Raw genomic sequence first — 57,671 nt, 5'->3', positions numbered from 1 at the left:
TCGTGGACACCCACAGCGGGAGGGTCGTCTTCGAGCCCCCGGAAGACACGTGCCCCGCCCTGGAGCGCGAGGACGGGGTGAACTGCGCCGACCTCATGGCGCTCAGCCCCGACGGCAGATACGTCGCGTACAGCCGGGGCTGGGACACCGCCGGGCAGGGTTCTGCGAGCCGGGTGAGGGTCACCGTCTGGGACGTCCGGACCCGTCGCGCCCACACCACGGTCGGAATCCGCCCCGAGGAGGGGGCGTTCGGCGTCAGCGGGCTCGCCCTCGACGCCCACGCCCGCACCCTGGTGGTGTACCGGGCCACGGACCCGCTGTCCGCCGAGGTCTGGGACCTGAGCGGCAGGAAGCGCGTGCGCTCGGTGCGCGGCGGGCAGGTCACCGGTTCCACCAGTTTCAGCTCCTCCGGCGTCACCGTGGCTCTGCACCCCGCCGGAGACAGGCTGGTGACCTCGGAGGGCGTGGTGGCCGAACTACGCGCGGGAGGAGGGGTCGAGCCTCGCCTCCTCGGTGAGGACACGACCGCGGCCGCGGCCTTCAGCCCCGACGGCAGGTATCTGGCCGCAGGCGACCACCTGGGCCGGGTCACCCTCTGGAACGGCACACTCCGCAAGCGCCTCGGTGTGCTGGACGGAAACTCCTCGGACGCCGAGGCGGACACGGTGGGCTCGGTGAGCGCGCTCGCCTTCTCCCACGACGGCGGCACCCTGGCGGTCGCCGGGGACGCCGGCACCGTGCAGCTCTGGGACGTCGCCTCCTCCCGGCTCCTCGGCTCCACGCTGCCGACGCCGGGCGATCAGGCGCTCGCACTCGCCTTCAGCGCCGACGACGACACCTTGTACGCCGCCGGCATGAACGTCCCCGTCCAGAAGTACGACCTGACCCCCGAGCACCTGGTCACCACGGTCTGCGAGCGCGCCGGTTCAGGCCTCTCCCGGTCCGACTGGAGGACCTACCTCCCGAACATCCCCTACCGTCACACCTGTTGATCCCCCGGCGCCCCGTCCAGCCGGTCCTGAGCCGCCGCGAGGATCTCGGTGACCCGCAGGCCGAACGCGGCGTCGCAGGCGTGCGGGCGGCCCGTGCGCGCGGCGGCGAGCAGGGCGTCCGCGGCGCGGGCGAGGGCGGGCACCGCCCCCTCCGCACTCCTCGGCAGCAGCGACACGCCCGCCTCGCCCCGCAGTTCGAGGTCGGCCCCGGCCGCCGCCGGCGGTGCCGTCAGGCTCAGGGTGAGCGTGCTCGACGCGCCCGTGGCATGGTCGAGCACGAGGTGCACGGTGTCGGAGGGGCCGTGGGCCGCCGCCAGGACCTGCCGTACGTCGCCGAGGACCGGCAGCAGCACGGACAGGGCGTGCGGCCCCACGTCCCACAGGGCGCCTTTCTCCCGCCGCCAGGGGGAGGCCGCGAAGGGGCTGTCGCTCGTGAACACCGCCCCCAGCCACTGCGCCCGCGCCGTGAACCAGCCCGCCTCGGCGGCCTGTTCCTCGATCCAGGCCTCCGGCTCCTGCTGGAAGCGTGTGGTGAAGAACACAACCGAGGCCACCCCGGAACGCTCCGCCGCCTCGGCGACGGCCCGTGCCTCGGCGACCCCCAGCGCCAATGGCTTGTCCAGCAGCAGATGGCGGCCCGCCCGCGCCGCGCGCAGCGCCAACTCGGCCTGCACGGACGGCGGAAGCGCCACCGCCACCGCGTCCACATCGGCGAGCAGCGCGTCCACGTCGCCGTACGCCCGCACGCCATGCTGCTCCGCCAGCGCGGCGGCCGCCTCCGGGCGGCGGCCCCACACCCCGGCGAAGTCAAAGCCGGTGTGCCCGGCGAGGGCGGGGGCGTAGGCCGCCCGGGCCCAAGGGCCCGTGCCCAGCAGTCCGATGCGCATGTCGCGTTCCCCTCTCCGGACCGGTCGCCACGGCATCACGATGCCGAGCCCCGGTCGACGCCGACGTACGGCGCTGCCGGGTCCCCGCGCCCGGCCAGCCACCCTGCGATGGTTGCGGCGATCGGCTGGCCGGTGTCCATCTCGACGAAGCCGAACTGGCCGGACTGGTTGCACTCCAGGAACCACCAGATCCCGTCCGCGTCCTCCGCGAAGTCGAAGGCACCATAGGCGAGTTCTGCCTCCGTCATATAGCGGTGGACGGCCTCGGCCACGCGCGGCGGCACGTCCGCCGGGAGCCAGGGGGAGACCGACGGGGCGAAGCGGACGTCCACGTCGTCCGGGTGGCCGTCCGGGTCGGCCGGCTTGCGGGCCGCCAGCAGCCGGTCGCCGACGACCGTGAGACGGATGTCGGCCCGCTTCGGGACCCGCCGCTGCAGCAGGGTCGGCCCGAAGGCGACGGCCGAGAAGTCGGCGTCCGGCGCGACCCGGCTGGTGGGCACCGCCCGCGGCGGCTCCTGCGGATGCGCGCCGGAGACGGGCTTGACCACCAGGTCCGGGAACCGCTCGGCGAACTCCCGGGCCGCCTGCGGAAACGTCGTGATCAGCGTGGCCGGCACGGCGAGTCCGCAGCGCTGTGCGAGCCACAGCTGCCAGGGCTTGTGGCGGGCGCGGCGGGCCGCGTCCGGGTGGTTCATCCAGCGCGCGTCCGTCCATCGCAGCATGCCGAACAGCGCCTGGGACGACTCCTCCGTCAGCCAGGCGGACGGCTGGGCGGCGCGTACGGCCGCCTCACCCGGCCTGCGCACCCAGATGGAGCGCAGGCCGTTCATGCTCACCAGGCGCCCGCCGACGGACAGATGTCCACGGCAGGCGCCCTGCACGTACTCGCCCGACAGAGCCACTCCGTTGGTGAGGTCGGCGGGGTCGAGCCGGACGACGGGCACGCCGGCCTCGCCCAGCCGGAGGACCACCATGTCCGCCGTCACGTCCTCTTCACTGGTCAGGATGAGCACGGTCATCTTGCGCGGGCCGCGTTCAGTCGTCGAAGTGCGTCTTGGACCCGGCCGTGGAGGTTGTTGTCCCCAGTGCTCTCAAGGTCGCGTGGTCAGTGGCGGCGATCCGACCGTCCGAGAGGACGTTCAACTGCAGTCCGGAGTCGTACGCGTACGGAGTGGTGACGTCCAACTGCACAGCGGGCCGCGCGTAGTTGAGCGTGAACGGTTGCATGGTCTCTCCCTGATTCGGCTTTCACGTCCTTATACGAATCGAACGGGTGGTTGGTTTCCTTACGCTCCGTAACCGGGGTCCGGAGAGGGGTCGTTCGGGGGGCGTCAGGAAGGAGGACGACCCTCGGACGAGAGGAGTTGCGCGGTGCCGTTCATTCCGTGAAAGCTTCGCGCGCCGTGGCCAGAGCCTGTTCGGCGTAGCCGCGGCCGAACAGCACCGCGTGCACCAGCAGCGGGAAGAGCTGGTGCAGTCCGACCCGCCGTCGCCAGCCGTCGGCCAGCGGTGCCGCTTCCTGGTACGCGGCCAGCACCCGGTCCAGGTGGGGGCAGCCGAACAGCTGGAGCATCGCCAGGTCGGTCTCCCGGTGCCCGCCGTGCGCGGCCGGGTCGATGAGCCGGACCTCCCCGTCGGCACCCCACAGGACGTTGCCGTTCCACAGGTCGCCGTGCAGCCGGGCGGGCGGCTCGGCCGGCCCGGCCAGCTCCGGGAGCCGCTCGCAGACCCGCTCGATCACGGCGGCCTCCCCGGACCGCACGGTGCCGGCGTCGACCGCGCCGCGCAGGTACGGCAGTACACGGCGTTCGGCGTACCAGGTGGGCCAGTCGGCGCCCGGTGCGTTGGACATCGGCGCGAGGCCGATGTACGCCTTTTCGGGCCCGCCGGGCGGCGGCGCGCCGAACGCCGGTGCTCCGGCCGCGTGCAGGGCAGCCAGGGCGTGGCCGAAACGCAGCGCCGCCGCGCCGTCGGGACGCCCGGTCGGCACCCGCTCGGTGACCATCCACCGCTCGTCGTGGCCGAGCACCGCGGGCACCCGCACCGCACCCGCCGCGCCCAGCCAGCGCAGACCGGCCACCTCCGCGGGTACCGCGCCGGGGGCGTCGCCCCGCTTGACCATCACCGCCGTACCGCCCTCGAGCGTCACTTCGGCGGGCGACCCGGAGCCCGTCCGCGCAGCCGTGACCCGGCGCCCGGTGAGCCGGGACGCCACCTGCCCAGGATCCTCGTCTCGGTTGACCACGGCCTCAGCGTACGACCCCCGAATGAGGTTCCCCTGAAGGTGCTTCGACCGTTGATACGACTGTTTTCGGCCAAACCTAGGCAGTAACTACCCGTGTTGACGTCGTACGACTAGCGTGAGGGCGCCGCGTCGCCACACCAGGGGCACAGGGCCCTGCCGGGACTAGCGCGCGGCGGAGGAATACCTACGTGACCACAGCATCCGTGCTGATGGCCGACGTCTTCGAGGTTCAGCCCTACACCCCCCACTGCGAAGTCATCTTCGGCGAGGGCACACATGCCGTGATCGGTGTGTCCCCGGGCAACAGCTACTTCTCCGCCCGACGCCTGCACGACCTCGCCCGCTGGGGGCTGGACCACTTCGACAGGGTCGATTTCGTCTACACCGACCTGTACGTGGCCGAGATGTACGAGGCATCCGGCTACGCGCCGGACGAGGCCCGCCGCAAGGCGGTGAAGAATCTGCGGGGGGTACGGGCCAAGGTCCGCGACGCGGTGACCGCGGCCGACCCGGACGGCACCCGGCTCGACTGGCACCCGATGTCGGTCTTCAGAACCAACCCCGCCTACCAGGAGATCCACCGGCAGCTGAAGGACAGGCTGCAGTCCGACGGCGACTTCAGAGCCGTCTGCAACGCCCTGGTGAGCCGATTCCTGGAGGCCCGCGGGGAGGCGGCCAGCGAGCTGCAGCGCGAGGTGTGCCTGGAGTACGTGTGCGCCGAGGCCCCGCTGTTCCTCGACACCCCCGCCATCCTCAAGGTGCCCTCCTCCCTCAACTGCTACCACCAACTGCTCCCGATGGCCGAGCTGTTGTACTCCCGCGGCGCCGGTCTGCGCGCCTCCCGCAACCAGGGCCACGCCATCGTGACGCCCGCCGCCCCCGAAGGAGCCGCGGCATGACCACCGCCCCCGACGTCCGCCAGGACCTGCCCCTGCTGGACTTCCCCTTCTCCTGGGACGGCACCCGGGTGCCCGCCGAGGTCGAGGACCTGCGCACCGCCACCCCCGTACGGCGCGTGCGGACCATCGCCGGCGACGAGGCGTGGCTGGTGTCCTCCTACGAGCTGTGCGAACAGGTCCTGAAGGACGACCGCTTCTCCCTCAAGGACACCTCCGCGCCCGGCGTCCCCCGCCAGTACGCGCTCACGATCCCGCCCGAGGTCGTGAACAACATGGGCAACATCACCGGGGCGGGACTGCGCCGGGCGGTGATGAAGGCACTCAACCCCAAGTCGCCCGGCCTGATGGACTGGATGCGCGAGGACGCCCACCGCCTGGTGGACCTGATGGAGGCCGACGGGCCGACGGCGGATCTGCGCGGGGCGTTCTGCGAGCCGTACTCGGCCGGCATGCACTGCCGCATCCTCGGCATCCCGCAGACCGAGGCTCCGGCCTTCCTGCGCAGCCTCGACATCGCCTTCATGAACTCGCCCTGCCCGATCACCGGCGCGAGGATCAACTGGGACCGGGACATCGCCCGGATGGCCGCCCTGCTCGACGACCCGGCCACGCACGGCCTGATGGGCGAGCTGGCCGCCCTGCGCGAGGACCCCGACTACGCCCATCTGACCGACGAGATGCTGGCCACCGTCGGTGTCACCATGTTCGGTGCCGGCACCATCTCCACCTCCGGCTTCCTTGCCATGGCCCTGGTCTACCTGCTCACCCACCCCGTGGCTCGTGACCTCCTCAGGGACCGCCCCGACCTGATCGGCCCGGGCGTGGAGGAGCTGCTGCGGGTGAACCTCTCCATCGGCGACGCGCTGCCGCGCCTCGCCCTGGAGGACACCCGGCTCGGCGACGTCGAGGTCCGCAAGGGCGACCTCGTCCTGGTTCTGGTGGAGGGCGCGAACCTCGACCCGGAGAAGTTCCCCGACCCGCACCGCTTCGACATCCACCGCGACAACACCGCGGACCACCTCTCCTTCGGCGGCGGCGCCCACTACTGCCCCGCCACCGCCCTGGGCCGCGTCCACGCCCGGATCGCCCTGGAGGTCCTGCTCGACCGCCTGCCGAACCTCGCGCTCGCCGTGCCGCCCAGCCAACTCGTGTGGCGCACCGGGTTCATGAAGCGGATCCCCGAGCGGCTGCCGGTGACCTGGTAGCCCCGAGGCCCTCCGTACGTTCCGTACGGCGTCCCCGGCCCGGCACCCCGGGCGGGGACGCCGACGTATGCAGCGGTCAACGCCCCGCAAGCCGCTACCGGGTCAGCCCCACCGGGTTTCCGGGCGGCAGCAGCCCCGCTTCCTCGACGGTGCGGGCCAGCGGTTCCAGCAGCTCGGCGAGGCGTGCGGTGTGCTCCGCGCCGAGCGCGGTCCAGGGGTGCTCGGCCGCCTCGTCGGTCCGGTCCTCGACCAGCGCGCGCCCGGCCACGCCTGCGGGGGTCAGTGATCCGTCCTCGGTGAGGAAGCCCCGCTCGCGCAGGGCGGCCTCGGCCGCCTCCCAGTCCTCGGGCGCCCACTTGCGGGTCTCGCGCAGGAAGGCCCCGTCCGACTCCCCGGCGGCCGCCTTGAGCACCATGGCCTCGACCGGCCCGAGCCCCAGGCCCACCAGGACCGCGACATGCCCGTCGCCCCGGTGCTCGCGCAAGGTCGTCACGGCCTGCCACAGCCGCACCGTCGGCCGCTCGGGCCGCCCCAGCGCCTGGTTCGCCGCGGCCAGGACCCGTCCCGGCGTGTCCGCCGCGGCCGCCGCCTCCCACGCGAGATCGGCCGCCTCCGCAAACTCCGCCGACCCTGTCACGTCCGGCCCGAACAGGCGGGTCATCGACGCGTCCATGGCCTCCCACCGGGCCGCCAGCACCTGGTCCGGGGCCGCGTACCCCCAGGCGTCGGGCAGTGCGCGGGCCACCCGGGCGGGGTGGAAGACGTAGAAACAGCTCGTCACCACGGACGGGGACACCGCGCCGAGCGGGGCCGCCCGCAGCGCGAAGTACCCCATCCAGAACCCGCGCATCCCCAGCTCGTCCGCCGCCTGCCGCGCCTCGGGCGCGAAGTAGACGAGGTCGTGCACCGGCTCGTAGCGCTCCCACATCCGCCGCGCCGTCCCGCCCGTCACCGTGTCCTCCCACCGCCTCGGCCTGCGTGTTGTCGGCACCAGCCTGCTCTATGACTGCTGTCATAACAAGCGGGTACGGCTCACATCTCCGGCCGAGTGCGAGCGTGGTCCCGCTCGCCCGTCACCGGGACCCGGTGCGGACGCGTCCGACGGCATTGCCGAGCAGGTCCGTGAACCACACCTCGCGATCGGGACCGGCGGTGATGCGGAACGGCACCTGGTCCGCACCCCCCTGCACCGGGAAAGCGCTGATCCTTCCCGTCGCGTCGACCCGCCCGATCCGGCCGCCCTGATCGGCGAACCACACCTGCCCGTCCGGCCCGACGGCGATGCCGCTGGGGTCGCTGTCCGGGGCGGGCAGCGGGAACCGGGTGACGTGTCCGGTGGGGCCGATCCGGCCGACGGAGTGCGAGCCCGACGTGGTGAACCACATCCCGCCGGGGCCGGCCGCGATGTCGTCCGGGACGTCGGAGGGGCGGAGCAGCGGATACTCGGTGATCCGCCCGGTGGGGCCGATCCGCCCGATCCTGCTGCCGGTCAGTTCGGTGAACCACAGCGCGCCGTCCCGGCCGGCCGCGATGGAGTAGGGAGAGGCGCTGGGCGTGGGGACCGCGTACTCGGTGATGCGGCCCGCGGTGGTGATCCGGCCGATCCTGTTGCCGTTCTCCTCCGTGAACCACAGGGCGCCGTCCGGCCCGGGCGCGATCCCGGCCGGGAAACTGTCCGGCGTCGGCACCGGGAACTCCCTGAGGTGTCCGTCGGTGGTGATCCGACCGATCCTGTTCGCCTTCCCTTCCGTGAACCACAGCGCGCGGTCGGGGCCCATCGCGATGGCGAAGGGGAGGCTGTCCGGCCTCGAGGTGGGGAAGTCGGTGACGGTGCCGTCGACGCTGATCCGCCCGATCCGGCCGACTCCGGACGCCGCGAACCACAGCGCGCGGTCCGGTCCGGCGGTGATGCCGGCGGGGAGGCTGTCGGCCGTGGTGGTGATCGGATACTGCGTCACCTCGTCGGTGTCCGCCCGGGCAGGGGCGGTGACGGCGGCGACGCCGATCAGGGCACCCAGCGACGCCGTGAGCAGGCGGCGGCCGCCGCGTCTGAGCAGGGCCGTGCCGGACATGGAGCGGCTCCTTCCCGGCGGGGCGAGGGACGGGAGCGCCGCCGCAAGGTGAGGGATCGTCGGACTCAGGCTATGGATGCCCCCGCAGCCGTACGACCGGATGGACCCGGAAGGGGGACGGCGGCTCCACCGGGCGTGAGACCCGTATGCACAGCCCCTCGCTGTCACAAGCATTGACGCGCCCCGCACGCACCTCTACTTTCTGACCGATTTACCGAACTGTGTTCGAAATACCGACAGTGCCGGAGCCCCGGGAGACCTCATGAGCGCAACCCCCCACCGCCAAGGCCTGCCCTCGCGCCGGCTGTTCCTCGGCATGGCCGCCGCCGTGCCGCTGGCCGCAGCGACCGACCTGACCCTGAGTGTCCGCCCCGCCCAGGCCGCGGACTCCGCCTACGTCATGGGGTACTTCACCGAGTCACCGAACGGCACCGGCACCGACTACGGCCTCCACCTCGCCGTCAGCACGGACGGCCTGCGCTGGATGCCGCTGAACCAGAACAACCCCGTGGTCACCCCCACCGAAGGCGCCGGCGGTCTGCGCGACCCGTTCATCCTGCGCAAGCAGGACGGCACCTTCGTCGTCCTCGCCACCGATCTCAAGGGCACCGACTGGAGCTACGTCAGCCAGTACATCCATGTCTGGGACTCCGCCGACCTGCGCACCTTCACCGGCTACCGCCGCCTGAAGCTGCACGACATGAACACCCACAGCTGGGCCCCGGAGGCCTTCTGGGACGCGGGACGGGGGCGGTACGGCATCATCTACTCGTCCGTGAACTCCAGCGGACACAACGTGATCATGGTGAACCACACCACCGACTTCCGGACCGTGTCCTCTCCGCAGGTCTTCTTCGACCCCGGCTACGACGTCATCGACGGAGACCTGGCCGTGGGTGTCGACGGCGTCAACTACCTCTACTTCAAGAGCAGTTCGGCACAGGCGCTGGTCGGTGCGAAGTCCGCCTCGCTCGACCCGGGCAGCTTCGCCGTCTTCAGCACCCCGGTCCGCCACGGCGGCACCGAGGCCCCCATCCTCGTCAAGTCCCGGACCTCCGACGACTGGTGGCTGTGGGGAGACACCTACACCCCCAACGGCGTCTTCTACGCCTGGCAGAGCACCGACCTGGCCTCGGGTACCTGGAGCGCCCTCGACCAGCGCACCTACACCCAGCCGGTCAACTCCAAGCACGGCACCGTCCAGCCCCTCACCACCACCGAGTACACCAACCTCGTGGCCAAGTGGGGCGCACCCGCCTGGAACCGGCTCAAGTCCTACAACCACCCGGACCGCTACATCCGCCACGCCGACTTCATCGGCCGGATCGACGCCTACCCCTTCGACCCGTACACCGACTCCCAGTGGAAACTCGTCCCCGGCCTGGCCGACAGCGCCGGCGTCTCCTTCCAGTCGGTGAACCACCCGACCCGCTACCTGCGCCACTACGCCTACCAACTGCGCCTCGACGCGAACGACGGCACCTCGACGTTTGCCCAGGACGCCACCTTCTACCGGACCGCAGGCCTCGCCGACGCCGGCTGGGCGTCGTTCCGCTCGTACAACTACCCCACCCGATACATTCGGCACTCCGACTACGTCCTGCGCATCGACCCGATCTCCACGAGTACGGACCAGCAGGACGCCACGTTCTTCGTGGGCTACTGAGGCCCGGCGCCGGATCCGGCGCCGGGGAGGGGTGTGAGGGGTGCGGCCGTGACCGTCGGCGCGTCACTCGTGCGGTCCCTGCTGCGGGAGCAGCACCCGGATCTCGCCGGGCACCCCCTGCGCCCGGTACCGGCCGGCTGGGACAACCAACTGTGGCGTCTCGGTGAGGAGCTGGCGGTACGACTGCCGCGCACCCCGCGCGCCCCCGCCCTGCTGCTCAAGGAGCGGCAGTGGCTGCCCGGGCTGGCCCCACGGCTGCCGCTGCCGGTACCGCTCCCGGTGCGGACCGGCGTACCCACGGCCGGGTTCCCGCAGCCGTGGGCCGTGGTGACCTGGGTCCCCGGAGAGCCCGGCGACCGCTCGCCGGTCACCCGGGGCGAGGACGCCGCCGACCGGCTGGCCGGGTTCCTCCGGGCGCTGCACGCCGACGCGCCCGCCACGGCTCCGGACAACCCCGCACGCGCCGCGCCCCTCTCCCGCCATCGGGAGGTGTTCGAGGAGCGGCTCCGGGACGTCGCGGCCACGCTGCCCGAGGCGGACGTCACCGATGTGCGCTCCGTCTGGGAAGAGGCGGTGGCGGCGCCCGGAAGGCGAGGGGCGCCGACGTGGCTGCACGGCGACCTCCATCCGGCCAATGTCGTCGTCGCGGACGGCACCCTCGCCGGCGTGATCGACTTCGGCGACCTCTGCGCGGGTAACCCGGCGGTCGACCTGGCGGCCGGCCGGCTGCTCCTGCCCGAAGGGGCGTGCCCGCGCTTTCTCGGGGCGTACGGGCAGGTCGACGAGGCGACGATCCGGCGCGCCCGCGGCTGGGCCGTCCTGCACGGTCTCGTCCTCATGTGCATCGGCCGGGCGTGGGAACGAGGACTGCCCGGTGGACAGCCGGCCTGGGGGCCGCGGGGCGGGCGGCGATCGGGCGGGTGCTGGCCGACCGGCGTGCCACCGGGTGAAGGGTGCTGACCCGGATGGGGGGCGTCTCGGCGTGTCGCTGGGACAGACGGGTGGAGCGTTGACCCGGCTGGGCGGCCCGGATGGTGCGCGGCAACCGCCTGCCTGACGGTGGTTCATGCCGAGGCCGGGTCGATTCAGCCGATGCCGTATCCGCTGCCCGGCCACGGCGGAAGGAACTGATATGCGTTCTGCCCGCATTCTGCTCGCCACGGCGGCCGCCACCGCCGCCTTCTCCTTCGCCACACCCGGCGCGGCGTTCGCCGTACCGGCGGCGGACGACGGCGGCCGTGACGACTCGTCGTACAGCAGGGACGACGACAGCGGTTCCGGCCGTGACAGTGACTCCGGCCGTGACAGCGGTTCCGGCCGCGACAGCGACTCCGGCCGTGACAGCGACTCCGACCATGACAAGGGCTCCGGCCGCGATCACGACACGGGGTCGGACAGCGACCACGACAACGACTACAGCACGGACCGCGACAACGGCGGCAGCCACGACTCGCCGCGCGGCGGAATGCACACGGGCGGCGGTGCCCTCGCCGCCGTGCGCGGTGACGACGACTGGAGCTCGAACAGCGACGACAGCCGGTTCGACCCCGAGACCTACAAGGACAAAGGCGACGGCGGGGGGAAGGAGAACGGCGGAGGGAAGGACGACGGCGGAGGAAGGGACGACGGCGGGAGCGACAGGGACGACTGGAGCGGCGGCGGCGACCACGACAAGCCGCGTGGCGGTATGCACACCGGAGGCGGCGCCCTCGCGGAGCCCGGTGTCACCGCGGGCGGGCTGGCCGTGCTCGCGGTCGGCGCCACCGGCGCGTACGCCCTGCGCCGCAAGAAGACCGCCGAGCCGGCGAACTGACCGGCCCCGCCATGCCAGGGATGCGGCCGCCGCCGGCGCACACCGTGCCGGCGGCCCGCCCCCCAAGCCCCGGGCCTGAGCCCCGAACTGTGAGCCCCGAGCTCCGAGCTTCGAGCCGTGAGTTCCGAGCCCCCAGCCCTGCGCCTTGAGTGGCGAGATCCGAGCCTCGATCCCCGTGCTGCCGTGCCCGAGTGAGGTGGTGTCCGATGGCAGCAGATCCCCCCGCCCAGCCCACCGACGAACCGGCGACGAACGGGCAGAGCCCCGGCCGCGGGCGGCTGACCCTGTGGGGCGTGGCGATCGTCGTCCTTGCCGTCAGCCTGTTCGGCGGCCACCACGGATCCGACGACACCCCGGACGCACCCAGCGCCTCGGGCGCGACCGGTGCCGCGCACACCGGTACCCAGGACTCCGCCCCAGCGCTGCCCCGCTCGGTGCCGATCCGCCTGCTGATCCCGAAGATCGCCGTGGACGCTCCCTTCGCCGCCCTCTCCCTCGGCGCCTCGGGCCAGATCCAGCCCCCGCCGTCGGACAACACCAATCTCGTCGGCTGGTACGCCGAGGGCGCCACGCCCGGCGAGGCAGGCACCTCGATCATCGCCGGGCACGTCGACACGGTGACCTCACCGGCCGTCTTCGCCAACCTCGACCGACTGGAGCCCGGCGACCGCTTCTCCGTCGACCGCGCGGACGGGCGGAGGGCGACCTTCGTCGTGGACGACAAGGAGACCTTCGCCAAGGACGACTTCCCCAGCAAGAAGGTGTACGCCGACACGGCACGCCCCGAGGTCCGGCTCATCACCTGCGCGGGCGACTACGACCACTCGGTGCGGGACTACACCGACAACCTGGTGGTCTTCGCCCACCTCGTGTGAGGCCTGCGCCGCCCGGTACGGGTCACTCGGCGCGGTCCGTGAAGGGGCCGCCCGGGGCGAAGGCCAGCGCGGCGAAGCGCTCGCCGATGCGGCGGTGCGTGGCGGCGTCCGGGTGGAGGTCGTCGGGCAGCGGCAGTTCGGCGACGTCGTCCGCCCCGTAGAGGTCACGGCCGTCGAGGTAGGACAGCTGCGGGTCCTCGACGGCCCGCTGCCGCACGATCCGGTCCAGCTCCGCCCGGACGACCTCCAGGGTGAGCTTGCCGTACGCCCGTTCCGCCGGATCGCCTGCGGCCCGGAACCGCAACCGCCCGTCGCTCAGGGCGTCGAGGTCCGGGGCGCTCGGGCCCGGCGTGTCCTCGTGGATGGGGCACAGGATCGGCGAGACCACGAGCAGCGGGGTGTCGGGATGGCCCTCGCGGACGGTGTCGAGGAAGCCGTGCACCGCGGGGCCGAAGGCGCGCAGCCGCATCAGGTCGGTGTTGACCAGATTGATGCCGAGCTTGACGCTGATCAGGTCGGCGGGCGTGTCGCGCAGCGTGCGCGCGGTGAACGGGTCGAGCAGGGCACTGCCGCCCAGGCCGAGGTTGATCAGCTCCACCCTGCCGAGCGAGGCGGCGAGCGCGGGCCAGGTTGTGGTGGGGCTCGCGGCCTCGCTGCCGTGGCTGATGGAACTGCCGTAGTGCAGCCACACCCTGCGGCCCCGGTCCGGCACCGGTTCGACGGGAGCGTCGGTGCGCAGGGCGACCAGTTCGGTGGTCTCGTTGTGCGGCAGCCAGATCTCGACGTCCTTCACCTCGGCGGGCAGGCCGGTGAAGCGCACGGTGCCCACCGGTCCGGGCCGCTGTTCGGCGGTGCCGGTGGTCATGTCGATCGTCAGCGTGTTGCCGCCGGTGACGCAGGCGCTGCCGGCCGGACGACCGTCGACGAGCAGGTCGTACAGGCCGTCGGGGCGGGCAGGGACGCCGACGTAGACCCGCTTGGTCGGCAGGGTGTCGAGTTCGACGGCGGTGGCGCGGGTGCGGAAGACGAGCCGTACGCCGGAGGGCTGGGACTCCACCATGTGCAGTTGCGGGTCGGCGCACTGGGCGCGGGCCCGGGCGGGCAGCCGGTGCGGCAGCAGCCCGTGTTCCGTGCGCTCCAGGTCGAGGGCGCCGCGTACGAGGTCGGCGGTGAGGGGGGTGGTGTGCATCATGTCGGCCTGCGTTCGGGGGAGTCAGGGGGTGGGCCACGTGCGCAGCAGGGAGTCGAGGGCATCCACGATCCGCGTCCACGACTCCTGCGAGTCGGGGGCGCTGTGGCTGAATCCGCCGGCCGCCTCCAGGCTGACGTACCCATGGAAGACACTGCCGAGGAGGCGCACCGCGTGGGTCTGCTCGGGCTCGGCCAGGTCGTAGCCGCGCAGGACGGCCCGGATCATCTGCGCATGCCGGGCGCCCGCGCTCGCGGCCGCCGTCTCGGGGTCCAGAGGGTGCCGGGCCGCCGTGTAGCGGCCGGGGTGGGCGCGGGCGTAGTCGCGGTAGACGTCCGCGAAGGCGCTGAGCGCGTCCTTGCCGGCCCGGCCGGCGAGCGCGTCGGCGGCGCGGTCGGCCAGCTCCTGGAGGGCGAGCAGCGCGATGCGCGTCTTCAGGTCCTGGGAGTTCTTCAGGTGCGAGTAGATGCTCGCGACCTTGACGTCGAACCGCCGGGCCAGTGCCGACGGCGTCACCTGCTCGAAGCCGACCTCGTCGGCCAGTTCCGCGCCCGCCCGGACGAGGCGCTCGGTGGTCAGGCCCGCTCGCGCCATGTGCATGCTCCCATCTGCCGAAAACAATTATGTATCTGCCTAAAGGCTTTAGGCAAATGGGAGAAGTGCGCGCGATGGCCTCGCAGCCGAAGCGGGAACACCCACTTTTTTGTGGGTACTTGGCAGCCCCGCCCCGCCGGGAGAGGCTGTTCTACGAGGTCAGGGGCTGCCGGGCAGGAGAACAGGAGGTGAGGTTGACAGTGCGTCAGGAGGCGGGCCGGGACTCGACGAGCCGCTCCAGGCGGCGGTGGCCCCAGTCGGACAGGGGACCCAGGGCCTCGGCCAGGTCGCGGCCGAACCCGGTCAACGAGTACACGGTCTTCGGCGGCAGCACGTCGTGCACCTCCCGGTGCACCAACCCGTCCGACTCCATCTCGCGCAACGCCTGAGTCAGCACCTTCTCGCTCAGCCCCGGCAGCCGGCGCCGCAGTTCGCCGGGCCGGTGCGGGCCGGACTCCAGCAGCCACAGCAGCGACGTCTTCCACTTGCCGTCGATCACGGCGATCGCGGAGGTCACTCCGCACACATTCGGATCCTGGGCACGGCTGCGCGTCATCCTCGTCCTCTTCGCTTCTCTGCCTGGCCGTTCGGCCACTTTCGCTATTTTCCTCTACTCACACGGGAGTTCACTCATGTCCACATTTTCCGGACAGCCCACGGTCACCGTTCTCGGTCTCGGCCCGATGGGCCGTTCGCTGGCCGGTGCATTCCTGAAGGCCGGGCTGCGCACCACCGTCTGGAACCGTACGCCGGGCAGGGACCGCGAGCTGATCGGACAGGGCGCGGCCGGCACCGCCACCGCCGAGGAGGCCGTCGCCGCGAGCGACCTGATCGTCGTCTGCCTCGTGAATTACGACGCGGCCGACGCCGTCCTGCGGCCGGACGCGGTCACCCGGGCCCTGAAAGGCCGTACCGTCGTCAACCTCACCGCCGACACCCCGGACCGCGCCCGGGACACGGCGGACTGGGCCGCCGCCCACGGCATCCGCTACCTGGACGGCGCCATCATGACCCCCGCCCCCAGCATCGGCACACCGGACGCCGTCTTCCTGCACAGCGGCCCGCAGGACCTCTTCCAGGAGCACCTGCCCCTGCTGGAGGCTCTGGGTGGCACGCACACCCACCTCGGCGAGGAGATCGGACGGGCGGCCACCTACGACATCGCCCTGCTCGACATCTTCTGGACCGCCATGGCGGGCTACGCACACGCCGTCGCGATCGCCCGGGTGGAGGGTGTCACCGCCAAGGAGCTGGCCCCCTTCGCCCAGGGCATCGGCGCGATCCTGCCGCCGCTCTTCGCGGAGTTCGCCGAGGACGCCGACAGCGGCAGCTACTCCGGGGCGATCAACCCCATCACCTCGGCCGTCTCGACCATGTCCCACGTCGTCGCCCTCTCCGAGGCCCACGGCATCGACGCGGGCGTGATGCGCGCCGCGGAGGGCATGGCCCGCCGGGTCATCGGCCTCGGCCACGGCACGGACGGCTTCATCCGGGTGGCGGAGGTGCTGGGCCGGCACTGATGCCGGGTGGGGGCGACTCCCTCGGCCCGCGGGCGGACTCCGTGGTCCGCCGGGTCTGTCCCGGGTCGGCAGGTCGACTGCCCGGGCCGGTGGGCCGATTTCCCGGGCCGGCAGGTCGACTCCCTGGGCCGGTGGGTCGACTGCCCAGGCCGATGGGCCGACTCAGAGGTGGACTCCGTGGTCCGCTGGGTCGATTTCCCGGGCCGGCAGGTCGACTCCCGGAGCCGGTGGGCCGACTCCCTGTGCCGGCGAGCGGACGGAACGTAACGGACCCGGACCTGCGACTTGTGCGTACGTCCGTGCGATGGAACGCTTCCCTCCGCCGGTCGCGACCACGGCCGGTGACAGCTGTGACCACCGGTTTCCCGGGAGACGGACGATCTCCCGGAGCCGGGTCGTGGGACGGAACGGGGAGTGGACCGAATGGAGCTGGAGCTTCGGCATCTGCGGGTGCTGTGCGCGATCGCCGACGCGGGCAGCGTGGGCCGAGCCGCAGCGCACCTCGGATACTCGCAGCCCGCCGTGAGTACCCAGCTCCGACGCATCGAACGCCACCTGGGCGAGCCGCTCTTCGAACGGAGCGCGAGCGGAGTGCGGCCCACCCGGTACGGCGCCGAGGTCGTCGCCCAGGCCCGGGACGTCCTGGCCCGCGCCGACGCCATCGGCCACCGCCCGGCCGGGGCCCGGCCGCGCCGCACCCTGCGCGTGGCCGCGACCAACTCGCCCATGCTCTCGGGCACGGTGTCCCGCGTCCGCACCCGGCTCCCGGAACTGTCCCTCACCGTGACCAGCGTCTACGCCTCCTCGCGCATCGTCGAACTGCTGGAGGAGGGCGCGGTGGACGCGGCCATCGCCGCCGACTACCCGGGCATGGAGCTGCGGCACTCGACCGCCGTGAAACACCGCGGGATCGTCACCGAGCCGACGTTCATCGCACTGCCCGCGCGTCACCGCCTGCGCCAGGTCGCCCAAGTGCAGCTGGCCGACCTGGCCGAGGACGACTGGTTCGTCACCCCGGACGACGGCGCCGGCTGGCCCGGGGTGTTCTACGACGCCTGCGCGGCGGCCGGATTCACCCCGGTCGCCGTCCACGAGTTCCTCGGCGACCAGACGCAGCTGCAGAGCATGATCGCCGACGGCCTCGGCGTGTCCCTGGTGCAGCCGACGCTGCGCCCGATCCCGCACGTGACGATCAAGCCGCTGGCCGGCTCACCGCTGTGGTGCCGCTATGTGCTGGCCTGGCGGCCGGACACCGTCACCGACGACGTGGTGGAGGCGCTGTTCCAGTCGGCCCTCGGCGCCTATCGCGATCTGGTCGCCCAGGCACCGCACTTGAGGACATGGGCGTCCCGCACCTGGAGCATCGCCGGGGCGTAGGTCTGCCTGCCGGAGCCAGCCGCGATGTTATGGGCGGGCGGTGCCATGTGCTATGTCACACGCCATTGTTGGCGCGCGTGGAGCGCGAGACAGTGCCTCACACGCCTCAACACCCCACCGAGGCGCATCCCTTCGTGGAGGAATCCCGATGCGCTATCGCTTCGCGCTGCCCAGACGCCTGGCCGGCGCCGCCGCAGTCTGCGTCACCGTGGCCGGCTTGCTGTCGACACCGGCGCTGGCAGCACCTCGGCCGCACGCCGATACGACGGCCCGCACACCCGCCCAGCACCTCTCCGCGCCCCCGCCCACCGGCCGGACCACCGGTGCCACCGAACGTCCCGCGGCCCGGGCGAGGCGGCTCAGCCCCGCCCAACTCCCGCCCCGGGCAACGATGTCCACCCGCAGTATGGAGACCGGCCCGCGCAGTGCCGCGAGGGCGGCCTCCTGCACCCCGGCCGACTTCGGCAGCCGCACCGGATCCGCCCTCGTCTCGTTCGTGAAGGCCTCCACGACGGACTGCGTGAACACCCTCTTCTCGGTCACCGGCAGGGACGCGCGCGACATCTTCCGCCAGGCGCAGATGCTGACCGTCGCGAACGCGTTCACGCGGACGGCCGGGCAGTACCAGGGCGACAACTCAGGAAGCCTGCTGCAGCTCGTCCTCTTCCTGCGCGCCGGCTACTACGTGCAGTTCAACCACCCCGGTGACGTGGGGTCGTACACCTCCCGGCTCACCACCGCCGTCACGGGCGGCCTGGACACCTTCTTCGCCCGCTCCCACTCCCGGGACGTGACGGCCGCGAACGGTGCCATCCTCGGCGAGACGGTCACCCTCACCGACAGCGCCGACCAGCAGGGCCGCTATCTGTACGTCTACCGGCGGCTGCTGGGCGACTACGACAGCTCCTACGACGCCGTCGACAGCATGGTCAGGGCCGTCAACAACGTCTACACGCCGCTGTGGCGGGGCAACTGGAACCCGGCGTACGTGCAGGCGGTCGACGCCGACCCGCGCATCATCGACACCCTGTACGACTTCGCGCTGGCCAACACCGACCAGCTCGGCACGAGCCTGGCCTTCCTGGACTCCAACGCCGGGATGAACCTGGCCCGTTACGTCGAGCACCCGGAACTGCGCGAGACCGTCCGGCCGTTGACCAGGGATCTGCTGGACCAGACCGAGATCACCGGACCCACGGCAGGGCTGTGGGTCGCCGTGGCCACGCAGGCGAACTACTACGACAGCGTCAACTGCGCGTACTACGACGTCTGTGACCTGCCCGGCAAGCTCACCAAGGCCGTCCTGCCCGTCACCCACCAGTGCGACGCGAACGTCAGCATCCGCTCCCAGTCCCTGACCGCCGACGACCTCGCCGCCGCGTGCAACAGCGTGCTGAACCAGAGCGCCTACTTCCGCGGCACCGTCAAGGCCGACGGCGCGATACCCGGCCAGTACGTCTCGACCATCCAGCTCGTCGTCTTCACCAGCCGCACCGACTACCAGACCTACGCAGGAGCGATCTACGGCATCAGCACCGACAACGGCGGCATGACCCTCGACGGCGACCCGTCCAACCCCGCCAACCAGGTGTTGTCGATCATGTACCAGAAGAACTACGACGACGGCTTCGTGGCCCGGATCTGGAACCTCAACCACGAGTACACACACTTCCTCGACGGCCGCGACGACATGAAGGGCGACTTCGCCCACCAGATCTCGGTGCCGGACGTGTGGTGGATCGAGGGCATCGCCGAGTACGTCTCCTACAGCTACCGGGGCCTCGCCGACGACCAGGCGATCCAGGAGGCCGGCAAGCACACCTACCGGCTGAGCACCCTGTTCGAGAACACCTACGACAACAGCGACGTGACCCGCACCTACCCGTGGGGCTATCTCGCCGTGCGCTACATGGTCGAGCGGCATCCCGACGACATCCAGCGCATGCTCGCCCGATTCCGCGTCGGTGACTACACCGGCGGATACGCCGTCTACCACGACGGCATCGGCACCCGCTACGACGCCGACTTCGACCAGTGGCTCACGGCGTGCGCCGGGGGTGCCTGCGCCAGGCCCGCCGCGGCCTGACCGCACGCACCCGAGCAGTACGGCCGCCGACCGGAATCCCGGTCGGCGGCCGTACGTGTCGGGCGGGTCCCCGGCGTCAGACCGCCGTCGCCGGGTACGTCGGGTACTCGACGCCCGAGACGTGCTGGACGACCCGGACGACCTGGCAGGAGTAGCCGAACTCGTTGTCGTACCAGAGGTAGAGGATCGCGTTGTCGCCCTCGACCTTGAGGGCACCGGCGTCCACGATCGAGGCGTGGCGCGAGCCGATGAAGTCGCTGGAGACCGCGTCGGGCGCCGTGGTGAAGTCGATCTGGCGCTTGAGCGGCGAGGTCAGCGACACGTTCCGCAGGTAGTCGTGGACGTCCTCGCGGGTGGTCTCGCGGGCCAGCTGGAGGTTGAGGATCGCGATCGAGACGTCCGGGACCGGGACGCGGATCGAGCTGCCGGTGATCTTCGCCTTGAGGTCGGGCAGCGCCTTCGCGACGGCGGAGGCGGCGCCGGTCTCGGTGATGACCATGTTGAGCGGCGCCGAGCGGCCGCGGCGGTCGGCCTTGTGGTAGTTGTCCAGCAGGTTCTGGTCGTTGGTGAACGAGTGGACGGTCTCCACGTGGCCGCGCAGCACGCCGTACTCGTCGTCCATCGCCTTCAGCGGCGGGACGATCGCGTTGGTGGTGCAGGAGGCGCAGGACAGGATCTGCTCGTCCGGCTTGATCGTGTCGTGGTTGACGCCGTGCACGATGTTCGGGACGTCGCCCTTGCCGGGCGCGGTCAGGACGACCTTGTCGATACCGGGGCGCAGGTGCTGGGACAGGCCCTCGCGGTCGCGCCACTTGCCGGTGTTGTCGATGAGGATGGCGTCCCGGATGCCGTACTCGGTGTAGTCCACGGACTTCGGATCGTCGGCGTAGATCACCTTGATCGCGTTGCCGTTGGCCACGATCGTGCTGTTGTCCTCGTCCACGGTGATCGTGCCGTGGAACTGGCCGTGGATGGAGTCCCGGCGCAGCAGCGAGGCGCGCTTGACAAGGTCGTCGGCGGCCCGGCCGCCGCCGCCGCGCACGACGATGGCGCGCAGGCGCAGGCCGTTGCCGGAGCCGGACTTCTCGATCAGGAGGCGGGCGACGAGCCGGCCGATGCGGCCGAAGCCGTAGAGGACGACGTCACGCGGCTCGCGGCGCTCGATCTTGTTGGCGCCGGTGGCACCGGCGACCGCCTCGGCGGTGAACTCGGCGATGCTCAGGCCGCGGTCGTCGGCCTTGTAGGTGGTGGCGAGCATGCCCAGGTCGATCTGGGAGGGCCCGAGGTCCAGGGCGGTCAGGGCCTGGAGGAACGGCATGGTCTCGGTGACCGAGAGCTCCTCGCCGGCGATCTGCCGGGCGAAGCGGTGCGTCTTCAGGATGCTGACCACCGACTTGTTCACCAAGGAGCGGCTGTGCAGCAGGACGGTCACGTCCCGCTCGCGGTGCAGCTTCCCGATGATCGGGATCATCGACTCCGCGGTTTCCTCGCGGTTCTTCCAGTTGGTGAACGAGTCGTCGTTGACAGTCACGGATCCATCTTTCGAGCTAGGCAGCGCTCATATGGTAACCGCACCATGTTTTGATCTTGGCGGGGGTCTGTAGTTGTTCCTGAATCAGGGTGGAAGACCGTAAGAAAGCCGGGTCGCGGATTGCATGCCCGCACCGGCGTGATCATGGTCGGAGGGTGAGCACGTCCTCCGTACCCCGGCCCGAGCCGGCCGCCCCGTCCCTTCCTCTCCGCCCCGCACTGCCGCGAGTCGCCCGGTACCGGATCCCCGAAGGCGCCCTGCGGGCCCTCGCGTTGTTCGCGGCGGTCCGGCTCGCCGGGATCGCCACCGTGATCGTCGCCAACCACATCACCGGACATCCGCTGGTCAAGAGCCTGGCCCACTCCTGGGACTCCCGCTGGTACCTGCACATCGCCACGCACGGCTACGGCCACCTCATCTGGATCAGCCAGAGCGGCGGCGTACAGGCCGACTGGGCGTTCTTCCCGCTCTATCCGGGACTCGTCCGGACCCTGATCACCGTTCTCCCGTTCACCCCGGGCCAGGCCGCGCTGCTGATCGCCTGGGCGGCCGCGGGCACGGCCGCGTACGGCATCTACGTCCTCGGCCACCGCCTGTACGGGCGTGCCGTCGCCACCGCACTGGTCGGCCTGTGGGCCGTACTGCCCCACGCCGTCGAACTGACCATCGCCTACACCGAGTCCCTCTTCGCCGCGCTCGCCGTCTGGTCCCTGTACTGCGTGCTCCGGCGCCGCTGGCTGTGGGCCGGTGCACTGGCCGCGCTGGCGGGCCTGTCCCGGCCGACCGGATTCGCGGTCGCTGCTGCCGTCGGCCTCGCCGCCGCGCAGGAGGTGCTGCGGCAGCGCGGCCGGGTACCGGCGACCCTCTGGGCCGGCGCCCTCCTCGCCCCGCTGGGCTGGCTCGCCTATGTGCTGTGGGTCGGCTGGCGGACCGGCGACGTGTTCGGGGGCTACTTCAAGGTCCAGAGCGGCTGGGACTCGCGCTTCGACTTCGGCGCCGGGGCCCTGCGCTTCCTCAGGGGGCTGCTCCTGCACGGCGGCGGCTTCGTCTATCCGGCGGCTCTGGTGATCGTCGCCGTCGGCGTCGTCCTCTTCGGGCTGCTCTGCCTGGACCGCGCTCCGCTGGCTCTCGTGGTCTTCGCGGGGGTGCTGGTGCTGCTCGTGGTGGGCGGCTCCGGCTCCTTCTCGTCCAAGCCGCGCTTCCTGCTGCCGGTCTTCCCCCTGCTGATCCCGCCGGCCCGCGCCTTCGCCCGCACCTGGCGGGTACGACCGGCCCAGGTCCTGCTCGTCGGCGGCGCCCTGGCCGTCATGTCCCTGCTGTACGGCGCCTATGTGACGGTGGTGGCCCGCTCCCCGCTGTGAGTCACCCCGTAAACGGCCCCTGAGGCAGGATCCTCCCATAAAGGTAAAATCTGGGTGTTTGCCCTGACGGGCCACCGCCCAGCCGGAAGTGACCGATGCACCGCAAGCGCTCCACGGACGACGGCGACGAGCTGCTGGCCAGACTCGGTTCGCTCACCGCCCAGGCACGCGAGCGCGCGGAACTCCAGCGCAGCCAGGTCGAGCTGGCCATCGCGCTGCAGCGCGAAATGCTGCCCCGGGACCTGCCGTCCGCCGCCGGGCTGCACCTTGCGGTGCGGTACGCGCCCGCCTGCTACGGCCTCAACGTGGGCGGGGACTGGTACGACGCCTTCACCCTGCCCGACGGCCGAATCGGGCTGTCCATCGGCGACGTACAGGGTCACAACATCGAGGCCGCCGCCTTCATGGGCCAGGTCAGGGTCGGACTGCGCGCCCTTGCCTCCGTCACCAGCGCGCCGGGCGAACTCCTCGGCCGGACCAACGAGCTGCTCCTCTCGCTGGGCAGCGAGCTGTTCGCCACCTGCACCTTCATGCGGCTGGACCTGGCCACCGGCGTGCTGGAGAGCGCGCGGGCCGGGCACATCCCGTTCGTCTGGGCCAGGGCGGACGGGAAGTCCGGCGTCGTGGACGACGAGGGAGGTCCGCCCCTCGGCATCGAGCCGGGGATCGAGTACCCGGTGACCCGGCACCAGCTCACCACGGGCGGCGTCTTCGTGCTGCTCACCGACGGCGTGGTGGAGGGCCCGTCCCTGTCCGTCGAGGACGGACTCGACCAGGTGGTGCGGCTCGCGGGCATCGCGGCCGTCGCCGGTCTGGAGGCGCACGCGCTGGCCGCAGCCGTGATCAAGGGCGCGGCGAGCGTGGGGCACGAGGACGACGCCGCCGTCCTCGTCGTGGGCCTCGACGGGCCGGACCTGTAGCCGGAGGACAGCGACCGCGCAGGCCGCCCCGCGTTCAGCCGGAGAGCGGGACCGGACACCTCTCGCCTCGCCGACGGCGGGCCATCGGTGTGAGATTGCTCTGTGCTGGGTTTCGAGGATCTGCGCAGGCCGGGCGGCTACGCCGTCCGGGTGCTGGCCGTCGCCGCCGCCTATTACGGTGCGGCACGCCTCGGGCTCCTGCGCCGCCTCGTCGTCGAGGGCTCCGTGGTCACCCCCATCTGGCCGCCCACCGGCGTCGCCGTCGCCGCTCTGCTGATCCTCGGGCTGGGTTGCTGGCCCGGCGTCGCGCTCGGGGCGTTCTCCGCGATCCTGTACCTGACCACCCCCGAGCCCGATGTGATCGGCTTCATGTTCGGCAACACCGCCGCGCCCGTGTGCGCGGTGCTGCTGCTGCGCCGGGCCCGGTTCCGCACCGACCTCAGCCGGTTACGCGACGGCCTCGCCCTGGTGTTCCTCGGTGCGCTGACCGCCATGCTGATCAGCTCGACCGTCGGCGTCGGGCTGCTGCTGATCACGGGCAAGCTTCCCGCGCAGAGCTTCTGGGCCGTATGGCTGGCCTGGTGGGTGGGCGACGCGATGGGCGTCCTCATCGTCACCCCGTTGCTCCTGATGCTGCACAGGGCACGCTGGCCGCCGCCCATGAAGCGCTGGAAGGAGGCCACCGCGCTGACCGTCGTGGCCTGCGCCGTCGTGCCGCTGGCCACCTACAGCTCGATCAGCCTGCTCTTCCTCGTCTATCCGCTCATCATCTGGGCCGCCCTGCGCTTCCAGCTGGTGGGCAGCATGCTGTGCGCGCTGCTCACGTCCGTGCTGGCCACGGTCGCCGCGACGGACGGGGTCGGGGCCTTCGCGGGGCTGACCCGGGTCGAGGTCATGGCGAAGCTCCAGGCCTTCAACGGTGCGATGGCCCTGACCGCGCTGCTGCTGTCGGCCGTCATCACCGAGCAGCGCAACACCCGGCGCTCCGTGGAACAGGCCTGCAAGGAACTTGCGGAGGTCCTGGAGCACCTCACCGCGGCCGAGCCCCCGCCTCCCCGCCCGACCGCGGAGCCCGAGGAGGGGCCGTGGCCGGACGAGGCCCCGTGACGAGAGCCCGCCGGGGCTCCGGACGGGGGAGCGGGAGGGACAGGCCGAAGCGCGTCACGGCGTGTCGAACGGCCGGGCGGGGGTCCCGGGAGACGATGGGCGATGCCCGTGCGGGTACGGGGTCGGGCCGGAGGGACAGCGACGGCATGGAACAGCGGGTGGCACCCGGAGAGACAGGCCGGGAGACCGAGGCGGCCGACCCCGCTCCCCGCGAGCCGGCACAGCACCCGCACGGCCCCGGCGCACGGGCGACCGGGTCGGCCGGATTCGGCCATGCCGAGCTGGCACAGCACTCGCACGGCGGCGGTGCACGGGTGACCGGGTCGGCCGGACTCGGCCACGGTGATTCGGTACGGCGCCTGGACGGCCGGGGCGCAGGGGCGACCGGGCCGGCCGGACTCCGCCACAGTGATCCCGTGCGGCACCCGGACGGCGGCGCCGACGTGCGGCGCCGCATCCCCCGCACCGATGCGCTCCTGCGTGACCCGAAGCTGGCCGCCGCGGCGGACCGGCTCGGGGAGTGTGTCGTGAAGTCGGCGATCCGGCAGGCGCAGGAGCAGGCACGCGACGGGGCCGTTCCGCCCGAGCGGGTTGCGGACACCGTCGTCGCACTGCTTCCCGGCACGGTCGGCGGGCTCCGCCCGGTGATCAACGCCACCGGCGTGCTGCTGCACACCAACCTCGGCCGGGCGCCGCTGTCCGCGGCGGCCCGGCAGGCCGTGGTGGCGGCCGCCGGGCCCACGGACGTCGAGCTCGATCTGGCGACCGGCGTACGCGCCCGTCGCGGCCGCTCCGCCCTGGCCGCGCTGCGCGCCCGTGTGCCCTCGGCCGGTGGCGCGCACATCGCCAACAACGGGGCCGCCGCGCTCGTCCTGGCCGCCACCGCACTTGCGGCCGGCCGGGAGATCGTCATCAGCCGCGGGGAGATGGTGGAGATCGGGGACGGCTTCCGCCTTCCTGACCTGCTCGTCTCCACCGGCGCCCGGCTCCGCGAGGTCGGCACGACCAACCGGACCACCACCGCCGACTACGCCGCCGCGCTCGGGCCCGAGACGGGCTTCGTGCTGAAGGTGCACCCGTCGAACTTCCGCATCACCGGGTTCACCCGTGCCGCCGAGGTCGGCGAGCTGGCCGAGCTGGGCGCCCCGGTCGTCGTCGACATCGGCTCCGGACTGCTCGCACCGCACCCGGCGCTGCCCGGGGAACCGGACGCCGACACCCAGCTTCGCGCCGGTGCCGCCCTCGTCACCGCGAGCGGCGACAAGCTGCTCGGCGGCCCCCAGTGCGGGCTCATGCTGGGCCGCGAGGACCTGATCCGCACCCTGGCCCGGCACCCTCTGGCCCGCGCCCTGCGTGTCGACAAACTGACCCTGGCCGCCCTGGAGGCCACGCTCACCGGACCGCCCACCCCGACCGCCACCGCCCTCACCGCCGACCCGGCCCGGATCAGGGAGCGAGCCGGCCGGCTCGCCATCGCCCTGAACGCCGACGGCATCGACGTACGCGCCGTCGAGAGCGCCGCCACGGTCGGCGGGGGAGGTGCACCCGGCGTCACGCTGCCCAGCGCCGCGCTGTCCCTGCCCGAGCCCTACGCCGGAGCGCTGCGCACCGGCCGGATCCCCGTGGTCGGCCGGCTGGCGGCGGGACGCTGCCTGCTCGACCTGCGGGCCGTCCCGGAGGAGGACGACGAGCGGCTGGCCGAGGCAGTACGGGCGGCCCGCCCGGCTGCCGGGAGGTAGGCGGCATGCACGTCCTCGCCACCGCCGGTCACGTCGACCACGGCAAGTCCGCCCTGGTGCGGGCGCTCACCGGCATGGAGCCCGACCGCCACGAGGAGGAGCGCCGCCGGGGCCTGACCCTCGACCTCGGCTTCGCGTGGACGAGGCTCGGCCCGGAGGGCGCACACCTGGCCTTCGTGGACGTACCAGGGCACGAGCGGTTCGTCGCCACCATGCTGGCCGGTGTCGGGCCCGTGCCCGCCGTCCTGTTCGTGGTCGCCGCCGACCAGGGCTGGCAGGCGCAGTCGCAGGAACACCTGATGATCCTCGACGCGCTCGACGTCCGGCACGCCGTCCTCGCCGTGACCCGCAGCGACCTCGCCGACCCGGAACCCGTACGCGCGGACGCCGTGGAGCGCCTGGCCGCCACCTCACTCGGCAAGGTGCCGTCCGTCGCGGTGAGTGCCGTCACCGGTGCGGGCCTGGCCGAACTGCGGGATGAACTGGCCAGGCTGGCCGGTGAGTTGACCGTGCCCGCCGCCGATGCCGACGTACGCCTGTGGCTGGACCGGGCGTTCACCGTGCGCGGCCACGGCACCGTGGTGACGGGCACCCTCGGCTCGGGCACCCTGCGCGTCGGCGACCGGCTGGTCACGGGGGACGGGCGCGTCCTGCGGGTGCGCGGGCTGCAGAGCCTGCACGAGGAGCGCACCGAGGTCGGAGGTGTGGCCCGGGTCGCCGTCAACGTGCACGGGCCGGCGGACGGCGCCCTGCGGCGCGGGCAGGTGCTGCTGACCCCCGACCGCTGGCTGCTCACCGAGGTGCTCGACGTCCGGGTCGGCTCGGAACCGGTCGCCGACCTCCCCCGCTCGGTCACCCTGCACCTCGGCACGGCCGCCGTCGCGGCGACCGTCCGCCCGCTCGGCGAGGACACCGCCCGGCTCACCCTGAACCGGCCGCTGCCCCTGCGGATCGGCGACCGCGCGGTGCTGCGCGAGCCGGGCGGCAGCCGGGTGCCCTGCGGTGTCACCGTCCTCGACGTGCGGCCGCCCCGGCTGACCCGGCGCGGCGCCGGCCGGGCCCGCGCCGCCCAACTGGCCGGGATGACCGGCCGCCCCGACGGCGCCGCCGAACTGCGCCGCCGCAAGCTGATCCGCAGAGCCGACCTGCTGGCCATGGGAGCACCGCCCCCGGCCGAGCCCGTGACCGGGGAGTGGCTGGCCGACGAGAGGTACTGGACGGCCCTGCGCGGCCGGCTGGCCGCCGAGGTCGACCGGCACGCCCGTGCGCACCCACTGGAACCCGGTCTGCCGGCCGAGGCCGCCCGCCGGCTGCTGGGCCTGCCCGACCGCACCCTGGTGGACGCACTCGCCCGGGCCACGCCCCGACTCCGCAGCCGACAGGGCCGGTTGTACGCCGCCGACACCCTCCGGCCCACGCTGCCCCCGCCCGTCCGGGCGGCGGTGGACGCCGTACGCCGGGACCTCGCCCGTACGCCGTTCCGCGCGCCCGAGGCCCACCGGCTGGCCGAACTGGGGCTCACCCGCAAGGCGTTGGCCGCCGCCGTGGCGGCGGGCGCCCTGCTGCGGATCGCCGACGGCATCGTGCTGCTGCCCGGCGCGGACACCGAGGCGGCCGCCGCACTGCGCCGGCTGCCGCAGCCGTTCACGCCGAGCGAGGCACGGCAGGCGCTGGACACCACACGCCGGGTGGCCGTGCCGCTGCTGGAGCACCTGGACGCCCGGGGGTACACGGAACGCGTCGACGATCAGCGCCGCCGCTGCAGGCCCGATCCGGGGAGCGGAGGCGGACGGGAATCGAACCCGCCTGCCCGAGATCCTCGGGCACCTCGGTTTTGAAGACCGGGAGGGCCACCAGGCACCCGCACGCCTCCACCGCCCGCCCAGGCTAGTGCCCCAGGAGACAGGAATGACGCAGACCCGCCAAGCCACCGTCCGGCTCACACAGTTCGCCCACGGCGGCGGCTGCGCCTGCAAGATCCCGCCCGGCGAGCTGGAGGAGGTGCTCGGCGGCCTGGGCGCGGCACTTCCCGGCGGCGACACCCCGCTCGTGGTCGGACTGGCCACCGGCGACGACGCGGCCGTCGTCGGGCTCGCCGCCCACGGCGGCGCGGCCCTGGTGTGCACCGCCGACTTCTTCACCCCGGTCGTGGACGACCCGTACGACTGGGGGCGCATCGCCGCCGCCAACGCCCTGTCGGACGTCTACGCGATGGGCGGCCGGCCCGTCCTCGCGGTCAACCTCCTCGCCTGGCCCCGCGACCTGCTCCCCTTCGACCTGGCTCGCGACGTGCTGCGCGGCGGCCTCGACATCGCCACGGAGGCGGGCTGCCACATCGGCGGCGGCCACAGCGTGGACGACCCGGAACCGAAGTACGGCATGGCCGTCACCGGCCTCGCCGACCCCGAACGGCTGCTGCGCAACGACGCGGGCCGGCCCGGAATGCCGCTGTCGCTGACCAAACCGCTCGGCCTCGGTGTGCTGAACAACCGTCACAAGGCCACGGGGGAGCGGTTCGAGCAGGCCGTCGCCACGATGACGGCCCTCAACCGGGACGCCTCCGCCGCCGCCCTGGCCGCCGGGATCACCTGCGCCACCGACGTCACCGGCTTCGGCCTCCTGGGCCATCTGCACAAGCTCGCTCGGGCGTCGGACGTGACCGCCGTGATCGACACGGCCGCCGTGCCCTACCTGGACGGCGCCCGGGAGGCCGTACGGGACGGGTTCGTCAGCGGCGGGACCCGGCGCAACCTCGACTGGGTCGCGCCGTTCACCGACTTCGGCGCCGCGGACGGCGACACGCGCCTGCTCCTCGCCGACGCCCAGACCTCGGGCGGGCTCCTCGTGGCCGGGGAGGTGCCCGGGGCGCCGGTCGTGGGGGAGCTGGTGCCGCGCGGGACCCACTCGATCGTGCTCAGGTGAGCCCGGTCAGGGCTCCGTCCCGGTGTGCTCGTCGATGCCCGCCCGGGCCCGGTACGACCGCACCAGCTCCACCGACGCCGGGCCCCGGGGACGGCGTCCCGGGCGGATGTCGACGGCGAACGCCTTCGTCTCCTGGATGTGGGTGTTCGGATCAAGGGAGAGGTGCAGCAGCTCGTTGGCCGCGTCACCGGTGGTGTAGCCGTTCGGGCCCCAGTGGTAGGGCAGGCCCACCTGGTGCAGGGTCCGCCCGTGCACCCGCAGCGGTGGCATCCGGTCGGTGACCAGCACCCGCGCCTCGATCACCGCGCGGGCGCTGACGATCGTCGCCCAGCCCGTGTGCTCCAGGCCCCGCTCTGCGGCCAGCTCCGGGGACACCTCGCAGAAGAACTCCGGCTGCAGCTCCGCGAGATACGGCAGCCACCGGGACATGCCGCCCGCGGTGTGGTGCTCGGTGAGCCGGTAGGTGGTGGCCACGTACGGGAACACCTGCGAGCCGGGCTCGGTACCGCTCGGCTGGTAGCGGTTGTCGGGGAGGGCGGGCAGCACCTGCCGTACCGGGTTGCGCTGCTGCTCGTACAACAGGTTCTCGAACGGGGAGTCCTGGGGCTCGTAGTGCACCGGCAGCGGCCCGTCCATGAGCCCGGACGGCACGTACAGCCAGGCCTTCCCGTCGGCCTGCATGAGGAACGGATCCCGGCCGGAGAGCGCCTCGGGACCGGTCGCGCCCCCGGGCGGCCGGTGACCGGGCGCCTTGTCCTTCTTGAAGTCGGGGACGTCGTGTCCCGTCCACTCGCCCTTCTCACCCTTGTCCGGGTCCCACCACACCAGGGCCTTCCGCTCGCTCCACGGCCTGCCCTCCGGGTCGGCCGAGGCGCGGTTGTAGAGGATGCGGCGGTTGGCCGGCCAGGCCCACGCCCACTCCGCGGCCACCCAGTCCTGCTCCCGGCCCGGCCTGCGACGCGCGGCCTGGTTGACGCCGTCGGCGTAGACACCGCAGTAGATCCAGCAGCCGCAGACCGTCGAGCCGTCGGCTTTCAACTGCTCGTAGGAGGAGAGCGGGTTGCCGCCGGCGTCATGGCCGTTGATCTCGGCGAGCACGGCCTCCGCGTCCGGCTCGGCCTGCTCGCCCTTCGTCGGATAGGTCCAGGCCAGGTCGAGCACCGGGCGGTCCATCGCGTCGGTGGACCCGGCCAGCTTCTCCCGGATGATCCGCCCGAGGTGGTAGGCGAACCACAGGTCGCTGCGCGCGTCGCCGGCCGGCTCGACCGCCTGGTGGTGCCACTGCAGCAGCCGCTGGGTGTTGGTGAAGCTGCCGTCCTTCTCGGTGTGGGCGGCGGCCGGCAGGAAGAACACCTCGGTGCGGTTGTCCTCGGTGCGCAGCTCCCCGGTCTCGATCTCGGGGCCGTCCTTCCACCAGGTCGCCGACTCGATCAGCGAGAAGTCCCGTACGACCAGCCAGTCCAGGTTGGCCATGCCGAGGCGCATCAGCTTGGAGTTGGCGTTGCCGACCGCCGGGTTCTGGCCGAAGAGGAAGTAGCCCCTGCAGATGCCGTCCAGTTGGGCCATGGTCGTCTCGTAGGTGGAGTGGGAGCCGGTCAGCCGTGGCAGGTAGTCGAAGCAGAAGTCGTTCCCGGCCGTCGCCGCGTCGCCCCAGTACGCCTTGAGCAGGCTCACCAGATACCGGCGCAGGTTGCCCCAGTAGCCCTTGCGGGCCTCCTGCGCCCGCACGAACGCATCGAGGTCCTGGTCCTGGTGGGCGTGCGGCATCGGGATGTAGCCGGGCAGCAGGTTGAACAGCGTGGGGATGTCCGTCGACCCCTGGATGGAGGCGTGCCCGCGCAGCGCCAGGATGCCGCCGCCGGGGCGGCCGATGTTGCCGAGCAGCGTCTGCAGCACGGCGGCCGCGCGGATGTACTGCACGCCCACCGTGTGCTGCGTCCAGCCGACCGCGTAGGCGAACGCCGTCGTCCGCTCGCGTCCGGAGTTCTCCGTCACCAGCTCGCACACCTGCCGGAACAGGTCCTGCGGCACCCCGCAGACGCGTTCGACCATCTGGGGCGTGTAGCGGGCGTAGTGCCGCTTCAGCACCTGGAAGACGCAGCGCGGGTGGGTGAGCGTCTCGTCCCGCTCCGGCTCGCCCGCACCGATGCCGGCGCCGCCGGCGCCGTGGGCCTCGCCGCGCGCGGCCTCGGCCACCGGCCTGCCGCCGTCGGCGCGCCCCGGGTACTCCTGGTCCCGCTCGCCCGTGGGCGCCCGCACCTCGGTCCCCTCGTACTGCCAGCTGCTGTCGTCGTACATGCGGGCGTCGGTGTCCAGGCCGGAGAAGACGCCGTCCAGGTCCTCGGTGTCACGGAAGTCCCCGCGCAGGACGACGGGCGCGTTGCTGTAGGCCACCACGTAGTCGCGGAAGTACTTCCCGTTCTTCAGGACGTAGTTGACGATCCCGCCGAGGAAGGCGATGTCGGAGCCCGCGCGCAGCGGCACGTGCAGGTCCGCGAGGGCGCTGGTGCGGGTGAACCGCGGGTCGACATGGATCACCTTCGCGCCGCGGGCCTTCGCCTCCATCACCCACTGGAACCCGACCGGATGGCACTCGGCCATGTTCGAGCCCTGGATGACGATGCAGTCGGCGTTCTGCAGATCCTGCTGGAAGGTCGTCGCGCCGCCGCGTCCGAACGAGGTTCCCAGACCGGGAACGGTGGAGGAGTGTCAAACGCGCGCCTGGTTCTCGATCTGGATCGCGCCCAGCGCGGTGAACAGCTTCTTGATCAGATAGTTCTCCTCGTTGTCGAGCGTGGCCCCGCCCAGGCTCGCGATGCCGAGCGTGCGCCGGGTGCGGGTCTCGTCGACCTCCCACTGCCAGCCGGCCCGGCGCGCCTCGATCACCCGGTCGGCGATCATGTCCATCGCCCGGTCCAGGGCCAGCCGCTCCCACTCGGTGCCGTACGGCCGCCGGTACAGGACCTGGTGCTCGCGGGCGTCCCCGGTGGTCAGCTGGAGACTCGCCGCGCCCTTCGGGCACAGGCGGCCGCGCGAGACGGGGGAGTCGGGGTCGCCCTCGATCTGGGTGACCCTGCCGTCCTGGACGTACACGTTCTGCGCGCAGCCCACCGCGCAGTACGGGCAGACGGACTTCACCACCCGGTCGGCGGTGGCGACCCGGGGTGTGAGCCGCGCGGTGCGCCCGCTCTTGGCGGCGGCTCCCCGGCCCAGCGGGTCCGTCCCGGTGAGCTGGCGGTAGACCGGCCAGGAGTCGATCCAGGTGCGTACGCCCACGCCTCCTCCTCCCGCTCGGTTCCTCGATTCTCGCCCGGCCGCGCGACCTCGGCATCTCCAGCCCCGGCGGGCCACGGAGCACCCGCACCGGGACCGGCCGAACGGCGGCACCGCGGTGCGACCGGGTCAACGGCCGCGTGCCGCCAGCCGTTCCCGCTGCGGTACGACCGTGTACTTCGGATCCTCGGCCGACGCCACACCGGCGTGGAACACGCCGAACCGCAGGGCCGCCGAGCCGGAGAGCAGGGCGGCGCCGCCCGCCAGGGCCAGGCGCCGGTCGCGCAGGCGCCCGGACAGGACGGCCAGGGCGGCTCCGGAGGTCGTCAGGACCTCCGCCGCGCGCAGCAGTCCGCGTGGCCTGCCCTGTTCGTAGGGTTCGGCGGGCAGGCCCATGCGGTGCTTCATCAGCCGGAAGGCGCCCAGTTCCAGCGCGGTGCCGAGTACGGCCGTGCGGCGCGCCGGTCCCGCCTGGCCGGTCGGTGCGGCGGCCAGCGCGAGGCCGGCGGCCGCGGTGGCCGCCGATCCCGCGAAGACGAAGGGAAGCTGCCGGTAACCCTCGTGCCAGGACGGCACCGCCGTGTCCGAGAGCAGCACCGCCGTGTACGTCGCCACCGCCGGACCGAGGACGGCGGCGCCCGCGGTGGCGGCCGAGCCCACGAGCCGGTAGCGGCCCGCGACATCGGCGGCCGCGGCGGCCAGCGTCAGCGGGGCGTACCCCGCCAGCAGCCACGAACCCACGCTCATCGGCGAGGTGGGCTTGAGGACCCGGAGCATGTTCAGGAAGCGGGCCGGGCGGCCGAGGTCGTGCACCAGCGCGGCCAGGGAGAGCGAGATGGCCCCGGCAGCGCCCAGCTTCGCCGGGCGGGCCAGGTCCGGCCGACCGGTGAGGCCGGCCCCGGCCGCCAGGAGCGAGGACGCCCCCGCCAGACCGCCGAGATACAGGTATCCGGCGATGTCCAGGGGCTGCCAAGTCGGTTTGTTGAGGATGGGCTTGCCGTAGTACGAGGAGAACTCGGCGGCCGGGACCATCGGTTGCTCGGCACGGCTCCGACGGCGTCCGGCAGAGCCTCCGGTCGACGCCTTCCGTCCCGACCCTTCACCCTGTGCACCGCTCATCGCGGCCTCCTTGCGAAACTCGCCACGGCGAGGGCGCCGAGCGAGACGGCGGCCAGTGCCGCATGCCGCCACATACCGGGCAGGTCCCGCGTGGTGACCACCGGGTCCGGGGGCAGGCCGTAGACCTCCGGCTCGTCCAGCAGCAGGAAGAACGCGCCGTCCCCGCCGACCCCGTCGTCCGGACTCTCGCCGTACAACCGGGCGTCGGTCACCCCGACCGCGTGCAGCTGCGCCACCCGGGCCGCCGCCCGCTCCCGCAGCTCTTCCAGCGGGCCGAACTGGATCGAGTCGGTCGGGCAGGACTTGGCGCAGGCCGGCTCCATGCCGACGCCCAGCCGGTCGTAGCACAGGGTGCACTTCCACGCCCGGCCGTCGTCCCGGCGCTGGTCGATGACGCCGTACGGGCAGGCGGGAATGCAGTAGCCGCAGCCGTTGCAGACGTCCGCCTGGACGACGACCGTGCCGAACTCGGTGCGGAACAGCGCGCCCGTGGGGCACACGTCGAGGCAGCCCGCGTGCGTGCAGTGCTTGCACACGTCCGAGGCCATCAGCCAGCGCAACTCGGTGCGGCCGTCGGGGGAAGCGGGGGAGCCGGTGCCGGGGCCGAGGTGTGCCGCGGCGGCGAACACGTCGACGTCCTCGTGCGTGCCGCCCGGGTCCGGCCCGCCGACCGGCCTGCTCTGTTCGATGAACGCCACGTGCCGCCAGCTGTCGGCGCCGAGCCCCTGCGTGTTGTCGTAGGACATGCCGGTCAGCTCCAGGCCGTCCTCCGGAACGGCGTTCCACTCCTTGCAGGCCACCTCGCACGCCTTGCAGCCGATGCACACGGAGGTGTCGGTGAAGAAGCCCATCCGCGGCGGGGCGTCCGGACAGCCGCCGTCGTTCCGGATCATGCCCTGCCCTCCTCGCTCCGGCTCAGCCCATTCGAGGGTGGCACGGGCGCGCTCGCTCCGCGCGCCCGGAGCGGCCCGCCCGATTACTAACACTTGGTTGAACAGTTCAGACTGATAAACCTACGATTAGTAGTCATGGACGAGGAGGACATGACCGTGAGCGGCAGGCGTCCCCCGGGCCGGCCCCAGGAGACGAGGGCCCTCGCCGCCGCGCTGCGGCTGGCCATGGGCCGGATCGTGCGCCGACTGCGCCAGGCGCACGCCGTGGGGGACGTCTCCCTCTCCGGCGTGTCCGTGCTGTCCCGGCTGGCCACCGCCGGACCGGACTCGCCCGGCGCGCTCGCCGACCTGGAGCGGGTCAGGCCCCAGGCGATGGCCACCACGCTCGCCGGGCTCGAACAACGCGGGCTGGTCAGCCGTACCCCCGACGCGGCCGACGGACGCCGGGCCATCATGTCGATCACCGACGCGGGCCGCGCCATGCTGGAGGAGCGCCGCTCCGAGTCCGTCGACCGACTCGCCCACGCCCTGGACCAGTTCACCCCGCAGGAGCGCGCGGCACTGGACGCCGTCCTGCCCCTGCTCGACCGATTGGCGCAGCGGCTGTGACCGGGCACCCCGGCAAGGGCCTGAGCGGCCGCCTGTTCGCCCGCTCCGCCCGCCGCCGGGAGACGCCACCCGGCCCCGGCTACCAGTGGGTCGCCCTCTCCAACACCACCCTCGGCGTCCTGATCGCCACGATGGACGCCTCCATCGTGATCATCTCCCTGCCGGCGATCTTCCGCGGGATCGGCCTCGACCCGCTCGCCGCGGGCAACATCGGCTATCTGCTGTGGATGATCCTCGGCTATCTGCTGGTCTCGGCCGTGCTGGTCGTCGTGCTCGGCCGGCTCGGGGACATGTTCGGCCGGGTCCGCATCTACAACCTCGGCTTCCTGGTCTTCGCCTGCGCCTCCGTCGCGCTGTCCCTGGACCCGTTCCGGGCCGGCGCGGGCGCCCTGTGGCTGATCCTGTGGCGCATCGTGCAGGCCTTCGGCGGCTCCATGCTCACCGCCAACTCGGCCGCCATCCTCACCGACGCCTTCCCGGCCCGGCAGCGCGGCATGGCCCTCGGCATCAACCAGATCACCGCGCTCGCCGGGCAGTTCCTCGGCCTCCTGGCCGGCGGACTGCTCGCCGCCGTCGACTGGCGGGCCGTGTTCTGGGTGAGCGTGCCGATCAGCGTCACCGGCACCATCTGGTCGTACCTCAGCCTGCGCGAGACCGCGGCCGGCGGGCGCGGCCGCATCGACTGGCTCGGCAACATCACCTTCGCCTCCGGCGCCGGGATCCTGCTCGCCGGCATCACCTACGGCATCCAGCCCTACGGCGGCCACCCCACCGGATGGACGAACCCCTGGGTGCTCGCCGGCCTGATCGGCGGTGTCCTCCTGCTCCTGGTGTTCTGTGTGGTGGAGACCCGGGTCGCCGAGCCGATGTTCCGGCTGTGCCTGTTCCGGGTGCGGGCGTTCGCCGCCGGCAACGTGGCCGCCCTGCTGACCGCGATCGCCCGCGGCGGGCTCCAGTTCATGCTCATCATCTGGCTGCAGGGCATCTGGCTGCCGCTGCACGGCTACGACTTCGAGGACACCCCGTTGTGGGCCGGCATCTTCATGCTGCCGCTGACCCTCGGCTTCCTGATCGCCGGTCCGGTCTCCGGCTACCTCTCGGACCGGTTCGGCGCGCGCCTGTTCTCCACGGCGGGTCTCCTGCTGGTCGCCGGTTCCTTCCTCGGCCTGCCGGCGCTGCCCGTGAACTTCGAGTACGGGATGTTCGCCGCGCTGCTGTTCGTCAACGGCTTCGGCCAGGGCATGTTCTCCGCGCCCAACACCTCGTCCGTGATGGGCAGCGTCCCGGCCCGCCACCGGGGCGTGGCCTCCGGGATGCGCTCCACCTTCCAGAACTCGGGCACGGCCCTGTCCATCGGCGTCTTCTTCTCGCTGATGATCTCCGGGCTGGCCTCCTCACTGCCGGCGACGCTCAGCAGCGGACTCCAGGCCCACGGGGTGCCCGCCGGCACCGCCCACGAGGTGGCCTCGCTGCCGCCGGTCAGCACCCTCTTCGCGACCTTCCTGGGCGACAACCCCATCGGTCACCTGCTGGGCTCCAGCGGCGATGCCGACCACCTGACGGCCGCCCAGCACGCCACCCTGACCGGTCACACCTTCTTCCCCCAGCTGGTCTCCGGCCCCTTCCACCACGGCCTGACCATCGTCTTCGGCGTCGCCACCGGCATGGCCCTGGTCTCGGCCCTCGCCTCCGCCCTGCGCGGAAGCCACGACCCCGCCGGCGACGACACCCCGAAGAGCTCCTATCCCACGTACGCCCGCAAGGGGTAGTGGTCCGAGAGGTTCGTGTACGTGTACGACGTGCCCCAGCTCGTGACCGTCCAGGGCGCCGACTGCTCCTTGACGACCTCGTTGCGCCAGCCCGCCGGGCGGGCGTGACCGGCACGGGCCAGGACGTAGTCGAGGTCCTCGCGCGGGTCGTTCGGGTAGCGGTCGTGGGCGATGGAGTTCTCCTGCGTGTCGAAGGAGTACGGGTGCCCGGTGCGCGCGTCGGCCCCGACCACACCGGCGTCGCCGAGCATCGACGCGTACTCACTGCTGCGCGAATCGACATTGAGGTCGCCCGCGAGCAGCACCTCCTCGTCGGCAGGGATGTTCTTGGCGTCCAGGAAGGCGTCGATGGCCTTGAACTGGCGGCTGCGCATCGCCGCGGCCTCGCCCGCACCGCACCCGGGGTCCGTGGACTGGGCGTGCGTGCCGACCACGTGCACCTTGGTGCCGTCGACGTTCAGGACGACGTACGCGAAGCCCTTGTTGGACCACCAGTCCGCGCCGCACGCGTCCTTGTAGACGTACTGCTCCTTGCGCAGGACCGGCCACTTGCTCAGCACGGTGACCCCGCCGTCCTCGGGCGTGGTCGACGAGTACGCCCCGCCGGTCGCGTCCCAGCCGCTCCTGCTGCGGCCGACCACCGGTGTCTGGTACGGGTACTCCGCCGCGGCCGCGTTCTTCAGCGCGTCGGACGAGGAGTTGTCGAAGGCCTCCTGGAGGACGACCACGTCGTTGCCGTGGAAGAAGGACGTCTTCGGGATCTCGGCGGCCCGGTGGTCCTGGCCCCAGTTCGGGTACAGGTTCTTGCTCATGAGGAAGACGTTGTACGTCAGGACCTTCAGCTCCGGTGCCGAACCGGCTGCCTGGGCCGGTGCCGAACCGGCGAGTGCCGCCGCGGGCAGGGCGAGGGCGAGCACGGCCGCCCCGAGGGCACGGCGAGGTGCGAAGAGCGTCACTGGATCTCCCTGTGGGTGAAGGGGGTTGAGTGGCGCCGCACATCAAACCACCTGGGATTACCCACAGGTAACACCCATGCGGGCAACAGATGGCTCACGGTCGAGGAGGCGGAGAGTCCGGTTGTGCCGGCCCCGCACTCCGGCTAACGGGTAGGGCCGAGGCCGCCCTCGTCGTTGCCCGGGTCGGGCTGGCAGGTGCGGCACAGTTCGTGATCCCCGTCGCGGGTGACGACGGTTCCCCAGCCGAGGCACTGCGTGCAGTCGCGGGCGAGGCGCACGTCGGGGCGGGGGGACGGGAACGGACTGTGGTGACGGGCTCCGTAAGCCATGCGGGAAGCGGCTCCTTGGGATGATGGGTCGCTGGCCGGATGGCTTCCATTATGTCCTACTTTTTCCTTATGTCAGTGACGGGTGTCACTGGGTGCCACCTTCAGCCCAGATTTCCAAGGCGCGCGTCCCGCCACAGGTCCACGCCGCCCTCGGTGGCGTACTTGTCGATCTCGGCCAGTTCCTCGGCGCTGAAATCGAGGTTCTCCAGCGCGGCCACGTTCTGCTCCAGCTGCTCGGTGCGCGAGGCGCCGACGACCAGCGAGGTGACCCGCTCGTCGCGCAGCGCCCAGGCCAGGGCCATCTGGGCCAGTGTCTGCCCGCGCCGGGCGGCGATGTCGTTCAGTGAGCGCAGCCGCCGGCGCATGTCCTCGGTCAGCCACCCCGGGTCGAACGACGTGCCCGCCGCGGCCCGCGAGTCCTGCGGCACGCCGTCCAGGTAGCGGCCGGTCAGCAGCCCCTGGGCGAGCGCCGTGAAGCCGATGACACCAAAGCCCTCCTCCTCGGCCGCCTCCAGCAGGCCGTCGGTCTCGATCCAGCGGTTGAGCATGCTGTACGACGGCTGGTGGATCAGCAGCGGGGTGCCCAGGTCGCGGAGGATGGCAGCCGCCTGCCGGGTGCGCTCGGCGTCGTAGGAGGAGATGCCGACGTACAGGGCCTTGCCCTGGCGTACCGCGGTGTCGAGCGCGCCCATCGTCTCCTCCAGCGGGGTGCTCGCGTCCAGCCGGTGGGAGTAGAAGATGTCCACGTAGTCCAGGCCCGTGCGGCGCAGGGACTGGTCCAGCGAGGCCAGCACGTACTTCCGGGACCCGCCGCCCTGTCCGTAGGGGCCGGGCCACATGTCCCAGCCCGCCTTGGTGGAGATCACCAGCTCGTCCCGGTACGGCGCGAGGTCCTGCTTGATGAGCCGGCCGAAGTTGATCTCGGCCGCCCCGTAGGGGGGACCGTAGTTGTTGGCCAGGTCGTGGTGGGTGATCCCGAGGTCGAAGGCGCGCAGGGCGATCTCGCGCTGGGTCTCGAAGGGGCGGTCGTCGCCGAAGTTGTGCCAGTAGCCCAGGGACAGGAGCGGAAGGTCCAGTCCCGAGCGGCCGGTGCGCCGGTAGCGCATGGTGCCGTCGTAGCGAGCGGGGTCCGCGACGTGGTTCATCGGGTCGTCTCCGGGTGGTGCCGTAGGGGTGCCCGTCGTGTGCGAGGGGGGCTCGTCTCACCCTGCGCCTTCATGATTCGTAAGTCCAACCGCTGCCTCTCATGGCATTGAGCGTTCGGATTTCTGAATCGGCCGGAGGCGGTCCGCGCTGTTCGATCCTACGAACTTCCCGCGGGACGTCTTACCGGCCGCCAGAGTGTCTGATAGGAAACTTTCCTACCAGTCCCCCGTACGGACCAACTCGCCACCCCCCACCCCTACTTGGAGTCCTCGTGGAGCACACAGACCGCGCATCAGCAGCCTCCGCCCACCTCTCCCGCCGGACCGTCGTAGCCGTCCTCGGTGCCGTCGCCTCCGGTGCGCTGCTCGGCGCCGAGCGCGTCGCGGCGGCACCGGAGGCACGGGCGGCCGCGCCGGGCCTCGACGACCCGGCGAAGAAGGAGATCGCCATGAAGCTGGTGTCGAGCGCGGAGAACTCCTCGCTCGACTGGAAGGCCCAGTACAAGTACATCGAGGACATCGGCGACGGGCGCGGCTACACCGCCGGCATCATCGGCTTCTGCTCCGGCACCGGCGACATGCTCGACCTCGTCCAGCTCTACACCGACCGGAGGCCCGGCAACGTCCTGGCCAAGTACCTGCCGGCCCTGCGCCGGGTCAACGGCAGCGACTCGCACGACGGCCTGGACCCCAACTACCCCAGGGACTGGCGCAGGGCGGCCCAGGACTCCGCGTTCCAGCAGGCGCAGAACGACGAGCGCGACCGCGTCTACTTCAACCCCGCGGTCGCCCAGGCCAAGGCGGACGGGCTGCGCGCCCTCGGCCAGTTCAGCTACTACGACGCCATCGTCATGCACGGCGACGGCGACGACCCCACCAGCTTCCGCAACATCCGCAAGCGCGCCCTGCGCAGCGCCAAGCCGCCGGCGCAGGGCGGCAACGAGACGACGTACCTGGGCGCCTTCCTCGACGCCCGGGTGTGGGCCATGAAGCAGGAGGAGGCGCACAGCGACACCAGCCGCGTCGACACCGAACAGCGGGTCTTCCTGCGCAACGGCAACCTCGACCTGAACACACCGCTGGACTGGAAGGTGTACGGGGACAGCTACCACATCGGCTGACAGTCCCAGGAGTGACGCGGCAGGTCCACGGCGCCCGGAACGGGGAGCGTCGCCGAGCGCTGTGGCCTGCGGACGAAGGACGTGCGCGCGCACAGTCACCGCCCGGTAGACCTCCGCTACGGCTGCCGCGGCCACCGCGAACCGGGCGGAACGGGCGAGCCGTCACGGGGCCTTGACGGCGGGTCCGGGCCGGGTCTGCTCCACGCGCCGGTGGTGCACTCGCACGTAGGCCCTCTGACAAGGGAAGATGGGTCGCGAGCGATCGAACACACCGATGCGGAGGAAACGGACTCATGCCGCACGAGCGAGCGGGCCGGCCGGCCGGTCCCGAGGACCTTGTCGACGTGGCCCGGCTGGTCACGGCGTACTACGCACTGCACCCGGACCCGGCCGACCCGGGGCAACGGGTGGCGTTCGGGACGTCGGGACACCGAGGCTCGTCCCTGGCAACAGCCTTCAACGAGGACCACATCGCCGCCACCAGCCAGGCCATCTGCGAGTACCGCGCGGCCCAGCGCGTGGACGGCCCCCTGTTCCTCGGCGCCGACACGCACGCCCTGTCCGAGCCCGCGAAGGTCACCGCCCTCGAGGTGTTCGCCGCGAACGACGTGACCGTGCTCGTCGACAGCGCGGACGGCTACACCCCGACACCCGCCGTCTCACACGCCATCCTGACGTACAACCGGGGCCGCACCTCCGGCCTCGCCGACGGCGTGGTCGTCACCCCGTCGCACAACCCGCCCGCCGACGGTGGCTTCAAGTACAACCCGCCCAGCGGCGGCCCGGCGGCCTCGGACGCGACCTCCTGGATCCAGGACCGGGCCAACCAGATCATCGCGGGCGGCCTGAAGGACGTCCAGCGGCTGCCGTACACCCGTGCGCTCGCCGCGGACACGACCCAGCGGTACGACTTCCTCGGCACCTACGTCGGCGACCTGCCGAGCGTCCTCGACCTCGACGCGATCCGCGCGGCCGGCGTGCGCATCGGCGCCGACCCGCTCGGCGGCGCGTCCGTCGCCTACTGGGGCCGGATCGCCGAGGAGCACGGCATCGACCTCACCGTGGTCAACCCGCACACCGACCCCACCTGGCGGTTCATGACGCTGGACTGGGACGGCCAGATCCGCATGGACTGCTCCTCGCCCTACGCGATGGCCTCCCTGATCGAGCAGCGCGACCGCTTCCGCATCGCCACCGGCAACGACGCCGACGCCGACCGGCACGGCATCGTCACTCCGGACGCGGGCCTGATGAACCCCAACCACTACCTCGCGGTCGCCATCTCCTACCTCTACCGGCACCGCGAGCAGTGGCCCGCCGACGCCGGCATCGGCAAGACGCTCGTCTCCTCCTCGATGATCGACCGCGTCGCCGCCGACCTGAACCGTCAACTGGTCGAGGTGCCCGTCGGGTTCAAGTGGTTCGTGGACGGGCTGGCCGGCGGCACCCTCGGGTTCGGCGGCGAGGAGTCGGCCGGCGCGTCCTTCCTGCGCCGCGACGGCTCGGTGTGGACCACCGACAAGGACGGCATCCTCCTGGCCCTGCTCGCCTCCGAGATCACGGCGGTCACGGACCGGACGCCGTCGGAGCACTACGCCGGCCTCACCGCCCGCTTCGGCGCACCCGCCTACGCGCGCATCGACGCCCCCGCGACCCGCGAACAGAAGGCGCTGCTGGCGAAGTTGTCGCCGGCCCAGGTCACCGCCGACACCCTCGCCTCAGAGGCGGTCACCGGAATCCTCACCGAGGCGCCGGGCAACGGCGCCGCCATCGGCGGGATCAAGGTCACCACCGCCAACGCCTGGTTCGCGGCCCGTCCTTCGGGCACCGAGGACGTCTACAAGATCTACGCCGAGTCGTTCCTCGGCCCCGCCCACCTCGCCCGGGTGCAGGAGGAGGCCAAGGGCGTGGTCCAGGCCGCGCTCGGCGGCTGAGACCCCAGGACGGTACGACGACCGTACGACGGCCTCCGCGATGCGTGCGCGGAGGCCGTCGCCGCGCCTGCTCAGCCGCGTCCGCGCCCCTGCTCCAGCCGGTCCAGCACGGCCTGCGCCATGGCGGCCTCGCCCTTGGCGTTGGGGTGTGCGGGGGCCGCGGGCGAGGCGGGCCGGAGCGGCTCGATCCAGCGGTCCGCGGGCGCCTTGCACATGTCGTGGCCGACCGTGGGGCCGTAGGTGTCGACGTAGGCGACCCGGTTCCAGGCGGCCACCGCGCGCAGCATCAGGTTCAGCCGCTTCTCGGTGTCACGCAGATAGGGGAAGTCCCGCTGCGCGAACGGCACCGCGGGGAAGCAGCCGGTGCCGTCGTCCGGCAGCAGGTCCGGGTAGCCGACGAGGAGCACGCGCGCGTGCGGCGCGCGGGCGTGCACGGCCCGCAGCACCCGGTCGATCTTCGGCGCCGTCTCCAGGACGGTCAGCGCCAGCCGGTCGTATCCCGACGCCTTGTACGAGCGCTCGCAGGGGTTGCCCGTCGGGTCCTGGGCGGCGAGGCGGGCGCAGGTGCCGATGATCGAGCCGAAGCCGACGTCGTTGCCGCCGATCTGCACCGTCACCAGGTCGGTGTCCCGGTTCAGCGCATCGAGCTGCGGGCTGTTGGTGCCCTGCGGCTGCCACATCTCGTCGGTCGTGGCCCCGCCGCAGCTCACGTCCTTGAACGCGGTCACGCCGCGCTGCGCCGCCACGAGCGAGGGGTAGTTGTGGTCGGAGCGGGCGCAGTTGGTGTCCATCTGGTTCGGGATGAGCGGGCCCGAGGTGTAGGAATCCCCGAGGGAGACGTACGAGAGGTCGTGGCCGTGCGCGGCCGCGGGCACCGTCGATGCGGCGACGAGGGCGCAGCCCCCGAGTGCCGCCCCCAGTACGGCGGCTCGCCGCCGGCCTCTCGCCCCGTCTGCCGCCCGCGTGTCGTTCGCCATGGAATCCTCCCCCTGAGGCCGGGACATCGCACGGAGCCCGCACCGAAGAGGTCCGCGCGTTCAACTGGGCCTGTATACCGTCCGGTAGGTCTCGCAGACCAGAAGCGGGAACGAACATTCGTGCCCGCGGGGGAGGGGCTCCGGGTGCGCGATCCGACGGCGGAGCGTCTGCGCACACCTGGACGACAAGCGGACATGACGCGCACCCCCGTGTCACCCGGCCGGGTGTTCTCCGGTGAACCTTTGCCCGGGCGAATCGGTTCGGCCGTGAGCCTTCGATGATCATGCCCTGGTGAACCTGCTACGCCGAAGTGCCGTACGCCGCCGGGTCGTTCCGGCCGCGCTCGGCACCCTCAGTGTCCTGTCCCTGCTGTCCGCCCTGCCCGCCGCCGCGCAGCCGGCGCCGGGGGACGCCCCGCGTGCCGTTCCGCCGCCCCGGCCGGTCACGGTCGCCGAGGCGCGCACGGACGCCTACCTCCGGTCCGTCCGGAACCGGTCCGAGGCACTGCGCGCCTTCTTCCGGCAGCTCCCGAAGGGCGGGGATCTGCACAACCACCTCTCCGGCGCGGTGTCCACGGAGTACCTCATCGAGCTGGCCGCCGAGGACGGGCTGTGCGTCGACACCGCGACGCTGACCGCCGTCGCCCCGCCCTGCGGCCCGGGCACCCGCCCGGCGGCCGACGCCCGCACCGACCGCGCCTTCCACGACGCGCTGGTGCGCGCCTGGTCCATGCAGGACTTCCCGCCCGACCGGAGCGGCCACGACCACTTCTTCGACACCTTCACCAAGTTCGGGGAGGTCACCTGGCGGCACCGCGGCAAGCTGCTCGCCAGGGTCGCCGACGACCTCGTGGGGCAGAACCAGTCCTATCTGGAGACGATGGTCACCCCGGCCTCCGACAGTGCGAAGAACCTGGCCGCCCGGGTCGGCTGGGACGACGACCTCGCCGCGCTGCACCGCAGGCTGATCGAGGGTGGCAAGCTGGACCGGGTGGTGGCCGAGGCCCGCAAGGAGGCCGACGACGGCGACGCCGAGTTCCGCGCCACCGAGCACTGCGGCACCGCACAGGCCCGCCCCGCCTGCGGGCTCACGATCCGCTGGATCTCCCAGGCGTCCAGGGGAAGTTCACCGGAGCGCGTCTTCACCCAGCTCGCCCTCGGCATGCGGCTGGCCGAGGCCGACCCGCGCTTCGTCGCCGTCAACCTCGTCCAGCCGGAGGACTGGGACAGCTCGCTGCGCAACTACCGCTTGCAGATGCGCATGGTCGGATACCTGCGCACCCAGTACCCCAAGGCCCATGTCACCCTGCACGCCGGCGAGTTGTGGCCCGGTCTGGTCAAGCCCGAGGACCTGAAGTTCCACATCGGTCAGGCGGTGGCCGTCGCCCGCACCGAGCGGATCGGGCACGGCGTCGACCTCGTCCACGAGGACGGCTGGCAGCAGACCGCCCGGACCATGGCGGCCCGCCGGGTCGCCGTCGAGGTGCCCTTCTCCAGCAACGCCCAGATCCTCGGCGTCAAGGGCGCCGACCACCCCTTCGCCACCTATCTCCGGTACGGCGTCCCGGTCGTCCTCGCCACCGACGACCCCGGCGTGTCGCGCATCGACATCAGCCACGAGTACCAGTACGCCTCCGACACCTACAACCTGGGCTACCCCCAGCTCAAGGACCTGGCCCGCGCCTCCCTGGAGTACGCCTTCCTGCCCGGCGCGAGCCTGTGGCAGGGCAACCCCACCACAGCGGGCTACCGTCCGGTGCCGGCCTGCCGCGGTCAGCGGCCCGGCCTCCCCGTGACATCCGCGGCCTGCCGGCGCCTGCTGGACGACAGCGCGAAGGCCCGGCTCGAATGGCGGCAGGAAGCGGCGTTCGCGACCTTCGAGCAGACACACGCCCGCTCGGGCCGCTGACCGGCACCGGCCCTGCATCCACAGGGCCGGTTCTCCGGCCCGGCCGGGCGGTGCAGCGGAATGACAACGCCCGGCCGGAAAGCGGAGTTTGGCCGAGAGGCCCCCGTTGTACAAGCGGTGGACCGCATTCCACCCGCCCGCGGTGGATTCGTCCTCGCCAATACCGCCCGGTCGCGCCGTCCGTCCGGCGACCCCCACGTGCACCTCGTGTCACCCGCCCGCATCGTGCGCGTTTACGGTCCGCAACACATCGTCACAGGTTCACCGCACGACCTTCACGAAACGTGCACTTTCGGCCGATCGGGGTGCCGGGTGCCTTCGGCGGGGCAGACGCCGCGTCCGCCGCGTGCCTAGCCTCCCGGGCCATGCGATCACCTCTGATGAGACGCCTCGGTCTCACCGCCGTCCTCGCGTTCCTCCTCGCCGTCTTCGGTCTCGCGCCGGCCGCCGGCGCCGACCCCGCGCCGGCCGCGCTGAGCTTCAACACCGACAGCGCCACCACCACCCCCGGCGGCACGGTGCACCTGTCGATGACCATCACCAACAACAAGACCTACGACATCTGGTTCGTCTACCAGACCATCGACCCGACCTGGCTCACCACCCAGCGCCCCGACCTGAAGTACAGCTTCACCGGCTGCAGCCTGGCCACGGCCGGTGGCGGCACCGCCTGTTCCGGCACGGGCCCGGCCAACCTCGGCGGCAACTACGGTGCCACCATCCCGCCCGGCCAGAGCCGCACCGTCACGCTGACCCTGCAGGTCGCCGCCGACTCCGGCTGCAACGGCAACATCGGCTTCTGCTCGTACTACTACGCCGAGTTCAGCGACAGCACCAACACCAGCGCCGGGCCGGTCTACGCGCCCGAAACGCGGGTGCTCTGCGCCTGACGGACCAACCGGACGCAGGGTGCGAGTGACCTGAAACGGACGCTCGGGACAGGTCTCCACCCGGTCTGGACCACTGGCACTTCGCCCGGCGGGCCACCACGGCCCGCCGGTGCGCCGTCCACGGCCCGGACCAGCACGCCGAAGTCGACGGACCGCCGCCATCCCCGCGCGGCGGCGACGGGAAAACGGGCCGTCGGGTTGCCTGGCGCCGCCGTTGGACACCTGCACTTTTCCGTCATGTTTCGTAAGTCGACCACAAAAGCTACACAGAGCCATCACCATGTGACGCGACGGATGCGTCGACGACCGGCTTCTGAGGGGGCGCCGGGGTCGCGCAAGGGGGGTGCGTCCGCTCCATGGAGCCGTGCTCCCCCCTGCCCGGGGAGGGGACTTCACCGCATGAAGCGGACCTTACGCACCACCGCACTGACGGTGGGCGCGCTCATCGCCGCGCTCGGACTGCCGGCCGGACCGGCCCAGGCCGACACCACGGCACCTCGCATCGACCTGAGAATCCTGGTGGTCGGCGACGGCGGCCCGGCCACCGACGCCATCGCCGCCGAACTCGACGCGGCCGGAACGCCGTACACCGAGGTCGACCTGACCCGGTCCGACCGGCCCACCATCGACGCCGCCTTCCTCGCCGACACCGTCGACGGGCGGCCCCGCGCCAAGTACCAGGCCGTCGTCCTGCCGAACGACAACCCGTTCGCCGCAGGCTCCGCCGAGATGGCCGCGCTCACCTCCTACGAGCAGACGTACGCCGTCCCCCAGGTCGACGCCTACACCTACGCCCGCCCCGAAGCAGGCCTGCAGTACCCCGTCTTCGGCGGCTACTCCGGCAGCATCGACGGCGTCCAGGCCCAGGTCACCGCCGCCGGAAAGGCCGGACCCTTCGGCTACCTCGACGGTGCGGTCCCCTTCGAGGACAACTCGCCCTCCGTCGGCGAGAGTTACGCCTACCTGTCGACGCCCGCGGCCGGCGCCGACTTCACCCCGTACGTCCAGGCGCCCATCCCGGGCACCGCCAAGCAGGGCTCGCTGGTCGGCGAGTACCGCCACGACGGGCGGCGCGAGCTGGTCGTCACCTTCGTCTACAACCAGTACCAGCAGCAGTTCCGGCTGCTGGCCCGGGGCATCGTGGAGTGGATGACCGGCGGCGTGCACCTCGGCGCCGCCCGCAACTACTTCGCCGTGCACGTGGACGACGTCTTCGCCGCCGACGACCGCTGGGACACCCAGCTCAACTGCACGCCCGGCGACGTCGACTGCACGGGCGGGGCCGGCACCCCCAACCCGATCCGCATGACCGCGGCCGACGTCGACCACGCCACCGCCTGGCAGAACAGCCACCACTTCACCCTCGACCTCGTCTACAACGGCGCGGGCAGCGTCGACCAGCGCGAGGACAACAACGGCGTCGACCAGCTCGCCGACGAACTCGTCGCCGACCGCAGCCAGTTCCGCTGGGTCAACCACACCTACACGCACGCCTTCCTCGGCTGCGAGCAGAACACCACCGTGGTGCCCTGGACGTGCCAGACCAACGCCGACGGCAGCACCAAGTGGGTCAGCCGGAGCACCATCGACTACGAGATCGCCACCAACCGCGCCTGGGGACAGGCCAACGGACTGCCCCTCCAGACCGACGAGTTGGTCACCGGTGAACACTCCGGCCTCAAGCTCCTGCCGCAGCAGCCCGCCGACAACCCCAACCTCGCCACGGCCCTCGCGGACAACGGCATCGACTGGCTCGCCTCGGACAACTCCCGTGACCCCGACCAGCGCACGGTCGGCCCCGCCACCACCGTCTCGCGCTACCCGATGAACGTCTTCTACAACGCGGGCCGGGCCGCCGAGCAGGTCGACGAGTACAACTGGATCTACACCAGCCGCGCCCAGGGCGGCAGCGGCATCTGCGAGGACAACCCCGCCACCACCACCTGCCTGAGCGCGCCGCTGAACACCAGCACCGGCTACGGCGACTACATCGTGCCGCTGGAGACCCGCATCGCCCTAGGGCACGTCCTGTCCAACGACCCCAAGCCGCACTTCATCCACCAGTCGAACCTCGCCGAGGACCGCATCGCCTACCCGGTCCTGAACGGCGTACTCGACGGCTACGACGCCCTGTTCGCGGACAACACCCGGCTGGTGAACCCGAGAATGAAGGACATCGGCATCGAACTGCAGCGCCGTGCCGCCTGGAAGAGGGCCATGAGCGCCGGTCAGATCACCGCCTACCGCATCGGCGACGCCGTGACCGTACAGGCGCCGAACGGTGTCGACGTCACCGCGACCCTGCCCACAGGCACCACGCTCGGCGGCACCGCCTTCGGCAGCGCGTACGCGGGCGCGGTGTCCGGCTGGACGTCCTCCACCGGCAGCGCGCTCACCTTCACCCTGCCATCGACCACCTCGGCCCCGGCCGCGGCCAAGGCCGCGAAGGCACCGGCCACCCGACCCGCGCCGCGCGCCAAGGTCCCCGCGGGCGTGACCGAGCAGGTCCCGTACACCCCGGACAGCTGAACGGCGCACCGAATCGAGGTCCCGGCCGCCCACCAGCGGCCGGGACCGGCACGACCACCCCACTTCTTTGCGTGGAGCACATCAATGCACGTTCACCACGGCGCGCGCAGCCCCGGCGCGACGCGCGTCACCCTGCTCACCGAAGGCACCTACCCGCACAGCCACGGCGGCGTCAGCGTCTGGTGCGACCAACTCGTCCAGGGCATGCCCGACCTCGACTTCGACGTCATCGCGGTCACCGGCACCGGCCGCGAACCCGTCGTATGGGACCTGCCCGCCCACGTCCGCAACGTACGGTCCGTCCCCATGTGGGGCGCCCCGCCCGAGGGCCGCCCGCCCCGCGGCCGGGCCCGCAACCGACTGGCCGCCGCCTACGAGCGGTTCCTGACCGCGCTGCTCGACCCGCGCGCCGAGGACGGCTTCGCACCCGCCCTGTACACGATGGCGCGGGCCGCCGCGGACGGCACCCTGAGCCCGTTCCTGCGCGGCGACCGGGCGATCGCCATCCTCGCCGCGGTGTGGAACCGTCCCGGACTCGCCGTCCGCGAGGCCCGGCCCACCCTGCACGACGCGGTCACCGCGACCGCCCTCCTCGAACACGCCCTGCGCCCCCTGGCCGCACCCTCACCCCGGGGCGGAGTCGCCCACGCGGTCAGCGGTGGTGTCGCCGTCCTGCCGGGCCTGGCCGGCCTCGACCGGTACGACGTCCCGCTGCTCCTCACCGAGCACGGCGTCTACCTGCGCGAACGCTACCTCGGCTACCGCACCGCGCCCTACCGCTGGCCGGTGAAGGCCCTCGTGCTCGGCTTCTTCCGGCTGCTCGCCGAGGAGAGCTACCGGCGGGCCGCCCTGATCACCCCGGGCAACCGCTACAACCGGCTGTGGGAGGAACAGGGCGGCGCCGCACCGGAGTCGATCCGCACGGTCTACAACGGCGTGGACCCCGCCGCCTTCCCGCCGGCCGGGCCCGAGCCCGACGCACCCACGCTGAGCTGGGCGGGCCGCGTCGACCCGATCAAGGACCTGGAGACCCTCATACGAGCCTTCTCCCAGGTCAGGGATCGAATACCCGAGGCGCGGCTGCGTCTGTTCGGCGGCACGCCCCGGGGCGGAGAGGCCTACCGAGAGCGGTGCGAGGCGCTCGCGGCCGAGCTGGGACACGCGGACGCCGTCACCTTCGAGGGCCGCGTCGACGACATCAAGGACGCCTACGCGGCCGGCAACGTCGTGATGCTGTCCAGCATCAGCGAGGGCTTCCCGTTCACCCTCATCGAGGCCATGTCCTGCGGCCGGGCGACCGTCTCCACCGACGTCGGCGGCGTACGGGAGGCCGTCGGCGACGCCGGGCTCGTCGTCCCGCCGCGCGACCCGGCCGCCATGGCCGCGGCCGCCCTGGAACTGCTCGCCGACCCAGAGCGGCGCCGGGCGATGGGGGAGGCGGCCCGGCTGCGGGTGATCGAGCAGTTCACCCTGCGCCGGACCATCGACACCTTCCGCTCCATCTACCTCGAACTGCCCATGCTCACAAGGCCGTTGGCAGCCGAGCCCGTGCTGCCCCAGGACACCCGTGCCGATGCCGGGAGCCTGGCCGGATGAGCGGACCGATGGCACTCGAACCGGGCGGAACGGAACAGGACACACTGGCCCTCCGGCTCGCCGGGACCCCCGCACGCGGCCGCCGCGGCGACGACCACACCCTCGCCCTCCGGCTGCCGCGGCAGGGCCCGGACGAGGAGGCGGTGAGCCGTCTCGCCGCCGAACTCGCCGACCGCATCGGCCCCGCCGTCCACCCCTACGAGGTGGCCGCCCTGCTGGAGGCCGAGGGTCTGTCCGCCGAGGTGATCAGGGAACGGTACGGCCACCCCAACCTGTTCTCGCTCGCCACGGCCCTGTACGAGCAGGTGCCCCGAACTTTCCCGGAACCGGCACCGGCGGCCGACCCCTGGCGCCCGGACCACGTGCGGTGCCTGCTGCGCGGCTTCCTGTTCGCCCTGCCGGGGCTCGCCTATCTGCTCACCGCACCGCTGTGGCACCCCGGCCGGCATGCCACGGCACTGGTCGTCGCGGGGCTGGTCTCCTGGGCGTGGGGGCAAGGGCTCGGCCACCGGGCGTACTTACGGATGGCCACCGGGCGACGGGAAGCTGCCCGCACGCTGCTGACCGGGGCGCCCGTGGGCGCGGCGCTGGCCACGGCCGCCGCCGTACCGCCGGCCGACGGCGGCCCGGTGATCCTGGCAGCGGCAGCACAGTCGCTGTATCTGGCCGCGGCGGGCGTGCTGCTCGTCCTCGCCCGCGAGCGGCTGCTGCTCGCCGCGCTCACCCCGCTGATCGCCGGCGCCGGCGTACTGCCCTGGTGGGAACCGGGAACCCTGCTGCGGGCCGGGCTCCCCCTGCTGGCCCTGCCGGCGACGCTCGCCGTCACCGCGCACGCCCTGCGCAGTGCCCACACCGCCCCGGCCGCTCCCGAGGACGGACGACCCCGCCTGGTGTGGTCCCTGCCGTACGGGCTTTTCGGCCTCGCCGCCGGCCTGCTGGTGCTGGCGGAGGGCCGGCAGGCGCCGTACGCGGTGATCGTGTTGACTGTGAGTATGGGGCCGGCCGAGTGGCTGCTGTACCGCTACCGGGGCCTGTCCGTCGCCGCACTGCGCGCGGCCGCCACCCCCGCAGGATTCCTCCTGCGCTCCGCCGCTGTCCTCGGCCTCTGCCTGCTCGCCTATGTCCTCCCGCTGCTGCCCGCAGCGCTGCTCACCGGCGCCGAACCCGCCGCCCTGCTCCTGCTCGCCGCCACCCTGTGGACCGCGCTGCTCCTCCAGGCGTTCGGGACCGCCTGGCCGCCTGCCGTCATCTGCCTCGCCGCCGCGACCGCAGTCCTGTTTCTGCCACCCAGCGCGCTCGCCCTGCCGCTGTGCTGCGGCGCGGCCGCCCTGTGCCTGGCGGCGTGCGCGCTGCGGCTGCTCGGCCGGCCGGCTCGGCACGCCTGAACCGCTCCCTCCTCAGCAACCGACCGGAAGGACCCACGAGTTGACCTCCGCACCGCTCGCCGCCGTCACCGGAGCCGAGGGCTTCATCGGCTCCCATCTCACCGAGGCCCTGGTCGCCTCCGGGCACCGGGTCAGGGCCATGGCCCAGTACAACTCCTTCTCCTCCTACGGCTGGCTGGAGACCCTCGCCCCGGACGTCCTCGACCACGTGGAGATCGTTCTCGGCGACGTCCGCGACCCCGGCTCGGTCCGCGGTCTGCTCGAAGGCGCCGACGTCGCCTACCACCTGGCCGCGCTGATCGCGATCCCGTACTCGTACCAGGCACCGCACAGCTACGTGGACACCAACGTCACCGGCACCCTCAACGTGCTGGAGGCCGTCCGCGCCCTCGACACCCCCCGGCTGGTGCACACCTCCACCAGCGAGACCTACGGCACCGCGCAGACCGTGCCGATCACCGAGGACCACCCCATCAACACCCAGTCCCCGTACGCCGCTTCGAAGGCCGGTGGGGACCGGCTGGCCGACAGCTACCACGCCAGCTTCGACACACCCGTGGTCACCCTGAGGCCCTTCAACACCTTCGGGCCGCGCCAGTCCATGCGCGCGGTCATCCCCACCGTCATCGGCCAGGTCGCGGCGGGGGAGCGCACCATCACCCTCGGCGACCTGCGTCCCACCCGGGACTTCACCTTCGTCGAGGACACCGCGCAGGCGTTCCTCGCCGTGGGCACCGCGCCCGCCGAGCAGGTCGTCGGACGCACCTTCAACGCCGGTACCGGCGGTGAGATCTCCGTCGGCGACCTCGTCGCCCTGATCGGCAAGGTCATGGACACCGCCCTCGACGTCCGCGCGGACCCCGAGCGCATCCGGCCCGCGAACTCCGAGGTGATGCGGCTGGTCGCCGACGCCTCCCGGCTCGCCGCGGCCACCGGCTGGCAGCCCGCCCACACCCTCGAACAAGGCCTCGCGCACACCGTGGACTTCTTCCGCGACCCGGCCAACCTGGCCCGCTACAAGACCGGCATCTACAACATCTGACCCCGTCAGGCAAGGACAAGGAGGAGCCCCATGCACGCAGTGATCCTGGCGGGAGGCAAGGGCGTCCGGCTGCGCCCCTACACCACCGCACTGCCCAAGCCGCTCGTCCCCATCGGCGACCAGCACGCCATCCTGGAGATCGTGCTGCGCCAGCTGTCGGCCGCCGGCTTCACCCGCTGCACCATCGCGATAGGCCACCTCGGCGAGATCATCCGCGCCTACGTCGGCGACGGCTCCCAGTGGGGCATGGCCGTCGACTACGCGACCGAGGACAGCCCCCTCGGCACCATGGGCCCGCTGCTCACCCTGCGTGACCGGCTGCCCGAGACCTTCCTGGTCATGAACGGCGACATCCTCACCGACCTCGACTACGCCGACGTCCTGCGCCGGCACCAGGTCTCCGGAGCTCCGCTGACCATCGCGACGTACGCCCGCAAGGTGCACATCGACTTCGGGGTGCTGACCACGGACGCCACCAAGGTCGTCGCCTTCACGGAGAAGCCCAGCATGGACTACCGCGTCTCCATGGGCGTCTACGGCCTCAGCCGCTCGACTCTGGACGGGTACACGCCGGGCCTGCCGCTGGGCTTCGACGAACTGGTCCTCGACCTGCTGGCCGCCGAGAACCCGCCGCACGCCTACGAGTTCGACGGGTACTGGCTGGACATCGGCCGCCCCGACGACTACGACCGGGCGAACGCCGAGTTCACCACCCGCAAGTCGCTTCTGCTCAAGGGAGCCTGAGTACCGCATGCGCATTCTCGTCCTGGGCGGCACCGGATACCTGGGCCGCCACGTGGCAGAACGGCTGCGTGCCCTGCACGGCGCGCAGGTCCTCGCCGGCGGCCGCACCTCCGCCGCTCGGTTCCGCATCGACCTCGCCACGGACCGGCCGGAGCGGCTCGCGAAGACGCTGGCCGCGGCCGCGCCCGACGCCGTGGTCAACTGCGCGGGCGCGACCGGGGGCGATGCGGTGACCCTCGCGGAGGTCAACGCCCGCGGCCCGGCCGCGCTGTGCGCCGCACTCCGCGAGGCGGCGCCCACCGCCCGCCTGGTCCACCTGGGCTCGGCCGCCGAGTACGGGCCCGGCGTTCCGGACACCCCGGTGACCGAGTCGGCGCCCGCCTGCCCGGTCACCCCGTACGGCGTGACCAAGCTCGCGGGCACGGTCGCGGTGACCTCCGCCGCCCTGGACGGTGTGGTGCTCCGGGTCGGCAACCCGGTGGGCCCCGGAGCACCCGTCGCGAGCCTGCCCGGCCGCATCGCGGCCCAGCTGCGGGCGGCCGGCCGGGACCCCGAGGCGGTCCTGCGGCTCGGCGACCTGTCCGCCCACCGCGACTTCGTGGACGTACGCGACCTCGCCCGGGCGGTCGCCCTCGCGATCACAACTCCCGGTCCACTGCCTCCTGTTCTCAACATCGGCGGCGGAGGGGCCGTACCGGTACGGGAGTTGGTGCAGGGTCTGGCCCGGCGGGCGGAGTTCCGGGGGCGGCTGGAGGAGAACACGCAAGGCGCAGTCGGCTCGGCCCGCTCCGCCCGGGTGTCCTGGCAGTGCTCCGACATCACGGCCGCCGACCGCGCCCTCAGCTGGCGGCCCGTCCACGACCTGGACGACGCCCTCGACGCGCTGTGGGCGGCCACGGAGGTGAACGGACCCGTGGCATGAGCCTGTTGATACCGCTGTACGTGCATCCGGCCGAGGACCCCGGCGCCTGGCACCGGCTGATCACCGCGGCCGCCCGCACGTACGCGGTCGTGCTCAACCCCGCGAGCGGTCCCGGGACCGCCCCCGACCCCGCCTTCACGGCGGCCGCGCGGGCGCTCCGGGACGCGGGCGCCCGGCTGCTCGGGTACGTCGACACCGACTACGGCGTCCGGGACCGTGCCGAGGTCGTCGAGGACGTGCGCCGGCACCAGGAGTGGTATGGGGCCGATGGCTGCTTCCTCGACCGGGCGACCGCCACCGCGGAGGGCTTGTCGGGCTGCCGGCGCCTGGTCCGGGACGTACGACGGCTCGGCGCGGGGACGGTCGTCCTCAACCCGGGGGTCCACCCGGCCCCCGGGTACCTCCGGCTCGCCGACCTGACCGTCACGTTCGAGGGCCACTGGTCCACGTACGTCTCGGCGTTCACCAGACCGGTCTGGACGGCACGCCACCCGCCCGACCGGTTCTGCCATCTCGTCTACGGCGTGCCCGAGGCCCTCGTCCCCCTCGCCGTGCGCACCGCGCACGCCCGCGGTGCGGCGGTCTGCGGACCGGTGACGGGAGAACCGCCCAACCCGTGGGCCGGGTTGACGCCCGCGCTGACCTGGACGGAGGAATGACCTGCTCGGACGGTGTGAAAGGCTTGGAGGGTCCGCGTCCGTACGACCGAGGAGCGCCGCCCGCATGGCCGTCATCCACCACACCACCCTCAAGCCCACCAAGGTGGAACTCCTTGCCGACTGGCTGCCCACCCGGCCGTGGTACCGCGGCGGTGCGGACGCCCCCGTGCTGACGAAGTCCGGCGGCTTCCGGCTGGACGACCCCGCGGGCGAGGTCGGGATCGAGATCATGGTGGCCACCGACACCTCCACCGCCGAGCCGACCGCCTACCTGGTCCCGCTCACCTACCGCGGTGCGCCGCTGCCCGGGGCCGAGCACGCGCTCGTCGGCACGATGGAACACGGCGTGCTGGGCAGGCGCTGGGTCTACGACGGCTGCCACGACCCGGTGCTGGTGGCGGAGTTGCTGGCGCTGATCGAGGGCCGGGCGCAGGCCATGGCCCAGAGCATCTCGGACACCCCTGACCGGGAGGTGACCCGCTCCTACACGGGCGAGCCCTTCCCCCGGGTGGACCTCATCCCCGATCCGACCGCGCCGCACGGCACGACGCTCCACCTCCACCGCGTCCTCACGCCCGTCCCCGACAACCCGCCGCTGCCCGCCGAGCCGGTGGTCGGCCATGTCGCGAGTGGCTGGCCGGCACCGGACGGCACGCGCCTGCGGGCGGTGTTCATGGTCCTGGACACGCACTGATCTGATCCGGCGTCAGCCGATGCGGCATCAGGAGCCAGGTCACCCACTTCCCTTGTGCTTCTGGCATGCCCCGGTCAAATCTGTCACTCTTTCGGCAGTCCCCGCCCTGACCCCATGAGGGCGCGGCGCACCACCCGTACAGCGATCGCGCAACCCCATTCCACGGCCGCCCCGGCGCACCCCAGCCGACCGGGCGGCCTCGAGCAGGCGGAAATCCCGGCCGCCGCAAAGGAGTAGCGTGTGAGATCGACCCCCCACAGGGCCCTCGGCGCCGGTGCCCTCACCATCGTCGCGCTGGCCGCCCTCTCCCTCCCCGTCACCCCCGCCGCCGCCCAGCCCGCCCAGGAGCCGGTGGCCGCCGCCTGCACTCCGGCCCAGGCGGTCACCAACGGCGGCTTCGAAAGCGGCACCTCGCCCTGGACCCAGTCCTCGTCGAGCGTGATCACCAGCCGCACCGGCCAGAGCGCCCACGGCGGCTCCTCCTTCGCCTGGCTGAACGGAGTCGGCAGCACCCACACCGACACCCTCAGCCAGAGCGTCACCGTCCCGAGCGGGTGCAGCACCGCCACCCTCACCTTCTGGCTGCACATCGACACCGACGAGACGACCTCGTCCACCGCATACGACAAGCTGACGGCCAAGATCGGCAGCACCACGCTGGCGACCTACTCGAACCTCGACGACAACACCGGCTACGTGCAGAAGTCGTTCGACGTGTCGTCGTTCGCGGGCCAGACCGTGAACCTCACGTTCACGGGAACCGAGGACTACAGCCTCCAGACGAGCTTCGTCCTGGACGACATCGCCCTCGACACCTCCGGCGACACCACCCCGCCCCCGGCGGACTCGACGCGCACCCCGGCCGCGCCCTCCTACACCGTCAGCCTCAGCAGCGACACGAGCGGCACCGTCTGGAACGGGCACGAGACCGCGTCCTTCATCAACGCCTCCGCCACCGCGCTCAGCGAGGTGTACCTGAGGCTGTGGGACAACTACCACGGCACCTGCTCGGCCATGCCCATCACGGTCGGCAACGTCACCGGCGGCACCGCGGGCGCCCTCTCCGTGGACTGCACCGCCCTGAAGATCACCCTGCCCACGCCGCTGAACCAGGGGCAGACCGCCACCATCGGCTTCGACCTGGGCATCACCGTGCCCAGCGGCGCCGACCGGTTCGGTCACGACGGCGCCTTCAGCTTCATCGGCAACGCCCTGCCCGTCCTCGCGGTCCGCGACAGCGCCGGCTGGCACCTGGACCCGTACACCAACAACGGCGAGTCCTTCTACTCCCTGGCCGCCGACTTCAAGGTCACCCTCGACCACCCCAGCAGCCTGCTGGTCCCGGCCACCGGCACCTCCACCGACACCCCCGGCTCCAGCGGCCGTACGGTGACCACCGCCACCGCGTCCAAGGTCCGTGACTTCGCCTGGGCCGCCGGGCCCTTCACCAAGATCTCCGGCACCTCGTCCGGCGGCGTCCCGGTGAACATCTACTCCGTCTCGGGGATCAGCTCCTCCAGCGCCCAGTCGATGCTCAGCACCGCCAGGACCGCCGTCGACGCCCACGCAGCACGCTTCGGCGCCTACCCCTACGGCGAGCTGGACGCGGTCATCGACAACAACTACTGGTTCGGCGGGATGGAGTACCCGGGGTTCGTCCTCGACCTGGTCAGCACCACGGCGCTCACCCATGAGATCGGCCACCAGTGGTGGTACGGCATCGTCGGTGACGACGAGTACACCAGCCCGTGGCTGGACGAGGCGTTCACCGACTACGCCACCGACCTGGCCCTCGGCAAGAGCGGCAGCAACTGCTGGAGCAGCGTCTCCTGGGCCTCCAGCGCCGAGAAGATCACCAACTCGATGGCCTACTGGGACGCCCACTCGTCCCGCTACTCCACCGTGGTCTACGGCTACGGCAAGTGCGCCCTGCACGACCTGCGGCGCGTCCTCGGCGACACCGCCATGGCCAAGCTGCTCAAGGACTACGCGGCCGCGCACTGGTACGGAGTCTCGACCACGGCCGAGTTCAAGGCGGCCGCCCAGGCCGCCACGAGCACGGACCTGACCTCCTTCTGGACCCAGCACCGCATCGACGGCTGACCCCGCAGCGGCCGGGTGGGGGGGGGGGGGGGAGGGGGGGGAGAAGCGAAGAAAGGGGGATGGGGGCAAGGAA

The 57,671-nt window shown here is 72.3% G+C and carries 47 protein-coding genes, 1 tRNA gene and 1 pseudogene (1 of these 49 only partly in view); 31 read left to right on the top strand and 18 right to left on the bottom strand.

Features of this window, described 5'->3' with window-relative positions; genetic code table 11:
• A protein-coding gene (locus tag ACZ5DS_RS19410) for an nSTAND1 domain-containing NTPase (protein ID WP_468239895.1) crosses the window boundary here: on the top strand, positions 1-992 show its 3' end. The gene continues 2,782 nt to the left of window position 1, outside the view; the window shows 992 of its 3,774 coding nt (coding positions 2,783-3,774); its start codon lies off the left edge, out of view; the stop codon is at positions 990-992.
• Here ACZ5DS_RS19410 and ACZ5DS_RS19405 read toward each other — a convergent pair.
• From ACZ5DS_RS19405 to ACZ5DS_RS19390, 4 genes are all read right to left on the bottom strand, one after another.
• A complete protein-coding gene (locus ACZ5DS_RS19405) occupies positions 980-1,879 on the bottom strand; it encodes a Gfo/Idh/MocA family protein (protein ID WP_468239893.1) in 900 nt (299 codons plus the stop codon). The two genes, ACZ5DS_RS19410 and ACZ5DS_RS19405, sit on opposite strands and share 13 nt — an antisense overlap.
• A 35-nt stretch (positions 1,880-1,914) precedes the next feature.
• Positions 1,915-2,898 carry an ATP-grasp ribosomal peptide maturase gene (gene tgmB, locus ACZ5DS_RS19400; RefSeq protein WP_468239890.1) on the bottom strand — a complete coding sequence of 328 codons (984 nt, stop codon included), beginning with the start codon at positions 2,896-2,898 and terminating at the stop codon, positions 1,915-1,917.
• 16 nt (positions 2,899-2,914) lie between these two features.
• Positions 2,915-3,106, bottom strand: a complete 192-nt coding sequence (tgmA, locus tag ACZ5DS_RS19395) for a putative ATP-grasp-modified RiPP (RefSeq protein WP_468239888.1) — start codon at positions 3,104-3,106, stop codon at positions 2,915-2,917.
• Between the two features lie 151 nt (positions 3,107-3,257).
• Positions 3,258-4,094, bottom strand: a complete 837-nt coding sequence (locus ACZ5DS_RS19390; RefSeq protein ID WP_468240347.1) for a fructosamine kinase family protein — start codon at positions 4,092-4,094, stop codon at positions 3,258-3,260.
• Between the two features lie 218 nt (positions 4,095-4,312).
• On the opposite strand from ACZ5DS_RS19390, the gene ACZ5DS_RS19385 reads away from it, so the two are divergent.
• Together ACZ5DS_RS19385 and ACZ5DS_RS19380 are read left to right on the top strand one after the other, a co-directional pair.
• Positions 4,313-5,023: a cyclodityrosine synthase gene (locus ACZ5DS_RS19385; protein ID WP_468239886.1), complete on the top strand. Its 711-nt coding sequence runs from the start codon at positions 4,313-4,315 to the stop codon at positions 5,021-5,023.
• The gene (locus ACZ5DS_RS19380; RefSeq protein WP_468239883.1) at positions 5,020-6,228 is read left to right on the top strand and encodes a cytochrome P450; all 1,209 of its coding nucleotides are present in this window, start codon (positions 5,020-5,022) and stop codon (positions 6,226-6,228) included. Before ACZ5DS_RS19385 ends, ACZ5DS_RS19380 begins: the two co-directional genes overlap by 4 nt.
• A 94-nt stretch (positions 6,229-6,322) precedes the next feature.
• Here ACZ5DS_RS19380 and ACZ5DS_RS19375 read toward each other — a convergent pair whose 3' ends face one another.
• Both ACZ5DS_RS19375 and ACZ5DS_RS19370 read right to left on the bottom strand, forming a co-directional pair.
• The gene (locus ACZ5DS_RS19375) at positions 6,323-7,180 is read right to left on the bottom strand and encodes an SCO6745 family protein (RefSeq protein WP_468239881.1); all 858 of its coding nucleotides are present in this window, start codon (positions 7,178-7,180) and stop codon (positions 6,323-6,325) included.
• A gap of 121 nt (positions 7,181-7,301) precedes the next feature.
• Complete coding sequence (locus ACZ5DS_RS19370; protein ID WP_468239878.1) at positions 7,302-8,300, bottom strand: Vgb family protein; 999 nt, start codon at positions 8,298-8,300, stop codon at positions 7,302-7,304.
• Between the two features lie 262 nt (positions 8,301-8,562).
• On the opposite strand from ACZ5DS_RS19370, the gene ACZ5DS_RS19365 reads away from it, so the two are divergent.
• From ACZ5DS_RS19365 to ACZ5DS_RS19350, 4 genes are all read left to right on the top strand, one after another.
• Positions 8,563-9,966: a glycoside hydrolase family 43 protein gene (locus ACZ5DS_RS19365; RefSeq protein ID WP_468239875.1), complete on the top strand. Its 1,404-nt coding sequence runs from the start codon at positions 8,563-8,565 to the stop codon at positions 9,964-9,966.
• Between the two features lie 48 nt (positions 9,967-10,014).
• Positions 10,015-10,926 (top strand): aminoglycoside phosphotransferase family protein, encoded by a 912-nt coding sequence (locus ACZ5DS_RS19360; RefSeq protein ID WP_468239873.1) that lies wholly within the window; start codon positions 10,015-10,017, stop codon positions 10,924-10,926.
• A 172-nt stretch (positions 10,927-11,098) separates the two neighbouring features.
• Positions 11,099-11,779, top strand: coding sequence for a hypothetical protein (locus ACZ5DS_RS19355; protein ID WP_468239870.1), 681 nt, complete (start codon positions 11,099-11,101; stop codon positions 11,777-11,779).
• 206 nt (positions 11,780-11,985) lie between these two features.
• Positions 11,986-12,654, top strand: a complete 669-nt coding sequence (locus ACZ5DS_RS19350; RefSeq protein WP_468239868.1) for a class F sortase — start codon at positions 11,986-11,988, stop codon at positions 12,652-12,654.
• A 22-nt stretch (positions 12,655-12,676) separates the two neighbouring features.
• Here the strand turns inward: ACZ5DS_RS19350 and ACZ5DS_RS19345 are convergent, their stop codons facing one another.
• The 3 genes from ACZ5DS_RS19345 to ACZ5DS_RS19335 all read right to left on the bottom strand — a co-directional run bounded on the left by ACZ5DS_RS19345 (position 12,677) and on the right by ACZ5DS_RS19335 (position 14,993).
• Positions 12,677-13,843, bottom strand: coding sequence for a GDSL-type esterase/lipase family protein (locus tag ACZ5DS_RS19345; protein WP_468240344.1), 1,167 nt, complete (start codon positions 13,841-13,843; stop codon positions 12,677-12,679).
• Between the two features lie 24 nt (positions 13,844-13,867).
• A complete protein-coding gene (locus ACZ5DS_RS19340) occupies positions 13,868-14,437 on the bottom strand; it encodes a TetR/AcrR family transcriptional regulator (protein ID WP_468239865.1) in 570 nt (189 codons plus the stop codon).
• Between the two features lie 205 nt (positions 14,438-14,642).
• Positions 14,643-14,993 carry a winged helix-turn-helix transcriptional regulator gene (locus ACZ5DS_RS19335; RefSeq protein ID WP_468239863.1) on the bottom strand — a complete coding sequence of 117 codons (351 nt, stop codon included), beginning with the start codon at positions 14,991-14,993 and terminating at the stop codon, positions 14,643-14,645.
• Between the two features lie 76 nt (positions 14,994-15,069).
• Between ACZ5DS_RS19335 and ACZ5DS_RS19330 the strand changes: the two genes are divergently transcribed.
• From ACZ5DS_RS19330 to ACZ5DS_RS19320, 3 genes are all read left to right on the top strand, one after another.
• The gene (locus ACZ5DS_RS19330) at positions 15,070-15,957 is read left to right on the top strand and encodes an NAD(P)-dependent oxidoreductase (RefSeq protein ID WP_468239860.1); all 888 of its coding nucleotides are present in this window, start codon (positions 15,070-15,072) and stop codon (positions 15,955-15,957) included.
• 423 nt (positions 15,958-16,380) lie between these two features.
• The gene (locus tag ACZ5DS_RS19325; RefSeq protein WP_468239858.1) at positions 16,381-17,334 is read left to right on the top strand and encodes a LysR family transcriptional regulator; all 954 of its coding nucleotides are present in this window, start codon (positions 16,381-16,383) and stop codon (positions 17,332-17,334) included.
• Between the two features lie 148 nt (positions 17,335-17,482).
• A complete protein-coding gene (locus ACZ5DS_RS19320) occupies positions 17,483-19,420 on the top strand; it encodes a collagenase (RefSeq protein WP_468239856.1) in 1,938 nt (645 codons plus the stop codon).
• 76 nt (positions 19,421-19,496) lie between these two features.
• Here the strand turns inward: ACZ5DS_RS19320 and ACZ5DS_RS19315 are convergent, their stop codons facing one another.
• Entirely contained in the window at positions 19,497-20,951 is a 1,455-nt protein-coding gene (locus ACZ5DS_RS19315) for a glyceraldehyde-3-phosphate dehydrogenase (protein ID WP_468239854.1), read from the bottom strand.
• Positions 20,952-21,106: 155 nt separating this feature from the next.
• On the opposite strand from ACZ5DS_RS19315, the gene ACZ5DS_RS19310 reads away from it, so the two are divergent.
• The 5 genes and pseudogenes from ACZ5DS_RS19310 to ACZ5DS_RS19290 form a co-directional block, all read left to right on the top strand.
• A complete protein-coding gene (locus tag ACZ5DS_RS19310) occupies positions 21,107-22,312 on the top strand; it encodes a hypothetical protein (protein ID WP_468239852.1) in 1,206 nt (401 codons plus the stop codon).
• Positions 22,313-22,407: 95 nt separating this feature from the next.
• Positions 22,408-23,232 carry a PP2C family protein-serine/threonine phosphatase gene (locus ACZ5DS_RS19305; RefSeq protein WP_468239849.1) on the top strand — a complete coding sequence of 275 codons (825 nt, stop codon included), beginning with the start codon at positions 22,408-22,410 and terminating at the stop codon, positions 23,230-23,232.
• 102 nt (positions 23,233-23,334) lie between these two features.
• Positions 23,335-24,339, top strand: a complete 1,005-nt coding sequence (locus tag ACZ5DS_RS19300; RefSeq protein ID WP_468239847.1) for an MASE1 domain-containing protein — start codon at positions 23,335-23,337, stop codon at positions 24,337-24,339.
• 146 nt (positions 24,340-24,485) lie between these two features.
• Entirely contained in the window at positions 24,486-26,078 is a 1,593-nt protein-coding gene (selA, locus tag ACZ5DS_RS19295) for an L-seryl-tRNA(Sec) selenium transferase (RefSeq protein ID WP_468239844.1), read from the top strand.
• Between the two features lie 5 nt (positions 26,079-26,083).
• Positions 26,084-27,775: pseudogene (locus ACZ5DS_RS19290) on the top strand (GTP-binding protein); the annotation flags it as partial.
• Between the two features lie 83 nt (positions 27,776-27,858).
• Here ACZ5DS_RS19290 and ACZ5DS_RS19285 read toward each other — a convergent pair.
• Positions 27,859-27,951: transfer RNA gene (locus ACZ5DS_RS19285), tRNA-Sec, on the bottom strand.
• Positions 27,952-27,986: 35 nt separating this feature from the next.
• Between ACZ5DS_RS19285 and selD the strand changes: the two genes are divergently transcribed.
• Positions 27,987-29,000 carry a selenide, water dikinase SelD gene (gene selD / locus ACZ5DS_RS19280; RefSeq protein ID WP_468239841.1) on the top strand — a complete coding sequence of 338 codons (1,014 nt, stop codon included), beginning with the start codon at positions 27,987-27,989 and terminating at the stop codon, positions 28,998-29,000.
• Positions 29,001-29,006: 6 nt separating this feature from the next.
• Here the strand turns inward: selD and fdh are convergent, their stop codons facing one another.
• The 3 genes from fdh to ACZ5DS_RS19265 all read right to left on the bottom strand — a co-directional run bounded on the left by fdh (position 29,007) and on the right by ACZ5DS_RS19265 (position 34,285).
• Positions 29,007-32,276, bottom strand: a complete 3,270-nt coding sequence (gene fdh / locus ACZ5DS_RS19275; protein WP_468239838.1) for a formate dehydrogenase — start codon at positions 32,274-32,276, stop codon at positions 29,007-29,009.
• 126 nt (positions 32,277-32,402) lie between these two features.
• On the bottom strand, positions 32,403-33,305 hold the full coding sequence (gene nrfD / locus ACZ5DS_RS19270; RefSeq protein WP_468240342.1) for an NrfD/PsrC family molybdoenzyme membrane anchor subunit: 903 nt from the start codon (positions 33,303-33,305) through the stop codon (positions 32,403-32,405).
• 83 nt (positions 33,306-33,388) lie between these two features.
• Positions 33,389-34,285 carry a 4Fe-4S dicluster domain-containing protein gene (locus ACZ5DS_RS19265; RefSeq protein WP_468239835.1) on the bottom strand — a complete coding sequence of 299 codons (897 nt, stop codon included), beginning with the start codon at positions 34,283-34,285 and terminating at the stop codon, positions 33,389-33,391.
• A 135-nt stretch (positions 34,286-34,420) separates the two neighbouring features.
• Here ACZ5DS_RS19265 and ACZ5DS_RS19260 point away from each other — a divergent pair, with 135 nt between their 5' ends.
• Positions 34,421-34,894 carry a MarR family winged helix-turn-helix transcriptional regulator gene (locus ACZ5DS_RS19260; protein WP_468239833.1) on the top strand — a complete coding sequence of 158 codons (474 nt, stop codon included), beginning with the start codon at positions 34,421-34,423 and terminating at the stop codon, positions 34,892-34,894.
• Positions 34,891-36,663: an MFS transporter gene (locus tag ACZ5DS_RS19255; protein WP_468239830.1), complete on the top strand. Its 1,773-nt coding sequence runs from the start codon at positions 34,891-34,893 to the stop codon at positions 36,661-36,663. Before ACZ5DS_RS19260 ends, ACZ5DS_RS19255 begins: the two co-directional genes overlap by 4 nt.
• Here the strand turns inward: ACZ5DS_RS19255 and sph are convergent.
• The 3 genes from sph to mgrA form a co-directional block, all read right to left on the bottom strand.
• A complete protein-coding gene (gene sph / locus ACZ5DS_RS19250; RefSeq protein ID WP_468239827.1) occupies positions 36,636-37,619 on the bottom strand; it encodes a sphingomyelin phosphodiesterase in 984 nt (327 codons plus the stop codon). The two genes, ACZ5DS_RS19255 and sph, sit on opposite strands and share 28 nt — an antisense overlap.
• Before the next feature lie 143 nt (positions 37,620-37,762).
• Positions 37,763-37,948, bottom strand: coding sequence for a hypothetical protein (locus ACZ5DS_RS19245; protein ID WP_468239825.1), 186 nt, complete (start codon positions 37,946-37,948; stop codon positions 37,763-37,765).
• Positions 37,949-38,049: 101 nt separating this feature from the next.
• Positions 38,050-39,093, bottom strand: a complete 1,044-nt coding sequence (mgrA, locus tag ACZ5DS_RS19240; RefSeq protein WP_468239822.1) for an L-glyceraldehyde 3-phosphate reductase — start codon at positions 39,091-39,093, stop codon at positions 38,050-38,052.
• Between the two features lie 272 nt (positions 39,094-39,365).
• Here mgrA and ACZ5DS_RS19235 point away from each other — a divergent pair, with 272 nt between their 5' ends.
• Together ACZ5DS_RS19235 and pgm are read left to right on the top strand one after the other, a co-directional pair.
• Positions 39,366-40,214, top strand: a complete 849-nt coding sequence (locus tag ACZ5DS_RS19235; protein WP_468239819.1) for a chitosanase — start codon at positions 39,366-39,368, stop codon at positions 40,212-40,214.
• Between the two features lie 293 nt (positions 40,215-40,507).
• Positions 40,508-42,148: a phosphoglucomutase (alpha-D-glucose-1,6-bisphosphate-dependent) gene (pgm, locus tag ACZ5DS_RS19230; protein WP_468239816.1), complete on the top strand. Its 1,641-nt coding sequence runs from the start codon at positions 40,508-40,510 to the stop codon at positions 42,146-42,148.
• A gap of 71 nt (positions 42,149-42,219) precedes the next feature.
• Here pgm and ACZ5DS_RS19225 read toward each other — a convergent pair whose 3' ends face one another.
• Entirely contained in the window at positions 42,220-43,125 is a 906-nt protein-coding gene (locus ACZ5DS_RS19225) for an SGNH/GDSL hydrolase family protein (protein WP_468239814.1), read from the bottom strand.
• 292 nt (positions 43,126-43,417) lie between these two features.
• On the opposite strand from ACZ5DS_RS19225, the gene ACZ5DS_RS19220 reads away from it, so the two are divergent.
• The 11 genes from ACZ5DS_RS19220 (at position 43,418) to ACZ5DS_RS19170 (ending at position 57,598) form a co-directional block, all read left to right on the top strand.
• Complete coding sequence (locus ACZ5DS_RS19220; RefSeq protein ID WP_468239811.1) at positions 43,418-45,034, top strand: adenosine deaminase family protein; 1,617 nt, start codon at positions 43,418-43,420, stop codon at positions 45,032-45,034.
• Between the two features lie 365 nt (positions 45,035-45,399).
• Positions 45,400-45,924 carry a hypothetical protein gene (locus tag ACZ5DS_RS19215; protein ID WP_468239809.1) on the top strand — a complete coding sequence of 175 codons (525 nt, stop codon included), beginning with the start codon at positions 45,400-45,402 and terminating at the stop codon, positions 45,922-45,924.
• Positions 45,925-46,323: 399 nt separating this feature from the next.
• Positions 46,324-48,453: a hypothetical protein gene (locus ACZ5DS_RS19210; RefSeq protein WP_468239806.1), complete on the top strand. Its 2,130-nt coding sequence runs from the start codon at positions 46,324-46,326 to the stop codon at positions 48,451-48,453.
• 84 nt (positions 48,454-48,537) lie between these two features.
• On the top strand, positions 48,538-50,049 hold the full coding sequence (gene pelF, locus ACZ5DS_RS19205; protein ID WP_468239803.1) for a GT4 family glycosyltransferase PelF: 1,512 nt from the start codon (positions 48,538-48,540) through the stop codon (positions 50,047-50,049).
• Positions 50,046-51,434 carry a hypothetical protein gene (locus tag ACZ5DS_RS19200; RefSeq protein WP_468239801.1) on the top strand — a complete coding sequence of 463 codons (1,389 nt, stop codon included), beginning with the start codon at positions 50,046-50,048 and terminating at the stop codon, positions 51,432-51,434. The genes pelF and ACZ5DS_RS19200 overlap by 4 nt, the downstream gene beginning before the upstream one ends.
• Positions 51,435-51,474: 40 nt before the next feature.
• Positions 51,475-52,476: a GDP-mannose 4,6-dehydratase gene (locus tag ACZ5DS_RS19195; RefSeq protein WP_468239799.1), complete on the top strand. Its 1,002-nt coding sequence runs from the start codon at positions 51,475-51,477 to the stop codon at positions 52,474-52,476.
• A 30-nt stretch (positions 52,477-52,506) separates the two neighbouring features.
• Positions 52,507-53,220, top strand: coding sequence for a nucleotidyltransferase family protein (locus ACZ5DS_RS19190; protein WP_468239797.1), 714 nt, complete (start codon positions 52,507-52,509; stop codon positions 53,218-53,220).
• Between the two features lie 7 nt (positions 53,221-53,227).
• Positions 53,228-54,142, top strand: coding sequence for an NAD-dependent epimerase/dehydratase family protein (locus tag ACZ5DS_RS19185; RefSeq protein ID WP_468239794.1), 915 nt, complete (start codon positions 53,228-53,230; stop codon positions 54,140-54,142).
• Positions 54,139-54,801, top strand: a complete 663-nt coding sequence (locus tag ACZ5DS_RS19180) for a spherulation-specific family 4 protein (protein WP_468239792.1) — start codon at positions 54,139-54,141, stop codon at positions 54,799-54,801. Before ACZ5DS_RS19185 ends, ACZ5DS_RS19180 begins: the two co-directional genes overlap by 4 nt.
• Before the next feature lie 64 nt (positions 54,802-54,865).
• On the top strand, positions 54,866-55,495 hold the full coding sequence (locus ACZ5DS_RS19175; protein WP_468239790.1) for a maltokinase N-terminal cap-like domain-containing protein: 630 nt from the start codon (positions 54,866-54,868) through the stop codon (positions 55,493-55,495).
• A 240-nt stretch (positions 55,496-55,735) separates the two neighbouring features.
• Complete coding sequence (locus tag ACZ5DS_RS19170) at positions 55,736-57,598, top strand: M1 family metallopeptidase (protein WP_468239787.1); 1,863 nt, start codon at positions 55,736-55,738, stop codon at positions 57,596-57,598.
• The last annotated feature ends 73 nt before the right edge of the window (positions 57,599-57,671 follow it).

The sequence above is a fragment of the Streptomyces sp. NPDC031100 genome, assembly GCF_055570785.1.
Note: the sequence above shows the minus strand (reverse complement) of the source record. Positions and strands in the feature narration are given on the sequence as shown.

Bases quoted from the DNA above. Each gene is read 5' to 3' on its own strand.
- ACZ5DS_RS19405 (WP_468239893.1), bottom strand. From the start codon at position 1,879: ATGCGCATCGGACTGCTGGGCACGGGCCCTTGGGCCCGGGCGGCCTAC.
- tgmB (WP_468239890.1), bottom strand. From the start codon at position 2,898: ATGACCGTGCTCATCCTGACCAGTGAAGAGGACGTGACGGCGGACATG.
- tgmA (WP_468239888.1), bottom strand. From the start codon at position 3,106: ATGCAACCGTTCACGCTCAACTACGCGCGGCCCGCTGTGCAGTTGGAC.
- ACZ5DS_RS19380 (WP_468239883.1), top strand. From the start codon at position 5,020: ATGACCACCGCCCCCGACGTCCGCCAGGACCTGCCCCTGCTGGACTTC.
- ACZ5DS_RS19370 (WP_468239878.1), bottom strand. From the start codon at position 8,300: ATGTCCGGCACGGCCCTGCTCAGACGCGGCGGCCGCCGCCTGCTCACG.
- ACZ5DS_RS19365 (WP_468239875.1), top strand. From the start codon at position 8,563: ATGAGCGCAACCCCCCACCGCCAAGGCCTGCCCTCGCGCCGGCTGTTC.
- ACZ5DS_RS19355 (WP_468239870.1), top strand. From the start codon at position 11,099: ATGCGTTCTGCCCGCATTCTGCTCGCCACGGCGGCCGCCACCGCCGCC.
- ACZ5DS_RS19350 (WP_468239868.1), top strand. From the start codon at position 11,986: ATGGCAGCAGATCCCCCCGCCCAGCCCACCGACGAACCGGCGACGAAC.
- ACZ5DS_RS19345 (WP_468240344.1), bottom strand. From the start codon at position 13,843: ATGCACACCACCCCCCTCACCGCCGACCTCGTACGCGGCGCCCTCGAC.
- ACZ5DS_RS19340 (WP_468239865.1), bottom strand. From the start codon at position 14,437: ATGGCGCGAGCGGGCCTGACCACCGAGCGCCTCGTCCGGGCGGGCGCG.
- ACZ5DS_RS19335 (WP_468239863.1), bottom strand. From the start codon at position 14,993: ATGACGCGCAGCCGTGCCCAGGATCCGAATGTGTGCGGAGTGACCTCC.
- ACZ5DS_RS19330 (WP_468239860.1), top strand. From the start codon at position 15,070: ATGTCCACATTTTCCGGACAGCCCACGGTCACCGTTCTCGGTCTCGGC.
- ACZ5DS_RS19325 (WP_468239858.1), top strand. From the start codon at position 16,381: ATGGAGCTGGAGCTTCGGCATCTGCGGGTGCTGTGCGCGATCGCCGAC.
- ACZ5DS_RS19320 (WP_468239856.1), top strand. From the start codon at position 17,483: ATGCGCTATCGCTTCGCGCTGCCCAGACGCCTGGCCGGCGCCGCCGCA.
- ACZ5DS_RS19305 (WP_468239849.1), top strand. From the start codon at position 22,408: ATGCACCGCAAGCGCTCCACGGACGACGGCGACGAGCTGCTGGCCAGA.
- selA (WP_468239844.1), top strand. From the start codon at position 24,486: ATGGAACAGCGGGTGGCACCCGGAGAGACAGGCCGGGAGACCGAGGCG.
- selD (WP_468239841.1), top strand. From the start codon at position 27,987: ATGACGCAGACCCGCCAAGCCACCGTCCGGCTCACACAGTTCGCCCAC.
- nrfD (WP_468240342.1), bottom strand. From the start codon at position 33,305: ATGGTCCCGGCCGCCGAGTTCTCCTCGTACTACGGCAAGCCCATCCTC.
- ACZ5DS_RS19265 (WP_468239835.1), bottom strand. From the start codon at position 34,285: ATGATCCGGAACGACGGCGGCTGTCCGGACGCCCCGCCGCGGATGGGC.
- ACZ5DS_RS19260 (WP_468239833.1), top strand. From the start codon at position 34,421: ATGGACGAGGAGGACATGACCGTGAGCGGCAGGCGTCCCCCGGGCCGG.
- ACZ5DS_RS19245 (WP_468239825.1), bottom strand. From the start codon at position 37,948: ATGGCTTACGGAGCCCGTCACCACAGTCCGTTCCCGTCCCCCCGCCCC.
- mgrA (WP_468239822.1), bottom strand. From the start codon at position 39,093: ATGAACCACGTCGCGGACCCCGCTCGCTACGACGGCACCATGCGCTAC.
- pgm (WP_468239816.1), top strand. From the start codon at position 40,508: ATGCCGCACGAGCGAGCGGGCCGGCCGGCCGGTCCCGAGGACCTTGTC.
- ACZ5DS_RS19225 (WP_468239814.1), bottom strand. From the start codon at position 43,125: ATGGCGAACGACACGCGGGCGGCAGACGGGGCGAGAGGCCGGCGGCGA.
- ACZ5DS_RS19215 (WP_468239809.1), top strand. From the start codon at position 45,400: ATGCGATCACCTCTGATGAGACGCCTCGGTCTCACCGCCGTCCTCGCG.
- ACZ5DS_RS19210 (WP_468239806.1), top strand. From the start codon at position 46,324: ATGAAGCGGACCTTACGCACCACCGCACTGACGGTGGGCGCGCTCATC.
- pelF (WP_468239803.1), top strand. From the start codon at position 48,538: ATGCACGTTCACCACGGCGCGCGCAGCCCCGGCGCGACGCGCGTCACC.
- ACZ5DS_RS19200 (WP_468239801.1), top strand. From the start codon at position 50,046: ATGAGCGGACCGATGGCACTCGAACCGGGCGGAACGGAACAGGACACA.
- ACZ5DS_RS19190 (WP_468239797.1), top strand. From the start codon at position 52,507: ATGCACGCAGTGATCCTGGCGGGAGGCAAGGGCGTCCGGCTGCGCCCC.
- ACZ5DS_RS19185 (WP_468239794.1), top strand. From the start codon at position 53,228: ATGCGCATTCTCGTCCTGGGCGGCACCGGATACCTGGGCCGCCACGTG.
- ACZ5DS_RS19180 (WP_468239792.1), top strand. From the start codon at position 54,139: ATGAGCCTGTTGATACCGCTGTACGTGCATCCGGCCGAGGACCCCGGC.
- ACZ5DS_RS19175 (WP_468239790.1), top strand. From the start codon at position 54,866: ATGGCCGTCATCCACCACACCACCCTCAAGCCCACCAAGGTGGAACTC.